This is a genomic window from Enterobacter cloacae complex sp. 418I7, from assembly GCF_050030705.1.
In the GTDB taxonomy this organism is placed as follows: domain Bacteria; phylum Pseudomonadota; class Gammaproteobacteria; order Enterobacterales; family Enterobacteriaceae; genus Enterobacter; species Enterobacter intestinihominis.
This window is the reverse complement of record NZ_JBLGUU010000001.1, coordinates 1,086,792-1,143,548: the sequence shown is the minus strand read 5'-3', so window position 1 is coordinate 1,143,548 and position 56,757 is coordinate 1,086,792. Positions and strand designations below refer to the sequence as shown.

The 56,757-nt window shown below is 56.4% G+C and carries 55 protein-coding genes, 1 tRNA gene and 1 other annotated feature (2 of these 57 running past the window's edge); of the genes, 27 read left to right on the top strand and 29 right to left on the bottom strand.

Annotation, left to right across the window (positions count from 1 at the left end; translation table 11 throughout):
• The 4 genes from ACQG0S_RS05440 to ACQG0S_RS05425 form a co-directional block, all read right to left on the bottom strand.
• Positions 1-1,658, bottom strand: the 5' portion of a protein-coding gene (locus ACQG0S_RS05440; RefSeq protein ID WP_048965833.1) for a TonB-dependent receptor. 526 nt of this gene lie to the left of the window's left edge; the window shows 1,658 of its 2,184 coding nt (coding positions 1-1,658); its start codon is at positions 1,656-1,658; its stop codon lies off the left edge, out of view.
• A gap of 199 nt (positions 1,659-1,857) precedes the next feature.
• Entirely contained in the window at positions 1,858-2,133 is a 276-nt protein-coding gene (gene yahO / locus ACQG0S_RS05435; RefSeq protein ID WP_022647318.1) for a DUF1471 family periplasmic protein YahO, read from the bottom strand.
• A gap of 149 nt (positions 2,134-2,282) precedes the next feature.
• Positions 2,283-3,002 carry a lipopolysaccharide core heptose(II) kinase RfaY gene (locus tag ACQG0S_RS05430; RefSeq protein WP_053087811.1) on the bottom strand — a complete coding sequence of 240 codons (720 nt, stop codon included), beginning with the start codon at positions 3,000-3,002 and terminating at the stop codon, positions 2,283-2,285.
• 10 nt (positions 3,003-3,012) lie between these two features.
• Positions 3,013-3,441, bottom strand: a complete 429-nt coding sequence (locus ACQG0S_RS05425; RefSeq protein WP_048965832.1) for a glycine zipper 2TM domain-containing protein — start codon at positions 3,439-3,441, stop codon at positions 3,013-3,015.
• A gap of 308 nt (positions 3,442-3,749) precedes the next feature.
• On the opposite strand from ACQG0S_RS05425, the gene ACQG0S_RS05420 reads away from it, so the two are divergent.
• On the top strand, positions 3,750-4,040 hold the full coding sequence (locus tag ACQG0S_RS05420) for a hypothetical protein (protein ID WP_022647314.1): 291 nt from the start codon (positions 3,750-3,752) through the stop codon (positions 4,038-4,040).
• Between the two features lie 129 nt (positions 4,041-4,169).
• Here ACQG0S_RS05420 and ACQG0S_RS05415 read toward each other — a convergent pair.
• Positions 4,170-4,246, bottom strand: a tRNA-Arg gene (locus tag ACQG0S_RS05415).
• A gap of 303 nt (positions 4,247-4,549) precedes the next feature.
• Here ACQG0S_RS05415 and ACQG0S_RS05410 point away from each other — a divergent pair.
• The 3 genes from ACQG0S_RS05410 (at position 4,550) to fimZ (ending at position 7,392) form a co-directional block, all read left to right on the top strand.
• Positions 4,550-5,212 carry an EAL domain-containing protein gene (locus ACQG0S_RS05410; RefSeq protein ID WP_032670951.1) on the top strand — a complete coding sequence of 221 codons (663 nt, stop codon included), beginning with the start codon at positions 4,550-4,552 and terminating at the stop codon, positions 5,210-5,212.
• 24 nt (positions 5,213-5,236) lie between these two features.
• Positions 5,237-5,953, top strand: a complete 717-nt coding sequence (locus ACQG0S_RS05405; protein ID WP_023299489.1) for a response regulator transcription factor — start codon at positions 5,237-5,239, stop codon at positions 5,951-5,953.
• Positions 5,954-6,759: 806 nt separating this feature from the next.
• Positions 6,760-7,392 carry a fimbria biosynthesis transcriptional regulator FimZ gene (gene fimZ, locus ACQG0S_RS05400; protein ID WP_022647311.1) on the top strand — a complete coding sequence of 211 codons (633 nt, stop codon included), beginning with the start codon at positions 6,760-6,762 and terminating at the stop codon, positions 7,390-7,392.
• Between the two features lie 50 nt (positions 7,393-7,442).
• Here the strand turns inward: fimZ and sfmF are convergent, their stop codons facing one another.
• From sfmF to fimA, 6 genes are all read right to left on the bottom strand, one after another.
• The gene (gene sfmF, locus ACQG0S_RS05395; protein WP_022647310.1) at positions 7,443-7,964 is read right to left on the bottom strand and encodes a fimbria assembly protein; all 522 of its coding nucleotides are present in this window, start codon (positions 7,962-7,964) and stop codon (positions 7,443-7,445) included.
• Between the two features lie 9 nt (positions 7,965-7,973).
• Positions 7,974-8,981 carry a type 1 fimbria D-mannose specific adhesin FimH gene (fimH, locus tag ACQG0S_RS05390; protein WP_022647309.1) on the bottom strand — a complete coding sequence of 336 codons (1,008 nt, stop codon included), beginning with the start codon at positions 8,979-8,981 and terminating at the stop codon, positions 7,974-7,976.
• The gene (locus ACQG0S_RS05385; RefSeq protein ID WP_048965831.1) at positions 8,974-11,532 is read right to left on the bottom strand and encodes a fimbrial biogenesis usher protein; all 2,559 of its coding nucleotides are present in this window, start codon (positions 11,530-11,532) and stop codon (positions 8,974-8,976) included. The genes fimH and ACQG0S_RS05385 overlap by 8 nt, the downstream gene beginning before the upstream one ends.
• Before the next feature lie 14 nt (positions 11,533-11,546).
• Positions 11,547-12,239, bottom strand: coding sequence for a type 1 fimbria chaperone FimC (gene fimC / locus ACQG0S_RS05380; RefSeq protein ID WP_022647307.1), 693 nt, complete (start codon positions 12,237-12,239; stop codon positions 11,547-11,549).
• A gap of 34 nt (positions 12,240-12,273) precedes the next feature.
• A complete protein-coding gene (gene fimI / locus ACQG0S_RS05375) occupies positions 12,274-12,816 on the bottom strand; it encodes a type 1 fimbrial protein subunit FimI (RefSeq protein ID WP_023305613.1) in 543 nt (180 codons plus the stop codon).
• 69 nt (positions 12,817-12,885) lie between these two features.
• Positions 12,886-13,449 carry a type 1 fimbrial major subunit FimA gene (gene fimA, locus ACQG0S_RS05370; RefSeq protein WP_022647305.1) on the bottom strand — a complete coding sequence of 188 codons (564 nt, stop codon included), beginning with the start codon at positions 13,447-13,449 and terminating at the stop codon, positions 12,886-12,888.
• 310 nt (positions 13,450-13,759) lie between these two features.
• Between fimA and folD the strand changes: the two genes are divergently transcribed.
• The 5 genes from folD (at position 13,760) to ACQG0S_RS05345 (ending at position 18,322) form a co-directional block, all read left to right on the top strand.
• On the top strand, positions 13,760-14,626 hold the full coding sequence (folD, locus tag ACQG0S_RS05365; protein WP_008499332.1) for a bifunctional methylenetetrahydrofolate dehydrogenase/methenyltetrahydrofolate cyclohydrolase FolD: 867 nt from the start codon (positions 13,760-13,762) through the stop codon (positions 14,624-14,626).
• 2 nt (positions 14,627-14,628) lie between these two features.
• A complete protein-coding gene (ybcJ, locus tag ACQG0S_RS05360; protein WP_017694378.1) occupies positions 14,629-14,841 on the top strand; it encodes a ribosome-associated protein YbcJ in 213 nt (70 codons plus the stop codon).
• Between the two features lie 283 nt (positions 14,842-15,124).
• Positions 15,125-16,624: a PTS transporter subunit EIIC gene (locus ACQG0S_RS05355; RefSeq protein WP_003858916.1), complete on the top strand. Its 1,500-nt coding sequence runs from the start codon at positions 15,125-15,127 to the stop codon at positions 16,622-16,624.
• An 83-nt stretch (positions 16,625-16,707) separates the two neighbouring features.
• Positions 16,708-17,724 carry a Mal regulon transcriptional regulator MalI gene (gene malI / locus ACQG0S_RS05350; protein ID WP_023299483.1) on the top strand — a complete coding sequence of 339 codons (1,017 nt, stop codon included), beginning with the start codon at positions 16,708-16,710 and terminating at the stop codon, positions 17,722-17,724.
• Positions 17,725-17,797: 73 nt separating this feature from the next.
• Positions 17,798-18,322, top strand: coding sequence for a metal-dependent hydrolase (locus ACQG0S_RS05345; protein ID WP_169440976.1), 525 nt, complete (start codon positions 17,798-17,800; stop codon positions 18,320-18,322).
• Between the two features lie 85 nt (positions 18,323-18,407).
• Here ACQG0S_RS05345 and cysS read toward each other — a convergent pair whose 3' ends face one another.
• Complete coding sequence (cysS, locus tag ACQG0S_RS05340) at positions 18,408-19,793, bottom strand: cysteine--tRNA ligase (protein WP_126503051.1); 1,386 nt, start codon at positions 19,791-19,793, stop codon at positions 18,408-18,410.
• A 175-nt stretch (positions 19,794-19,968) separates the two neighbouring features.
• On the opposite strand from cysS, the gene ppiB reads away from it, so the two are divergent.
• From ppiB to mnmH, 5 genes are all read left to right on the top strand, one after another.
• Positions 19,969-20,463, top strand: coding sequence for a peptidylprolyl isomerase B (gene ppiB / locus ACQG0S_RS05335; protein WP_000256009.1), 495 nt, complete (start codon positions 19,969-19,971; stop codon positions 20,461-20,463).
• A gap of 3 nt (positions 20,464-20,466) precedes the next feature.
• Entirely contained in the window at positions 20,467-21,189 is a 723-nt protein-coding gene (gene lpxH, locus ACQG0S_RS05330; protein ID WP_038415557.1) for a UDP-2,3-diacylglucosamine diphosphatase, read from the top strand.
• A gap of 118 nt (positions 21,190-21,307) precedes the next feature.
• Positions 21,308-21,817, top strand: a complete 510-nt coding sequence (purE, locus tag ACQG0S_RS05325; RefSeq protein WP_023299481.1) for a 5-(carboxyamino)imidazole ribonucleotide mutase — start codon at positions 21,308-21,310, stop codon at positions 21,815-21,817.
• Positions 21,814-22,881 (top strand): 5-(carboxyamino)imidazole ribonucleotide synthase, encoded by a 1,068-nt coding sequence (gene purK / locus ACQG0S_RS05320; protein ID WP_023299480.1) that lies wholly within the window; start codon positions 21,814-21,816, stop codon positions 22,879-22,881. Before purE ends, purK begins: the two co-directional genes overlap by 4 nt.
• Positions 22,882-22,965: 84 nt before the next feature.
• Positions 22,966-24,036, top strand: coding sequence for a tRNA 2-selenouridine(34) synthase MnmH (mnmH, locus tag ACQG0S_RS05315; protein ID WP_426750088.1), 1,071 nt, complete (start codon positions 22,966-22,968; stop codon positions 24,034-24,036).
• Positions 24,037-24,161: 125 nt separating this feature from the next.
• Here the strand turns inward: mnmH and ACQG0S_RS05310 are convergent, their stop codons facing one another.
• The 3 genes from ACQG0S_RS05310 to ybbA all read right to left on the bottom strand — a co-directional run bounded on the left by ACQG0S_RS05310 (position 24,162) and on the right by ybbA (position 28,587).
• Positions 24,162-25,307 (bottom strand): porin, encoded by a 1,146-nt coding sequence (locus tag ACQG0S_RS05310; RefSeq protein WP_105322513.1) that lies wholly within the window; start codon positions 25,305-25,307, stop codon positions 24,162-24,164.
• A 182-nt stretch (positions 25,308-25,489) separates the two neighbouring features.
• Positions 25,490-27,904 (bottom strand): putative ABC transporter permease subunit YbbP, encoded by a 2,415-nt coding sequence (gene ybbP, locus ACQG0S_RS05305; protein WP_048966106.1) that lies wholly within the window; start codon positions 27,902-27,904, stop codon positions 25,490-25,492.
• Positions 27,901-28,587 (bottom strand): putative ABC transporter ATP-binding protein YbbA, encoded by a 687-nt coding sequence (gene ybbA / locus ACQG0S_RS05300; RefSeq protein ID WP_023299477.1) that lies wholly within the window; start codon positions 28,585-28,587, stop codon positions 27,901-27,903. The genes ybbP and ybbA overlap by 4 nt, the downstream gene beginning before the upstream one ends.
• Between ybbA and tesA the strand changes: the two genes are divergently transcribed.
• From tesA to ACQG0S_RS05285, 3 genes are read left to right on the top strand one after another with little or no spacing between them, the layout of a single operon-like run.
• Positions 28,558-29,190 carry a multifunctional acyl-CoA thioesterase I/protease I/lysophospholipase L1 gene (tesA, locus tag ACQG0S_RS05295; protein WP_003858933.1) on the top strand — a complete coding sequence of 211 codons (633 nt, stop codon included), beginning with the start codon at positions 28,558-28,560 and terminating at the stop codon, positions 29,188-29,190. The genes ybbA and tesA overlap by 30 nt on opposite strands.
• Complete coding sequence (locus ACQG0S_RS05290) at positions 29,171-29,980, top strand: SDR family oxidoreductase (protein WP_115438023.1); 810 nt, start codon at positions 29,171-29,173, stop codon at positions 29,978-29,980. The genes tesA and ACQG0S_RS05290 overlap by 20 nt, the downstream gene beginning before the upstream one ends.
• 58 nt (positions 29,981-30,038) lie before the next feature.
• Positions 30,039-30,893 (top strand): co-chaperone YbbN, encoded by an 855-nt coding sequence (locus tag ACQG0S_RS05285; RefSeq protein WP_048966104.1) that lies wholly within the window; start codon positions 30,039-30,041, stop codon positions 30,891-30,893.
• A gap of 49 nt (positions 30,894-30,942) precedes the next feature.
• On the opposite strand, the gene fetB is transcribed toward ACQG0S_RS05285, so the two are convergent.
• Both fetB and fetA read right to left on the bottom strand, forming a co-directional pair.
• The gene (gene fetB / locus ACQG0S_RS05280) at positions 30,943-31,725 is read right to left on the bottom strand and encodes an iron efflux ABC transporter permease subunit FetB (RefSeq protein WP_048966103.1); all 783 of its coding nucleotides are present in this window, start codon (positions 31,723-31,725) and stop codon (positions 30,943-30,945) included.
• Positions 31,718-32,389: an iron efflux ABC transporter ATP-binding subunit FetA gene (gene fetA / locus ACQG0S_RS05275; protein WP_045621269.1), complete on the bottom strand. Its 672-nt coding sequence runs from the start codon at positions 32,387-32,389 to the stop codon at positions 31,718-31,720. The genes fetB and fetA overlap by 8 nt, the downstream gene beginning before the upstream one ends.
• A gap of 142 nt (positions 32,390-32,531) precedes the next feature.
• Between fetA and ACQG0S_RS05270 the strand changes: the two genes are divergently transcribed.
• From ACQG0S_RS05270 to ACQG0S_RS05260, 3 genes are all read left to right on the top strand, one after another.
• On the top strand, positions 32,532-33,386 hold the full coding sequence (locus tag ACQG0S_RS05270; protein WP_048966102.1) for a hypothetical protein: 855 nt from the start codon (positions 32,532-32,534) through the stop codon (positions 33,384-33,386).
• A gap of 154 nt (positions 33,387-33,540) precedes the next feature.
• A complete protein-coding gene (locus ACQG0S_RS05265; RefSeq protein ID WP_003858941.1) occupies positions 33,541-34,455 on the top strand; it encodes an SPFH domain-containing protein in 915 nt (304 codons plus the stop codon).
• Entirely contained in the window at positions 34,452-34,904 is a 453-nt protein-coding gene (locus ACQG0S_RS05260) for an NfeD family protein (protein WP_023299473.1), read from the top strand. Before ACQG0S_RS05265 ends, ACQG0S_RS05260 begins: the two co-directional genes overlap by 4 nt.
• Here ACQG0S_RS05260 and cueR read toward each other — a convergent pair.
• The gene (cueR, locus tag ACQG0S_RS05255; protein WP_048966101.1) at positions 34,901-35,311 is read right to left on the bottom strand and encodes a Cu(I)-responsive transcriptional regulator; all 411 of its coding nucleotides are present in this window, start codon (positions 35,309-35,311) and stop codon (positions 34,901-34,903) included. The two genes, ACQG0S_RS05260 and cueR, sit on opposite strands and share 4 nt — an antisense overlap.
• 108 nt (positions 35,312-35,419) lie before the next feature.
• On the opposite strand from cueR, the gene copA reads away from it, so the two are divergent.
• The 3 genes from copA (at position 35,420) to ybaK (ending at position 39,441) form a co-directional block, all read left to right on the top strand.
• Entirely contained in the window at positions 35,420-37,918 is a 2,499-nt protein-coding gene (gene copA / locus ACQG0S_RS05250; protein WP_048966100.1) for a copper-exporting P-type ATPase CopA, read from the top strand.
• A gap of 50 nt (positions 37,919-37,968) precedes the next feature.
• Entirely contained in the window at positions 37,969-38,763 is a 795-nt protein-coding gene (locus ACQG0S_RS05245; protein WP_023299471.1) for a TraB/GumN family protein, read from the top strand.
• Between the two features lie 198 nt (positions 38,764-38,961).
• Positions 38,962-39,441 carry a Cys-tRNA(Pro)/Cys-tRNA(Cys) deacylase YbaK gene (gene ybaK, locus ACQG0S_RS05240; protein ID WP_010428207.1) on the top strand — a complete coding sequence of 160 codons (480 nt, stop codon included), beginning with the start codon at positions 38,962-38,964 and terminating at the stop codon, positions 39,439-39,441.
• 92 nt (positions 39,442-39,533) lie between these two features.
• On the opposite strand, the gene ushA is transcribed toward ybaK, so the two are convergent.
• On the bottom strand, positions 39,534-41,186 hold the full coding sequence (ushA, locus tag ACQG0S_RS05235) for a bifunctional UDP-sugar hydrolase/5'-nucleotidase UshA (RefSeq protein WP_023305601.1): 1,653 nt from the start codon (positions 41,184-41,186) through the stop codon (positions 39,534-39,536).
• A 164-nt stretch (positions 41,187-41,350) separates the two neighbouring features.
• On the opposite strand from ushA, the gene ACQG0S_RS05230 reads away from it, so the two are divergent.
• Positions 41,351-42,571 (top strand): MFS transporter, encoded by a 1,221-nt coding sequence (locus ACQG0S_RS05230; RefSeq protein ID WP_022647282.1) that lies wholly within the window; start codon positions 41,351-41,353, stop codon positions 42,569-42,571.
• 232 nt (positions 42,572-42,803) lie between these two features.
• Positions 42,804-44,480 carry a YbaL family putative K(+) efflux transporter gene (ybaL, locus tag ACQG0S_RS05225; protein WP_022647281.1) on the top strand — a complete coding sequence of 559 codons (1,677 nt, stop codon included), beginning with the start codon at positions 42,804-42,806 and terminating at the stop codon, positions 44,478-44,480.
• 106 nt (positions 44,481-44,586) lie between these two features.
• On the opposite strand, the gene ACQG0S_RS05220 is transcribed toward ybaL, so the two are convergent.
• The 9 genes from ACQG0S_RS05220 to ACQG0S_RS05180 form a co-directional block, all read right to left on the bottom strand.
• Positions 44,587-45,891 (bottom strand): inosine/guanosine kinase, encoded by a 1,305-nt coding sequence (locus ACQG0S_RS05220; protein ID WP_022647280.1) that lies wholly within the window; start codon positions 45,889-45,891, stop codon positions 44,587-44,589.
• 62 nt (positions 45,892-45,953) lie between these two features.
• Positions 45,954-46,916 (bottom strand): ferrochelatase, encoded by a 963-nt coding sequence (hemH, locus tag ACQG0S_RS05215; RefSeq protein ID WP_017383216.1) that lies wholly within the window; start codon positions 46,914-46,916, stop codon positions 45,954-45,956.
• Positions 46,917-47,040: 124 nt separating this feature from the next.
• Positions 47,041-47,685 (bottom strand): adenylate kinase, encoded by a 645-nt coding sequence (gene adk / locus ACQG0S_RS05210; protein WP_022647279.1) that lies wholly within the window; start codon positions 47,683-47,685, stop codon positions 47,041-47,043.
• A 230-nt stretch (positions 47,686-47,915) separates the two neighbouring features.
• The gene (gene htpG, locus ACQG0S_RS05205; RefSeq protein ID WP_015571245.1) at positions 47,916-49,790 is read right to left on the bottom strand and encodes a molecular chaperone HtpG; all 1,875 of its coding nucleotides are present in this window, start codon (positions 49,788-49,790) and stop codon (positions 47,916-47,918) included.
• A gap of 110 nt (positions 49,791-49,900) precedes the next feature.
• Positions 49,901-50,506 carry a recombination mediator RecR gene (gene recR, locus ACQG0S_RS05200; RefSeq protein ID WP_006809843.1) on the bottom strand — a complete coding sequence of 202 codons (606 nt, stop codon included), beginning with the start codon at positions 50,504-50,506 and terminating at the stop codon, positions 49,901-49,903.
• Complete coding sequence (locus ACQG0S_RS05195; RefSeq protein WP_003858972.1) at positions 50,506-50,838, bottom strand: YbaB/EbfC family nucleoid-associated protein; 333 nt, start codon at positions 50,836-50,838, stop codon at positions 50,506-50,508. Before ACQG0S_RS05195 ends, recR begins: the two co-directional genes overlap by 1 nt.
• A gap of 53 nt (positions 50,839-50,891) precedes the next feature.
• Positions 50,892-52,820, bottom strand: coding sequence for a DNA polymerase III subunit gamma/tau (gene dnaX, locus ACQG0S_RS05190; RefSeq protein ID WP_023299467.1), 1,929 nt, complete (start codon positions 52,818-52,820; stop codon positions 50,892-50,894).
• Positions 51,498-51,562, bottom strand: a sequence feature (DnaX frameshifting element). (Overlaps the previous gene by 65 nt.)
• Before the next feature lie 88 nt (positions 52,821-52,908).
• Complete coding sequence (gene apt / locus ACQG0S_RS05185; protein WP_000127359.1) at positions 52,909-53,460, bottom strand: adenine phosphoribosyltransferase; 552 nt, start codon at positions 53,458-53,460, stop codon at positions 52,909-52,911.
• Between the two features lie 151 nt (positions 53,461-53,611).
• Positions 53,612-53,989, bottom strand: coding sequence for a DUF454 family protein (locus ACQG0S_RS05180; protein WP_001189855.1), 378 nt, complete (start codon positions 53,987-53,989; stop codon positions 53,612-53,614).
• Between the two features lie 50 nt (positions 53,990-54,039).
• Here ACQG0S_RS05180 and priC point away from each other — a divergent pair, with 50 nt between their 5' ends.
• Together priC and rsmS are read left to right on the top strand one after the other, a co-directional pair.
• Positions 54,040-54,567, top strand: a complete 528-nt coding sequence (gene priC, locus ACQG0S_RS05175; protein WP_022647276.1) for a primosomal replication protein N'' — start codon at positions 54,040-54,042, stop codon at positions 54,565-54,567.
• Positions 54,568-54,579: 12 nt separating this feature from the next.
• Complete coding sequence (gene rsmS / locus ACQG0S_RS05170; protein WP_038415536.1) at positions 54,580-54,768, top strand: pleiotropic regulatory protein RsmS; 189 nt, start codon at positions 54,580-54,582, stop codon at positions 54,766-54,768.
• 33 nt (positions 54,769-54,801) lie between these two features.
• Here rsmS and mscK read toward each other — a convergent pair whose 3' ends face one another.
• Positions 54,802-56,757, bottom strand: partial view of a mechanosensitive channel MscK gene (mscK, locus tag ACQG0S_RS05165; RefSeq protein ID WP_048966012.1) — the 3' portion only. It continues 1,422 nt past the right edge of the window; the window shows 1,956 of its 3,378 coding nt (coding positions 1,423-3,378); the start codon falls outside the window, past its right edge; its stop codon occupies positions 54,802-54,804.

The window sequence follows — 56,757 nt, the reverse complement described above, 5'->3', positions numbered from 1 at the left end:
GCCAGGGAGCCGCCCACGCGGCCAAAGTCCGCCTTTACACCCACTTCGTTCTGCTTAGAGTGCACGATACCGGTGCTCTGGCCGTAGTTCGTCGCAGTGTTCGGCGCAGTTTCACCGGGCTGTAACGCCTCGGTGTGGTTGGCGTAGAGGGAAATTTCCTCCCACGGCTTATAGACCACGCCGTAGGTTGGCATCCAGCGGCTACCGTCAAAACCGTCCGCGTCGTTTTCCGCACCGGTAATTTTGTTGTACCCGCGAATCACCACTTTCTGATGGCGTGCGCCTGCGGTAAACAGCAGTTTGTCGTCCAGCACGCCCAGGGTATCGCTCAACAGCCAGCCCTGCGTGCGGGTGCGCCCGCTGGTCAGCGGATCGCTGTATTTGCCGCCTGAGCCGCTGAAGTTGCTGCTGTCCGGCATAGCAACGCCAGTGTTGTGGTAGATGTTGGTGGTCGGGTTATCCGCCGCGGCAGACATTTTCCACGCGATTTTTTCGTTTTTGGTCATCGCCGAATACCCGACATTCACCTTGTGCGAGACGAAGCCGGTCATGAAGTTACCGCGAATGCCCGCCATGCCGCTGACGGAATCGCTGATGCGGTTGGTATCAAGGCGGCTGACCGTCGCATTACCGCTTTTATCCATCAGCTTCGGCGCGCTGTAGATCCCCTCTTCGTGCGCGTGCTGTGCGCCGAGGCCGGTATAGGCCGTCCAGCTATCGGTGATGTCGTACTCGCTGCGCCACATGCCGAATTCGTTTTCGATATCGCTGTAGGCCCACTTCTGCGAGAAGTTGCGATCGTTCTTCGGTGGTTCAGGCACGAAGTCCACCGCCGAGATGTTGACGCTGGTCGGGCTGCCGTGGAAGGTTTTTTTCTGATAGCCCAGGTCCAGCGAGGTGCGGAAACGGTCACCTTTGTAATCCAGACCGGTGGAGAGCAGCGTGGTGCGGCGGCGGTCGTTCGGCACGCCGGTTTCGCCTTCACGATGCACAAGGTTCACCCGCGCGCCGAACTGGTCGTTATCGCCAAAGCGACGCCCCGCATCCAGCGTGGTGCCAATCTGGGAATCCGAGGTGTAGTCGACGCCCACTTTCGCCTGCGGGATGTCGCCCGCGTGTTTTGGCTCAAGGTTGATCATCCCGCCCACGCCCGAGCTGGCCGCGCCGTTCATCAGGGAGTTGGCCCCTTTGAAGATCTCGATGCGGTCAACCATCTGGGCATCCACCACCTGACGCGGCAGTACGCCAGACAATCCGGCAAAGGTCATATCGTCGCCGTCAAACTTCAGGCCGCGGATACGGAAGGTTTCCGCGCTGTTGCCGTACCCCTGAACGAACTGCACGCCCGCGTCGTTAGCGACCACGTCAGCAATGGTTTTCGCCTGCTGATCTTCCACCAGCTTCGAGGTGTAGCTAATGATGTTGAACGGCACGTCCATGGCGTTCTGCTGCCCGAGCATCCCCATACGTCCGCCGTTAGCCACCTGGCCGTCGAGGAAGGCCGGAAGCAGCTGGTCACCGCCGGGTTTGAAATCACTCCCCGCCGTGGACTGGACCACGATGGTGTCCTCTTTTTTCTCTTCCGCCGCAAAGGCGGAGTGTGTAACCGCGCCGATGGCAATCGCCAGCAGCGTTTTGTGCATTGTGGTGTTGTTCATAATGAGCTCTTAACGTGCGCGCAAAAATGGCCCGTTGTCGGGCCTTAGTATTTATCAAATGAAATGCAAATGAGAACTATACGCATTATACATACGTAATCAAGCGTCAACGAGGAGCACTGCGCGAGAAGAGGTTAAAAACGATGTGGGGGAGAAGTACGGAGCACAACCACCCCAGACAGGGGTGGTTGCTAAAGCATTATTTTTTCTTGTAAATATCGGCGGTGCCGTGAATTTTGTTGTTTGTATTACCGGAAGTCAGCACCAGTACATCAGCACCTTCTTTATCAGCCTTTTCGACCAGCTCTTTTTTCGCATCGTCGACAGAGACTTCGTTAGCCGTGCTCACGGTACCGATTTTTTCGTACTGAGACTCAACTTTTTCGAATTCGTTTTTTGTCATCATTTCAGCCGCAAAGGCGTTGGTGGTAAACAGAAACGCGGTGCCCAACAAAATAGCAGTCGTTTTTTTCATAAACTTTTTCCTTAAGATTAATGAGCAACTACGAAAAGCCCCCACGCGAAACGGTGAGGTGTAATGAGCATGGTAGAGGATTGGCGAAAATGCCATATACCAGGGAAAATTCTTTTATAACAGGCTGTTGTCCTGCATGAATAAAGGGTTTAAGCGGTATTTGAACGCGCCAGATACTTCCTCTGGACGATTTTATGGTGTCGTCTGATTTTTTTTGCGATCAGGCGTTTTTCCCAACGCCGGTGGGATTCAATGGGAATACCAATGCGCAGGCTGGCCGTCACGTTGTCTTCAACAATCCTTTTCGCGTTACAACGCTTCCCGGACAGATCGATGATCCTTATTCCTTTTTCACTCAGGATGAAGTTCCCGCCGTGCGCATCGCCGGAAATGATTTTCAGATTGTGCATTTTCTGCATACTGTGTCGGATTTCACGCTTTATGTCCGGCGTGATCGCGGGAAGAACGCGTAACTCCGGACCGGGGACATACTCAAACAACATGAGCGAGATTTTTGCGAATCTGAAAATCCGGCGTTCAGCCAGGAGATAAAAATCATTCGGGAAGGTATGACCTTGCCTGCCAGCATAGTCGATCCGCTCAATCAAATTTTCGTTGGGGTTGGGCGTAAAAAACGATTTGAAAAATTTTTCTATCCTTTTTTTCCTGGGGGAGTAAATCTTTAATACAAACTGTCCGTAGGGGGTATTCAGTAAAGAGACGTGGGTATGCGGAAGGCTTTTAAATACCATCTGAACGCTGAGTCGTTTTACATTACAGGACAATATATCGTCCAGTATTTCCAGGTATCGTGTATCGTTATTTTTATAAAAGACGTGAAAACCACGGTATTTCATTTTTGTAATCATAATAATGTGCTTAGTATGATTTTTCCAGGGTGGTATTAGAACCCGTTGTGATGATACGAACTTTGTCGCCAGGGTTAAATGTCAAACCATTATTGTGCTGCACCACCTGAATAGTCTGCCCGGATTGAGTCTTGATAAGTAACTTCACTTCCTGTGCTGCCAATTCGTTAGACTGCCGGTTATGAGAAGCCGCAGCCCCGGCTGTTGCACCGGCTACCGTCATGGCGGTTTTCCCTTTGCCGTTACCGAACTGGTGACCCACTACGCCACCAATCGTGCCCGCGGTTAAGGTACGCAGCGGGTGATACCCTTCTCGGGTATGCGTAATAATTTGGCTCTGCAGAACCGTGCCATCCTCCACCAGCGATCGGATGCCAGCGTAACTCGCCGGACTGGTGATAGCCAGAAAGCTCAACGCGATGAGTAAATATTTTTTCATTTTAAGCCTTTCTTATACATTGAAGGTGACACTATTCTGCCCGGCGAAAAATCATCTCCTTTAGCTAAATATGCTTTATCAGGCAAATAATTTATTTTTACACAAAACGACCATAAATTTAAAAATAAACAATTTAAAACTGGAAAGGTATATTGACTTCAATTATCAATAACGTGTTTTCCAGATACATTGTCAGAGTATTTGATTCAGACGAAGCAATATCCATTGCACAATTCTCAATAAGTACCAATCATCGTTATTAAAATAATGGTCCCTGTCCATACAGGGAAAACATCAGGAGTTATATTATGAAAAAAGTCATTCTCGCTCTGGCTTTCACTGCGGCATCATTTTCTGCATTTGCAAATCATCCGGTAGCCCGTGCCACTGCCGTCGCCTCCGCCGATCATCCTGTTGCCGTTGCGGCGGCCACCGGTGAAGGTAACCATCCTGTCGCCCGCACCACGGCGGTGGTTTCTGCCGATCACCCTGTCGCCGTCGCAGCCGCAACAGACGGTAGTTATCATCCCGTCGCCCGTGCAACCGTGGTCGCTAACGCTGACCATCCGGTCGCCGCCGCGGCCGTTACAGGGCACTAATGGCGCTCTCCCCCGGCAAGGAAGCTGGGGGAAAAGTCAATGTGTCGTATGACCCTGGAAGGCCAGTTATTAAAGGTAATGAAAACACGATTCAGGCTGGTCAGGAACGGCTGAGTGCCGGAGGGTTAATGGCACGCCCTGTAGGATTCGAACCTACGACCTACGGCTTAGAAGGCCGTTGCTCTATCCAACTGAGCTAAGGGCGCACGGAGAAGAGTGTACTTCGCGGTGATGAAACGCCTGGAATTATACGGTCAATGCGTAGTGAGTCAATGCCTTTTCCACCTTCTCTGCCGTTAATGACTAGCTGATTGTAAATACGGCTGTTTTTTCAACATTTATCCCTCTTTTACGGGCTGCGAAAAGGCTTAGCCGCTTTTAAGTAACGCCTGCTGTTTTCCTGTTTACTTCCCCTTCACACTGTCCTGCGGTATCCCGGCCGCCTGGAGGCTGGAAATGAACAGGACGACGGAGTGACAGCGCCAGACCAGACAGGTTTCCCCTCGTGCGTGCAGCACATCTCACACGACATTACAGGCATCAAGCTTGAACCCATTGTCGCCCTCTCCTCTTCGCGCACGGTAGGGGCTGAAGTGCTCAGCGTGCTGTCACCGCATCAGCAAAGCGAAGGCTTTTTTCACGACTGGTCCGCTGCTCGGGCGCTTATGCTGCTGGAAGCTCAGATCGCTGCGTTAAAAAAACCCTTTCCCTGCGACAACCTTTTCATAAATTTGCCGATAACCGTTCTGACCATACCGGAAATGTTCCAGCGTTTACTGCAACTTAACAGCCCACCGCTGAACATTGAACTCGTGGAACCTGCTTCCTTCTTTTCTCTCTCAGACCCGGCACGTCTGAGGGTGAGTTGTGCGCTTCAGCAGTTGACGGCGCAAGGACATCGGATCTGGTTGGATGACATTGATGAAGCGTCAGGGCGCGCGTTTTTATCCTGCCGCATGCCGTTAAGCGGAATAAAAATCGATAAGATCGCTTTCTGGCGTTTACGTGCAACGCCAGCGCTGGCAAACCTGGTCACGCTTTGTTCAAAAATTGCTGAAAATGTACTCATAGAAGGCATTGAAACAGAAACGGACCGTAAGTTTGCGCTTCAGGCTGGCGCGCGCTTCGGTCAGGGATATTATTGGCCATCCTGGAGATGGCAGGAGGACTGAACGGTCATCGCCAAGAGGGAAGCTATGCGAATGACAGTACGCCGTTACCGGCGTCGTCGGACAGGAAGTGATTCACCGGGTTCAACGCACTCGCCTTTTGCTCTCCCATTTTTTGATCGTCTCGAATATTTGAGCCAGTCAATCAACCAGACCCGCAAAACCGATGCTCCCTTTATCGTCCTGGTCACACAGGATAACTTTTTCCGTTCCGGTTTTCTGAGCGGGCACTCTCCCCTGAGCAATTGCTGTGACTATTCCACCCTGGAAGCCGCCCTCAGCGATCTGAATCAGTGGCCTTCATCACGTCTGGTGGTAGATGTAGAAAGCCGCGCCTCGCCGCTTATTGACCTGCTGGACCGATTACGACGCCACAGCCTGTTCGCCCCCTACCTGACACCCTACCTGCTCATCCGCGCCGATGATTACGATACACGCCTGTTTTGCAAAGCGGCTGGCCCTTTTCATGTGATTGAACGGCAACTTACGCCGCGGGCTTTGCAACAAACCTTGCTGGAAGCGCCGTCACCCGCCGGCCACCGGAAAGAGTGGTTTTCACGTGATGAATGGCCGATCCTGCAGGCGCTGTCGCAGGGTAGCACCCTGCGACAGATTGCTCAGTTACAGAACCGCCCCTATAGCCGCATTATTTACCGTCTCAGCTGCATCCTGGCGAAACTTGGGCTGAATCATCGTCATGAGTTGCTACATCTTCTCAACAACCTTTCAGATTTCACGTATTAACGTATTCAGTAACCCCTTAATTCCTAAAGACCTTTAAGAAAATACTTAGGACATATGTTAATTTTTTGTGTTTTTTAACAAAACTTTCGATTTTATAACTATTCCTAATTCTTCAACTTAAACCATGCGAAATGCTGCCTGTACGCTAAACGAGAGTCATTTTATCCATGCGTTAAGTTTCTGACGTTTCCGTTAACAGGATGATAATGGTGTAAAAACAAGCGATTTATCTGTAAATAAAAGCGATGAGAGGTGAAGAAAACAGCAGATAGTGCTGTTTTGACGAAGGGATCATCCTCCTGGCCTGAGGTGTTAGAAATGAGGCAATGACGCGCTAAAGAGCGGACATCAGAGGTAGCGGACAGGCGAAAAGCACTTTGTCACGACCTGCGTATTGTTAACATTTGATCAACATACAGTAAGATCGTTTATTTTTTGTTATTACATAAAGATGAAACTGTGTGGTAAATGCAATATCAGGACATTTTTGCTAATTTTAAAAAGTTAGCGATTCAGATACAGAAGATAATAATCATCAATATATGGACATTAATTTACAGGCTTTTCGGACAATACTTAAACGGTATAATAAGACGTGTTTGACACGCGAATAAGAAAAATCATTTTGCCATAACAGCCTTATGAGATAACTGCGCTCAGGCATTGATATCACCACTACGTAAACAAGGATGCTTTCGCTCTTCCCAGGGATCTACCGTACAAGGATCTGCGTAATTATCCTTCCGGCTTTTCGAGAGTTTTAACAAAACTCAGCATAACGCTTTTAACAATCTGAGGCATAAAAAATGAAACCGGCATCCGTTATCATTATGGACGAACACCCTATCGTCAGAATGTCGATAGAAGTCCTGCTACAGAAAAATAAAAACATCCAGGTCAAACTGAAGTCAGGCGACAGCCACGAAGTGCTTGACTGTATACGCAACCACCCCATCGACCTGGTCATTCTCGATATCGAAATGACAGGCACGGACGGCTTCGTATTATTGAAAAGAATCAGAAACTTAAATAAAGATATTAAGATTCTCTTCCTCTCTTCGAAATCTGAAGCCTTCTACGCAGGGCGCGCCATCCGCGCCGGGGCAAATGGTTTTGTCAGTAAGCGGAAAGATCTGGGGGAAATTTATAACGCGGTGGAAATGATACTGACGGGCTATTCTTTTTTCCCGTCAGAAACATTGAGTTTTATAAACCATATAGGCTCCCGGACAGGCGCCGCTGTGGATATGCCATTATCGAATCGTGAAGTGACGGTTCTGCGATATCTGGCGAACGGATTATCTAATAAGGAGATTGCGGATCAATTATTACTTAGCAACAAAACAATTAGCGCCCATAAGTCTAATATTTTTTCCAAGCTGGGCGTACAAAGTATCGTTGAATTAATTGATTACGCGAAAGCGCACGAATTACTGTAATCCTTCCCTCTCCCTGCAACATATAACCGTTACAGGGAGAGGGGATACGATTAATTATAATTAATCATGAAAGTTGCATCGGCATCAGCCCGGCCCGGCTGCGGGTTATCCGCCGTGGCGATATAATTGGCATAAAACGACAGTTCGGCATTTCCCTGCGCATCCACCGACACCGTCTGGCTGGCCTGCTGCAACGCGAGGCGCGTTTTATCCCGGTCGAGGATCTCCACGGCCACGTTACTGGCCGCGCTGGCATCATTCAGCGCCAGCAGGCTGTTATCATGCCCGTCCATCTTCCCCGTAAATGTGATCGAAGCCGCCCCCGGCGGGCATCCGGTCAGCTTCAGGGTGAACGGTACAGGCTGCGTCCGGCTTCCCGTTGTGCGGAGCTGTTTCGTGGGCCAGGTGCCGAGCGTGACGGTTTTATTGCTGTCGTCCCCCTCCGCCACGCAGGTAAAATCCACGATATTGCCATAGAGCTGAATGTTAATTTCCCCAAGCGCTGTCTCTGCGTGCGCAGGGGAGCAAAGCGCAAAGAGCGCGACGGCTATATACCGCATTCCGTTTCGCATACCTGCTCCTTAGTCATAGTCGACGCGTAAATAGCCGCGAGAGGTAAAACGCCCCTCGGCAGGTTTTTTACCGGTCACGCTGACGGGCCACGCGCGGATCCCCACCTGTGCCTGTGCGCTATCGTCCAGACGGAACGGGATTTTGCTGGTCAGGTTGTTCGGCGTCAGCGGCACGCCATTACTGTTGGCAATCACAAAACCCACATCCGCGTTATCAGAGACCAGCGTACTGCCTGAAACCTTCTCCGCTTCAACACGCATTGTGAGCATGGCGTTCGCCTCGACGTTGGTGCATTTTATGCCGATGGTTTTGCTTTGCGCTGAGATCCCCTCCGGCTTATTTCCGATGCCCGCTTTACTGAACAGAGAGGCGCCGATGTCTCCGAAATCGAACTCCACCACATTTCCGGCATTAATCTCACAGCTCTGAGGCACCTGAATGGTCCCGCTGTAGCTGATGGTATAAACCGGCGTGGTGAGCGGATCCGTGGAGGTCGTGGTGACGTAAACCCGGAACATGATTGCCCGGGGGATCACCACCATATTGATAAAGCGTCGGGTCACCTTAAGCCGAAAGACGAGGCTGGAATCCTGTACACCAAACGGTTTGTTTTTAGACACGTTCGGATGGCTCCCCATCTGAATGTACTTTCTGGGTGGATAGAACGTGCCAGCGTAGCTGTCGGTGATTTTCATCGCCCCGTCCAGATAGTCGTTTAGCTTCAGATACTGGTAGCCATCGCTGGTGCCTGTGACCGGGAATTCGGTCACATAGCTACGCTTGGTGGTGTTCCCGGACGTTCCCTTAGGGCAGACGGCGTTGACGCCCACCCACTGGGACTTCTCGCTGAGTGTAACAATCTGCCCCACCTGGTTATTGGAGCTGTTGAATTTATCCGTCAGGTCGTAATACACCTCCGTCGGCACGCCATTTTCATTGACGCAGACGGTGGCGAACGCCTCAGATAGCGGCAAAAATGCCAGAAGGGATAGCCCCAGATAATGGATTTTATTCACAGCGGATCCCCTTAAGTGTGATCGCCTGTTGCAGGCTCTGTTCTGGCAGGCTGTAGGGCGCACGACACTGGGACTGCTTCCCGTCTCCCCACTGAATCAGCAGTTCCCCGCTCAGCGGCAGCCCGCTCAGGTAAATCTGACCGTCATCTCCCACCATGCTGGTTACGCCGCTCTGCGTCTCACGCACCACCGCCCCAAACGGCACAGGCTGGTTATCACGCTTCACGGTGAGCAACGCACGCACGCCGATGCGGGTGTCAAAACTGGCGCGCACCAGCGCACCGTTCGTCGGCACGACGCTGGAAACGTTATTTTCAATGTCGGTGTTGTTGCTCATGGTGTTAGTGTCGAGCGCCACGCGGTTGTAACGGTACACCGTGGCGTACGGCATCACCGCATAGCCACGCCAGTCTGTTTTGACGCCGGTCTGGTTTTCGACGCTCACGCCTGACGCGCCCGGCGCTTTGATCAAGACGTTGGTATCGCCCAGCGGCTGACTGAATGTGATGCCGTCTGAATGCCCTACCACGCCGCCGGAGAGCTGCCAGTTGAGGTCGTGCTGATCCCGCGTGTAGTTGTAGCCCACGCCCAGCGTACCGTACGTTGCCTGCCAGTTAGCGCTGGCGCTGCCGCTGGCACCGTTATTGCTGGTGTGACCCTGCGTGACGCTGTAGTTCAGGTTACGATCCTGGAGCAGCGTTCCGCTGATCCCGGTCTGCCAGCTGGTATCACCGTCGCTGTTGCGGCTGGCTGAGGCCGTGGCATAGGCCCGGTCGATCGCGTTATCGCGACGGTAGCCGTGACGGGTGAACAGGCTGAACGGGACGGAGACGTTAAACGAGGCGATCCGGTCAGTTCCTTCAATGCCGACGGCCTTGTTCCATGACCAGGATAAGGCGTAGCTGATCCCGTTCACCCCGCCGGCGTAGCCGAGCTGATACCAGACGTTGGACTCGCTGGTGCCCCAGTAACTTTGCTGGCTGCCCGACACGTACACCGAGCCGTAATCGCCAAGAGACTGGGAGATATTGAGCTGGAAACGTCCTTTTTTATTCAGCGTCAGGTTGTGATAGCTCTGCACGTCCGGCACGCCGTCATCGTCCTGATCGTCGCCATACTGGTAGCCTTCCATTGTGCGCCAGGCCACATCGTCGAGGGTGTAGAAGCCTTTGGTCGAGTAGCGATAGCCCAGCAGCTGGAAGTTGGTGCCGAATCCGTTAAGGGATTTTGCGTACAGGAACCGCAGAGACTGCCCTTCATGGCGGCTGTCATCGGCAAGCTGGCTGCGGGCATGGGTGAGGTCAAGTGACACCGCCCCCCAGTCTCCGAGGTTTTTTCCCGCGCCAATGGCGATGGCGGTATAGCGCGAGGCCAGCTGCGTTCCGCCGTACAGCGTGTAGCCGTCGGCAAGACCCGCAATCATCGTACCCTGAGTAAAGAACGGCGTGTCCTGCTCGCTGTTGCCGCTGCGATAGTCCCCTGCCACCAGATCGTATTTCCAGCGTCCTTCACGCTGAAGCAACGGAACGGTGGAATACGGGACGGTGTAGCGCTGCTGGCTGCCGTCCTTCTCTTCCACCGTCACCTCCAGGTCACCGCTTGAGGAGGTCGGGTTAAGGTCAGTTATCGCAAAAGCCCCCGGCTGCACATAGCTTTGGTAAATCACGTATCCGTTCTGGCGGATCACCACTTTGGCAGGGGTGCGGGCGATTCCGCGTACGGTAGGCGCGTAGCCTTGCAGGCTGTCCGGATACATGCTGTCGGACGAATAGAGCCGACCACCGCGAAAACCGACGCTGTCGAAGACATCGTTACCGGTGTTGCTGTCGCCGAGCACCAGCTCGCTTTTTAGCGGAATGACCGTACGCTGCGCCCAGGTGCCAATATTTTGCCAGCTGCTGTGCCGCTGGCCGTTGCTTTCGGTATAACGCCACGCGCCGTTATTGCGTAATCGCCAGGCGCCATAGTTCAACCCGCTTTGCAGGTTCAGATAGTAGCTGTCGTCGTCGCTGCCCCGGTTGCCGGTGAAGCTGTAGTTCAGCAGCGCGGCGGGGATGCCTTCATCCCACTGTTCAGGCGGAATATACCCGCGGGCGCTGTTTTGCATCGCCACCTGAGGCAGACTGACGTTAAGGCGCAACGAGGCGAAGTTGAACGCCGTTTCGCTGCCCGGAATAGCCGTGGTGAGCGGAACGCAGGTCTCGCCCTGCACGTTGCTCAGTTCCGGGAAGGCGGCGATATTGACGCCAAAGCGATCGAGCATCGCGCGCGTAATGCACGGCGACAAACCGCCCGCGACCGGCGGCGTGTTGTCGGCTTGCTCAAACCGCACGTCCTGGGTGCCGATAAACTCATCGTTACGCCAGATATCGACGCGATAGACGCCCGGTGCCTGCTGGTGGCCTTTCTCAAAACGCGACAAATCCGCCACGTTCGCCGCGTCATCGGAGAGAAACGCCGGGTTAAAGTAGCTTTCGCCCCAGCCAGCGTGTGGCCAGAGCGTTGCCATCAGTGCCAGCGCAACCGGGCAGTAACGCCATTGAGTGTTCATCGCCCTGTCTCTGCTCACAGGCTGACGCTACGCGCCGGCGTAATGGCACCGTAGTCATTCACACTCTGCCAGGAGAGCGTGCCGCTCGCTGCGGCAGGCAGCACCTGCTGCGCCGAGCTTTTCGGAGCAACCATCAGGTTCTCCAGCGTCTGACCGCCGAGCTTCAGATTGACCAGCGTGACGTAATACGGTGAGGCATTGCTCACCTTAAGATGGTTGCCGACGCGCTCAAAGCGCAGCTGTGAGAGCGCCTCTTCCGGCGGCATCGCCAGGTTAGCCGGGCGAACAAACAGCTTAATACGTGACAGAATAGCCAGTTGCAGGACGTTGTTGCCGTCCTGATGTTTTTTGCTGACGGAGGGAATCGCTTTGACGTTCATGTAAAAGAGCGATTCGCGATCGGCAGGCAGCGCCGGGCCTGCGTAGATAATGCGCAGGGTGTTTTCGCTGGCCGGCTCGCTGACAAACAGCGGCGGCGTGACGGCAAAGGTTTTTTCCTTTTGCCCGTTGGCATTTTCTATCCACGCGTTAATTAAATAGCGCTCTTGTTTATTGCTGTTGGTGATCGCCAGCGACGTTTGTTTTGCATCGGCCGGATAAATAACGCGCGTCGCGCCCAGCGCAATTCCGCCGGATGCATTCGCGCTGGCAGAAACCATCATCAAAATAAAAGTTAAAAACAGTCCAGGTTTAATCAGGGTGTTCATCACAACCGTACCTTTAATAATTAGTTCGCAGGCGTCAGGGATAAATCAACGTAAACCAGACATTCGACTGAATAGTGCCTGGTACAAGGTGTTCGGAAATAGCGCGGTAGCGGGCGCTGAAATGAAATACCAGCTCGCGGGTGTTAATGGGTAACCAGCTCACTGCCGTCGCGTTCGGGATGATCTGACGTTGCTGTTCGTCAAAAAGCGCCAGTCCGACACCACTGCTGACCGCATTTTCCCCCGGCCGCGATGTCGCCAGGAAAACCTGCGGGTCTTCTGCCGGTGTCACTCCCTGGAACTGGATCCCCACGGTGCGGGAGACGTCCACGCTGCAATCCAGCAGACGTACGGTGAAAGGCACATTAACCGTGGAAAAGCTGCCGACGCCGGAAAAGGCGTTTGTGCGGTATTGCCCCATATCCACGCGCATATTCTGGCTGTCCGGGGCCACGGCGCAGCCGCCGTTAACCAGCTCTCCCCTGAGGTGTACTTTGCCGCCGTCTATGACAACGGTATGTGCGTTTACCGCTGAGGCAATCGCAAGGGCACACAGCAGTATCCCAGTCCTTGTCATCCTTCGCTCCCGGTATAGGCGATCAAAAGACCTCTTCCCTGAGGCCAGCCACATCCCTGTACTCAGGCATTACTCGTATTTCATTACGAATGTTGCGTCCGCGTTTGCCTGGCCTGGCGCGGTGGTCGCCGCCGTGGCTTTATAGCGCGCGGTGAAGTTCAGGGTGTTAGTCCCTTCAATCAGGTTCTGGGCCGCAGAGAAGGTTGCACCGTCCGGGGTCAGCGTGGAGGATTTGCTGTCGAGGATCTCAATGCCTACGCCCTTCGCGGAGTTGTCGTTGTTACCGGAGCTTACCGCCAGCAGCGTTTTGTCGGTGGCGTCGATTTGGCCGGTAAACGCGACAGCAGCGGTTTTCGCTACCGCAGGATCGCAGTCGTTCAGTTCGATGGTGAAGGGAATATTGGAGGTGGTGTCACCCACTTTAGTGAATTTCGCGGTACGGTACTGGCCGAGATTAACCGTCTGCTCTGAAGAGTCAGTATTCACTGAACACGCGGCATTCACTAATTCACCTTTAAAATGCACCGTACCACCGTTTACAGATACAGGTGCTACCGGATCTTCTGCGTGAGCGGCACCCGCGACCAGGGCCAGAGTTGCAATAACAGTAGAAGCAATGTTGCTGAGTTTCATGTCTATTCCTTTAAAATGTAAATAACCCTTCCCGCGCATATTCGGGAATAAGAAATACGTTCAATTAAAAAATTGAAGGCTTATTTCGGAGAGGACAAAGTAGCTCAGGAATCTATTTTGTAATATGTCAAAACGCTGCCATTTTGCCAGGTCACATCCTAATCGCCCCTAAGAAATTGACCACGCACTGAGAAGGGATTTTGCGGGCCATCGATGAAATCTCGTAAAGGGTGACTGACAGCGGCGCTCGCTTCTGACAAAATACAGGTAATCCCCCCTTTCTAACGTTACAGACGGAATCTTCTCTCTGATGGCAGCAAAGATTATTGACGGTAAAACGATTGCGCAGCAGGTGCGCTCTGAGGTTGCGGAAAAAGTGAAGGCGCGTAAAGCTGCCGGAAAACGCGCCCCAGGGCTGGCCGTTGTGCTGGTTGGCAGCAACCCGGCTTCGCAAATTTATGTCGGCAGCAAACGCAAAGCGTGTGAAGAGGTGGGGTTCGTCTCCCGCTCTTACGATCTGCCGGAAACCACCAGCGAAGCAGAACTGCTGGAACTGATTGACACCCTGAATGCCGATAAAGAGATCGATGGCATCCTGGTTCAGCTGCCGCTGCCTGCGGGCATCGACAACGTGAAGGTGCTGGAGCGTATCGCGCCGGACAAAGACGTTGACGGTTTCCATCCGTATAACGTGGGCCGCCTGTGCCAGCGCGCGCCGCGCCTGCGTCCGTGCACCCCGCGCGGCATCGTGACGCTGCTGGAGCGTTATAACATCGACACCTATGGCCTGAACGCCGTGGTGATTGGCGCCTCCAACATCGTGGGCCGCCCGATGAGCATGGAGCTGCTGCTGGCGGGCTGCACCACCACCGTCACCCACCGCTTCACCAAAAACCTGCGTCATCACGTCGAAAACGCCGATCTGCTGATCGTTGCGGTCGGCAAGCCGGGCTTTATTCCGGGCGAGTGGATCAAAGAGGGCGCAATCGTCGTGGACGTGGGTATTAACCGTCTGGAAAACGGCAAAGTGGTTGGCGACGTGGTGTATGAAGATGCCGCAGCCCGAGCCTCCTATATTACTCCGGTCCCGGGCGGCGTAGGCCCGATGACGGTAGCAACACTGATTCAGAATACCTTGCAGGCGTGCGAGGAGTATCACGACGTAGAGGACGCGTAATCATGGCAACTTTTTCTTTAGGTAAACATCCGCACGTTGAGCTGTGCGATCTGCTGAAGCTGGAAGGCTGGAGCGAAAGCGGTGCGCAGGCGAAAATCGTCATCGCCGACGGGCAGGTAAAAGTAGACGGCGCGGTGGAAACCCGCAAGCGCTGCAAAATTGTCGCGGGCCAGACCGTGAGCTTTGCAGGTCAGAGCGTGACCGTGACGGCCTGAGCTGTCTGATGCCCGGTGGCGCTGCGCTTACCGGGCCTACGTACTGTCTCCGTTTGTAGGCCGGGTAAGGCGAAGCCGCCACCCGGCAATTTCTCTCACAATCCCCTCACACCCATCACGGTTAATTATCGATCAACTTCAAATAATCACTATTCCCTCTGGCGAAACGTGAAAATTATGTTGCGCGATTTTCAGACTTTCCCCACGATAAGTAGAACGTTCTACTAAAACGTTCTACTTACAATAACAGCGCGAAAAAAGCGCTACTCGGGGGGAAATCAGCATGAGTCTGATATCAGGGTTTGTTAAATCGCTGTCTAAGTTATCGATGATTGGTCGCGCCTTAATGCTGCCAATTTCACTGCTTCCCGCTGCGGGCCTGCTGCTGGCCTTCGGCGATAAGTTCCACCTGCCGCTGATGATGAACGCCGGCGGGGTTATCTTTGATAACCTGCCGATGCTGTTCGCCATCGGCTCTGCCGTCGGTCTGGCTTCGGAATCCGGCATTGCGGCACTCTCTGCGGCGGTCTCGGTGTTTGTCACCAACATAACCATCAGCACCGTGCTGAGCATTACGCCGGAAATGGCCTCCCAGGGCGGGAAATACGCCATGGTCGTCGGCATTCCGACGTTGCAGATGGGCGTCTTTGGCGGCCTGATCTGCGGTATTCTCGCGGCCTGGTGCTACAACCGCTTCCACACCATGCAGCTGCCGGAATTCCTCGGCTTCTTCTCCGGGAAGCGTTTTGTGGCGATTGCGACGGCATTTCTGTCGTTCCTGCTCGGCCTGCTGCTGCCGTACGTGTGGCAGCATATTCAGTCCGGGATCGACGCCCTGTCCGTGGTGGTGAACGGCGATAACCAGGCGGCCTCGACCTTTATCTTCGGGCTGGTGGAGCGCGCGTTGATCCCGCTCGGCCTGCACCACATCTGGTATCCCTCCTTCTGGTATTCGTTCGGGGATTACACTACCCAGGCGGGTCAGGTGATCCACGGCGACCAGACCATCTGGTTCAAGATGCTCGAAGAGGGGGTGAAATCCTTCAGCAGCGATACCTACCAGAACGCCGGGAAATTCATGCAGGGCGAGTTCCCGCTGATGCTGTTCGCGCTGCCTGCGGCGTGCCTTGCGATGTACCATGAAGCGCATACGAAGAATAAGAAAATCGCGGCCGGTATTCTCTTCTCCGCCGCCCTCACCTGCTTCCTGACGGGCATCACCGAGCCGGTAGAGTTCACCTTTATCTTCGTGGCGCCAATCCTTTACGTCTTCAACGCCATCATGGCGGGCCTGGCGTACATGACCATGTACCTGCTGCATGCGCACATCGCTAAGTCGTTCTCGGCGGGCTTTATCGACTACCTGTCGTTCGGGATCCTGCCGTCGTTTAACGGCTATCAGACCAACTTCCTGAGCGCCATTATCATCGGTATCCCAATGGCCCTGATTTACTATTTCACCTTCCGCTTCGTGATCCGCCGTTTCGACGTGAAAACGCCGGGCCGCACCGAAGTGACCGCCAGCGCAAATGACAAGTCCGATTCCGAACTTGCCACCGAAATCATCGGCCTGCTGGGCGGTGCGCAGAACATTGATTCTGTCGGCTCCTGCATCACGCGTCTGCGTCTGGAAGTGGCGAAGAGCGAAGCGGTGGACCGGGACGGGCTGAACGGGCTGGGCGCGCGCGGCGTGGTGTTTGTTGGCGACAACGGGATACAGGTGATTTTCGGGGCCAGAGCACAGTTTATCGCCCAGACCATGTCCACGATGATTGGCAAATAATAAGATGCCTGAAGGAGGCGTCTCCTGTACGCTGGGGTACGCCTCTTATCTGGCTGATAATCGGTAAATTTCAGGGAGCGGTTTTGAAGAAAGTCAGCATTATTGATGTTGCAAAGCATGCGGGCGTGTCGGTTTCTACCGTGTCGCTGGTGCTGCGCCAGAAAGGGAAAATCTCAGAGGCGACGATCGGGAAGGTCAATGCCGCCATCACAACGCTGGGCTATGTTCATAACGTCGCCGCTGCCAACCTTCGCGCCAACACCTCCAATTTAATCGGCCTGATCCTGCGGGACTTCAGCGACAGCTTTTCCATCAAAGTGATGGCGAGCATCGTTCAGGAGCTGGAGAAACAGGGTTATATGGTTTTTCTCGGTCAGCCGCTGAACGACGACGAACATCTTGAGCGTACCCTGCTCTCATTTAAGCAGCAGGGCGTGGCGGGCGTCATCTATCTGGCGTCGGACACCCGCGCCGCCTCTCTCCCGGAACACATTCGCCAATGCCCGCTGCCGCTTGTGGCGGTTTCGCAGTCGTTGCTGGAAGAGAAATGCAATCTGGTGATGCGCGATAACCGCCAGGCGGCGAACCTGGCCGCGCGTTATCTTATCGAGCGCGGGCACCGCACCATCGCCTACATTGGCGGGCGCGACGGGTGCCGTATTCGCGAGCAGCGCCTGCTCGGTTTTCGCAGCGCGATGACGCAGAACGGCCTGGTCTGGCGTGAGGAATATTCTCCCGCCTGCACCGATGATACGCAGGCGGCGGCCATGGCGACTCGCCAGCTGCTGGAGAAGAACAACACGATTACCGCCCTGCTCTGCCATTCGCCGGACGCGATGATCGGTTCGATCTCCGGCATTCACCAGGTGGGGCGCACGGTGGGCAAAGACGTGTTTTTAACCCAGCAGGTGGCGCTGATTGGTTTTGAAGATATGCTCCACGTTAATCTCACGTCGCCGTCACTGACTTACGTTTCGTCTGCCAGTGAAGAGACCGGCCGCCAGGCGGCAGGGCTGATGATCCGCAGGCTGAAGGAGCCGGATCTGCAAACGCAGCGTATTACCCTCTCCGGCCAGCTTATCGCGCGGGAATCGGCGTAAATTCAGAATTTAGCATGGGTCTTATAGCGCGAGATGACTGCTATATTTCCATGATTTGCCATGGATAAATGTAATGCCTACCGTTATCACCCACGCTGCCGTACCTCTGTGTCTGGGCTTAGGGCTCGGAACCAAAGTCATCCCACCCCGCCTGCTGTTTGCCGGGATCATCCTCGCCATGCTGCCTGACGCTGACGTACTGGCGTTTAAATTCGGTGTCGCCTACGGGAATATTTTCGGCCACCGCGGTTTCACTCATTCGCTGCTGTTTGCCTTTGTAGTGCCCATACTTTGCGTGCTGGCTGGGCGTCGATGGTTCCGGGCCAGCCTGTCACGCTGCTGGCTGTTTTTAACCGTGTCGCTGCTGTCGCACAGCCTGCTGGATTCGAGTACCACCGGCGGGAAAGGCGTCGGCTGGCTGTGGCCCTGGTCAGATGAGCGCTTCTTTGCACCGTGGCAGGTGATTAAGGTCGCGCCGTTTGCACTGTCGCGCTATACCACGCCGTACGGGCATCAGGTGATTATCTCGGAACTGCTGTGGGTGTGGCTGCCGGGAATCGTGCTGATGGGAGTATTATGGCGGAAGAAGAGAAGGTAAAAAAAGCCGGGTGGCGGCTACGCCTTACCCGGCCTACTTTCACCTGTAGGCCCGGTAAGCGTAAGCGCCACCGGGCATTACGGACTTACTTACGACGCCAGGTGGTGCCCTGCGGGCCGTCTTCCAGAATAATACCCATCTCGGTCAGACGGTTACGCGCCGCATCCGCCGCCGCCCAGTCTTTCGCCTGACGCGCTTCCAGACGCGCTTTAATCAGTGCTTCAATTTCCGCTACTTCACCGTCGTCCGCCTGCGCGCCGCTTTGCAGGAACACGTCCGGCTCCTGCTCCAGCAGGCCGAGCACGGAAGAGAGCTTACGCAGATGCGACGCCAGCGCATTCGCCGCCGCCATATCTTCTGACTTCAGGCGATTCACCTCACGCGCCATGTCGAACAGCACGGAGTAGGCTTCCGGCGTGTTGAAGTCGTCGTTCATGACCTCAACGAAGCGGGCTTCGAACGCCTCGCCGCCAGCGGCCAGAACAGACCTGTCGGTGCCGCGCAGTGCGGTATACAGACGCTCCAGCGCAGCGCGCGCCTGCTTCAGGTTCTCTTCGCTGTAGTTCAGCTGGCTGCGATAGTGGCCGGACATCAGGAAGTAGCGCACGGTTTCCGCGTCGTAATACTTCAGCACGTCGCGCACGGTGAAAAAGTTACCCAGCGATTTCGACATCTTCTCGCGGTCAACCATCACCATCCCGGAGTGCATCCAGTAGTTCACGTACTCGCCGCCGTGAGCACAGGTGGACTGCGCGATTTCGTTTTCGTGGTGCGGGAACATCAGATCCGAACCGCCGCCGTGGATGTCGAAATGGTTGCCCAGCTGTTTGCAGTTCATCGCGGAACATTCAATGTGCCAGCCCGGACGCCCTTCGCCCCACGGGGATGGCCAGCTCGGTTCGCCCGCTTTGGACATCTTCCACAGCACGAAGTCCATCGGATTACGCTTCACGTCAACCACGTCCACGCGTGCACCGGCCTGGAGCTGGTCCAGATCCTGGCGGGAAAGCGCACCGTAGGTTGGGTCCGTCGGCACCGAGAACATCACGTCGCCGTTGTCCGCCACATAGGCGTGACCGCGCTCGATCAGCTTTTGGGTGATCTCAATGATTTCATGAATATGGTGGGTCGCACGCGGCTCGCTATCCGGGCGCAGAATATTCAAGGCATCAAAATCCTTGTGCATTTCGGCGATCATGCGATCCACCAGCGCGACAAAGCTTTCGCCATTTTCATTAGCACGTTTAATGATTTTGTCGTCGATGTCGGTGATGTTGCGCACATACTTCAGGTTATAGCCCAGGAAGCGCAGGTAGCGGGACACCACGTCGAACGCGACAAAGGTACGGCCATGGCCGATATGACAGAGATCGTAAACCGTAATACCACACACGTACATGCCGACTTCCCCGGCATGGATAGGTTTAAATTCCTCTTTTTGGCGCGTCATTGTATTAAAGATTTTTAACATCGAAGATTCCATGTAAACACGTGTGTGGATTGTTTGTTCCTTATAATACCCATAATTCGGAGCACGGTCAGCACACAATGCAAGGTGATCGTGTCCTGTGGTTATGCTATAACAAGCCCCTATATGTGACCCGAGCACGGGTCGACGCACCACAATAACGGAACAGGATGCAAAAATGGTTACTTTCCACACTAATCATGGCGATATCGTAATCAAAACCTTTGATGACAAAGCGCCTGAAACAGTTAAAAACTTCCTGGACTACTGCCGCGAAGGTTTCTACAACAACACTATTTTCCACCGTGTGATCAACGGCTTTATGATCCAGGGCGGCGGTTTCGAGCCTGGCATGCGCCAGAAAGAGACGAAAGAAGCGATCAAAAACGAAGCGAACAACGGCCTGAAAAACACCCGCGGTACGCTGGCAATGGCCCGTACTCAGGCCCCGCACTCTGCTACCGCACAGTTCTTCATTAACGTGGCGGACAACGACTTCCTGAACTTCTCTGGCGAAAGCCTGCAAGGCTGGGGCTACTGCGTATTCGCAGAAGTGGTTGAAGGCATGGACGTGGTCGACAAGATCAAAGCCGTTTCTACTGGCCGCAGCGGTATGCACCAGGACGTTCCTAAAGAAGACGTTGTGATCACAAGCGTGACCGTCAGCGAGTAATTCGTGGCGACACTCTTTATTGCGGACCTGCATCTGCAAACAGAAGAACCGGCGATAACCGCCGGTTTTCTGCGTTTTTTACGCGGTGAAGCGAAAAGCGCCGATGCGCTGTACATTCTGGGTGACCTGTTTGAGGCCTGGATAGGCGACGACGATCCGAACCCGCTGCACCGTGAGATGGCAGCGGCCATTAAAGCGCTGGTGGATTCCGGCGTCCCCTGCTATTTCATTCACGGCAACCGTGATTTCCTGATCGGCCAGCGTTACGCCCGCGAGAGCGGCATGACGCTGCTCCCGGAAGAGCAGGTGCTTGACCTCTATGGCCGCAATATTCTGATCATGCACGGCGACACGCTCTGCACTGACGATACCGGCTACCTGGCGTTTCGCGCCAAAGTTCACACCCCGTGGATCCAGAAAGTGTTCCTCGCCCTGCCGCTGTTTATTCGCAACCGCATCGCCGCCAGAATGCGCGCGGGCAGCAAGGCCGCCAATAGCAGCAAATCGATGACCATCATGGACGTCAACCCGCAGGCGGTAGTGAAGGTGATGGAGAAGCATCGCGTTCAGTGGCTGATCCACGGCCATACCCATCGTCCCGATGTGCATTCCCTTATCGCCAACGGCGAGCCCGCCCATCGCGTGGTTTTAGGCGCCTGGCACAGCGAAGGATCGATGGTCAAAGTCACGCCGGAAGGTGTGGAACTGATCGCCTTCCCGTTCTAACCCTCCTCGTTTTTTCGCCCATTTCACGACCACGCAACCGTTTTCCTTGCCGGTATTACATGCTATTCTCTGTGCCCTCGAAAGCAGTGTGTTCCGCACCACAGGAGTTTTAAGACGCATGTCTTCCCGCAATAATCCGGCGCGTGTCGCCATCGTGATGGGGTCCAAAAGCGACTGGGCTACCATGCAATTCGCCGCCGAAATCTTTGAAATCCTGAATGTTCCGCACCACGTCGAAGTGGTTTCCGCGCACCGTACGCCGGATAAACTGTTCAGCTTCGCCGAAAGCGCCGAAGAGAACGGTTACGAGGTGATCATTGCCGGTGCGGGCGGCGCAGCACATCTGCCGGGCATGATTGCCGCCAAAACCCTGGTGCCGGTACTGGGCGTGCCGGTACAGAGCGCCGCGTTAAGCGGGGTTGATAGCCTGTACTCTATCGTCCAGATGCCGCGCGGTATCCCTGTCGGTACGCTGGCGATTGGTAAGGCGGGTGCCGCAAATGCCGCCCTGCTGGCCGCGCAGATCCTCGCGACGCATGATAATGACTTACATCAACGCCTGGCGGAGTGGCGTAAAGCCCAGACCGACGAGGTGCTGGATAACCCGGATCCGCGGGGTGCAGCATGAAGCAGGTTTGCGTTCTTGGTAATGGTCAGCTTGGCCGGATGCTGCGTCAGGCCGGTGAGCCGCTGGGTATTGCCGTCTGGCCCGTCGGGCTGGACGCCGAGCCGGAAGCCGTGCCGTTCCATCAGAGCGTGATCACCGCCGAAATTGAACGCTGGCCGGAAACCGCCCTGACCCGCGAGCTGGCGCGCCATAACGCCTTTGTGAACCGCGACGTCTTCCCGATCATCGCCGACCGTCTGACGCAAAAGCAGCTGTTCGACAAGCTCGGCCTTGCGACCGCGCCGTGGCAGCTGTTGTCCGACAAAAGCGAGTGGAATGACGTCTTCGCCATGCTGGGCGATCTGGCGATCGTGAAGCGTCGTGTCGGCGGCTACGACGGTCGCGGGCAGTGGCGCCTGCGCGCGAACGACACCGCCGAGCTGCCGGACGACTGCTACGGCGAGTGCATCGTTGAGCAGGGCATAAACTTCAGCGGTGAAGTGTCGCTGGTGGGCGCGCGCGGGCATGACGGGCACACCGTTTTTTACCCGCTAACGCATAACCTGCATCAGGACGGGATTCTGCGCACCAGCGTCGCCTTCCCGCAGGCCAATGCTGACCAGCAGGCGCAGGCGGAAGAGATGCTCTCTGCCATCATGCATGAGCTGGGCTATGTGGGCGTAATGGCGATGGAGTGTTTCGTCACGCCATCGGGTCTGCTGATCAACGAACTTGCGCCGCGCGTGCACAACAGCGGCCACTGGACGCAAAACGGTGCCTCCATCAGCCAGTTCGAGCTGCACCTGCGCGCCATCACTGACCTGCCGCTGCCGCAGCCGGTGGTGACCAGCCCGTCGGTGATGATCAACCTGATCGGCACCGATCTGAACTACGACTGGCTGAAGCTGCCGCTGGTGCACCTGCACTGGTACGACAAAGCGGTGCGCCCGGGTCGTAAGGTCGGCCACCTGAACCTGAACGATACCGACACGGATCGCCTGAGCGCCACGCTGGAAGCGATTGTTCCCCTGCTGCCGCCAGAATACGCGAGCGGGATTGTCTGGGCGCAGTCAAAACTGAAGTAAGTAACCCCCGCCGGGGAGTTGACCTTCCCCTTCCCCGGCGTACAATTCCCGCCCATTGCTGCTTAGCTTTCTTCTGGAACCACCATGAACGATGGAACGGACTATCGCGCGATCCTCGCGTCCGATACCCCTTTAATCGACGTTCACGCGCCGATCGAATTTGTCCAGGGTGCGATGCCCGCCGCACTCAACCTGCCCTTAATGAACGACGACGAGCGTGCCGCCGTCGGCACCTGCTATAAACGCCAGGGTCCGGACGCCGCACTGACGCTCGGCCATAGCCTGGTCAACGGCGAGACGCGAGAGGCGCGCATCAACGCCTGGCGCGAAGCCAGCCTGGCCCATCCTGAGGGCTACCTTTGCTGCGCGCGCGGTGGCCAGCGCTCACATATCTCCCAGGCCTGGCTTAAAGAGGCGGGAATCGATTATCCGCTGATCCGCGGCGGCTATAAGGCCCTGCGCCAGACGGCAATTCAGGTGACGATTGAGCAGTCACAAAAACCGATGGTGCTTATCGGTGGCTGTACCGGAAACGGCAAAACGCTGCTGGTGAAGCAGCATGCGCAGGGCATCGATCTGGAAGGGCTGGCGCACCATCGCGGCTCGTCATTTGGCCGCACGCTCACCCCGCAACTTTCTCAGGCGAGCTTCGAGAATCACCTTGCCGTCGAGCTGCTAAAAAAAGATGCCGCGCGCTGGGTGCTGGAGGATGAGGGCCGGATGATTGGCTCTAACCACCTGCCGGAGTGCCTGCGCGACCGCATGGCGGAAGCGCCTGTCGTTGTGGTCGAAGATCCGTTTGAGATCCGTCTTGAGCGCCTGCGCGAAGAGTATTTCGACCACATGTGGGCCGATTTTTTTGCCGCCTACGGTGAAGAAGCGGGCTGGAAAGCCTACAGCGAATACCTGCATCACGGCCTGTTCGCCATCCGCCGTCGTCTGGGGCTGCAACGATTCGCGGAATTTACCGCGCTATTAGATTCCGCGCTGCTGGAACAACAGCGCTCTGGAAGCACTGACGCGCACTTCAGCTGGCTTGTGCCACTGCTGAAGGACTATTACGACCCGATGTACGGCTATCAGCTGGAGAAGAAAGCGGAGAAGATTGTTTTTCGCGGGACGTACGAAGAAATTGCCGAGTGGCTTGATCGCTGAAAAATAAAGCCGGGTGGCGAGGTAAAAGCAAAACGGCAACCTGGGTTGCCGTTTTTAATGTTTTTTCCCTCTCCCCGTGGGAGAGGGTCAGGGTGAGGGCATCAGGCCGCACCCTACATGACAACTCAGAAGTCGTAACGCAGACGCACCAGGTTCATGTCGCCCAGGTTGTCGGTGCTGGAGGTGAACACGTGTTCGTAATCCACGCGGAAACCGTAGTCCAGCTGGAAGCTGATACCCACGCCGTTGTCGATGCGCTGGTAGTTACGGCCGTTCACGTACTCAATGCGGTCGCCCATGAAGTACGGCTGAATGGATTTCACCGCATACTGACCGACCGGGAATTTGTATCCTGCGAAGTATTCAATACCCCATGCATCACCGGCGAAGTAGTCGTTAACGGACACTTTTTTGGTGGTCATGAAGTTCTGATACCAGCCGCCGCCTGCGGAGAAGGTCCAGTTATCCGGCGTCCAGCTCAGTGCGGTGCCGAGAATGTTCTGGTCGTAGGATTTGCTGTCGCCGTTGTCCGGATTACGCATGTCCGCGCGGGTGTAGTTCCACGCTGCGCCCCAGGTCAGATCGGTGGTCAGGTGGTAATCGATACCCAGTGAACCGCCGCCTTTGCGCTTGTAGCGCAGGCCGTTGCCCGGCAGGTATTCGCTGTCTTCAAACAGGTAAGAGGCGTAGATGTCAGCATCGCCCACGGTTTTCTTGTACTTCAGCATCTGGCGTGAACGGTAAGAGCCGTCGTAGTCGCCGTTGATCCCGTTACCCGACGCCTGACCAATCATGTCGTAGTCCCAGATATCGGTTTTCGCGCCCACCACGTCATAGTACACGCTGTTCTGCTGGCCGAAGGTCAGCGTACCCCAGGTGTCGCTCTTCAGACCGGTGTAGAGCATACGGCGTGAAGTATCGTGCGCGCCGTCGGCGTAGTGGTTATCCCAGTTAAACTGCGCCGGAATGTTCACACCCAGCTCGTAGTAGGTGATCCAGCTGATGTCATCGAACAGGTAGTAGTCTGCCGCGAAACGGAAACGGGTACCGCCGTCAAAACCGTTACGCTTGTAGCCGTTTTTGCCGTCGTCACCGGTCATGTTCTGGAACTGAGGACGGATGCTGCCGCCAACGGTGAAGTTCAGACGGCTCAGCGGGTTACCCGCCTGCGGATCCTGTTTCAGAAGGGTGATTTCCGCCTGAGATGCGAAAGAAGCCAATGCCACTGCTGCGCCGATCGTTGTCGCCAGCGCTGTTTTTCTTATAGTCATTCTTTTTCCTTGATAGACACGCTGCTAAATATTTAGCTGGTGAATATTAACTGGAAAAATTCGGGCTGTGTGGGCGGGTTTTTAATGTTTTGTGCTACTAAATGCATGGGTATTAACGATTTGTGCTATTAAGCGATGACACACCAGCAGAAATGCCGGTGCGTCATCATCACGCAAGTAAACTAACTGACAAACTGGCGGAACAGCGCTTTACCTTTCAACAGCCGCGTCCCGAGCCAGCCACCGCACAGGGACAGCAGCACCGCGCCGCAGACGGGCAGCGTGAGCCACAGCCGCCAGTCAGGCTCCCATGGAAAATCAAAGACTTTCGTCTGAAGCACCGCCAGTGCGGTTTCCGCCCCGATGGCCGCCACCAGGCCCGCCACCAGCCCGAGCAGGGCAAATTCGCTCCACAGCGTGGCGCGCAGCAGCCGTTTACTGGCCCCCAGCGTGCGGTAGACCACCAGCTCCTGATGACGCTGACGCATGCCGACCTGCACCTGCGCCAGCAGCAGCAATAGGCCGCAGACGGTCACCAGCACCACCATCACCTCCAGGGCGCGGCTCACCTGTTCCAGCACCTGCCCGACCTGTTTGAGGATCGCGCCGATATCCAGCAGGCTCACCGTCGGAAATTCCCGGTTCAGTTGCGTCAGCATGCCGTTGCCGTTTTCCCAGCGGAAGCTGGTCAGCCAGCTCTGGGGCTGTCCGTCCAGCGCGCCCGGCGGGAAGATGAAGAAGAAATTTGGCCGCAGGCTTTCCCAGTCCACTTTGCGCAGGCTGGTGACTTTGGCGGTGAAATCCTGGGTATCACCGGTAAAGGTCACGCTATCGCCGAGCTTCACGTTCAGGCGTGTCGCCAGCCCCTCCTCCATCGACACTTCCCCCGCTTTCGGCGGCCAGGTGCCGGCAACGATCGGGTTATGGTCCGGACGTTTCGCCTGCCAGGTCAGGTTGAGCTCGCGGTTGAGCGATTCATCCTTATTTCCCTCCGTGGACTGGCCGTTGATCTGCGTCAGGCGGGCGCGCACGATCGGATAGAACGATTCCGGAATAATGTGATGCTCAGACAGAAACCCCTTCAGCGGCGTCACCTGTTCGGGAGCAATGTTGATCAGGAAATAGTTCGGGCTTTCCGGCGGAAGCTGCTGCTGCCAGCGATCCAGCAGATCCCCGCGCAGCACCAGCAGAAGCGCCAGCAGCATAAACGACAGCGAAAATGCCGAGAGCTGGCTGAGGGTAGACCACGGCTGGTGCAGCAGTCGGTTAACCGCCAGCCGCACCGGCAGCGATCTCACCGTCAGCTTTTTGAGAAGATTGAGCAATAGCCAGCCCACCACGCCGCACAGCAGCGCCAGCACCACCGCGCCCGCCAGCACCGCCCACAGCAGCGTACTGCCGCCCATCAGCCAGGCCAACAGCCCGACTGCCACCGCAATAATCACCGGCAGATAGAACTTCAGCGGCCAGACGCTGGCCACCACATCCCGGCGCAGCACGCGCAGCGGCTGGGTGGCGAGCAGCAGCCGGTAGGGGCGTAACCCCACCAGCAGGGAGATCGTCGTCATCGCGCCGATGGCCCACAGCCACGGCCAGAGGCTGGCAGGCGGCAGCGCAGCGGGCAGGACCGGTTTGAGCAGCACCATCAGCAGCTTTTCAAACAGCAGCCCTATCGCCCCGCCGGTCAGAGCCGACAGCGCCAGCACCATCAGCCACTGGCCGACAATCAGCTTGCGCAGCTGTGCCCGGCCCGCGCCGAGAGTTTTGAGGATCGCCACCAGATCGTAACGGCTGCGGCAGTAGTGCCCCATTGCCACGGCAACGGCCGCAATGGCCAGCAGCAGGGTTAACAGCGCCGACAGCAACAGAAACTGCTGAGAACGCTCGAGGGATTTGCCGAGCGCCCCGTCATCCTGCTCCAGCCCGTACCAGCGATGTTCCGGCTTGAGCTGAGGCAGGAGCCATTTTTCATACGCCTCCAGTTGAGCAGGCGTCCCGCCAAACTTATAGCGCCATATGACGCGGCTACCCGGCTGGACGGCGTTGGTTTTCGCCACATCAGCGGTGTTCATCAGCAGGCGCGGCGCGAGCTGGAACGGATTAAATCCGGAGTCGGGCTCCTGCACCACTTCCCCGGCAATTTTGAGGGTCGCGTCGCCGACGTCGATACTGTCGCCGGGTTTCAGGTTCAGCAGCGCCATCAGACGCGATGCCAGCAGTACCGTACCGGCCGTCGGTTTTAGCCCCGGCGGACTGGTTTGTAAGTCACCATACATCGGGTAGATGTCATCCACGGCTTTTACGCTGGCAAGCTGTGGCGTGTCGCCCGCAAAGGTCATGGTCTGGAAGGTGATTTGCTCTCCCACCTTCAGCCCCTCTTTGCGCGCTTCCTCAATCCAGCCCGGCGGCACGGGGCGAGAACTTTGCAGAGCCCGGTCCCCCGCCATAAATTCCCGACTCTGCTGGCTAAGCCCTTTCTCCATACGATCGCTGACGCTGCCGAGCGCCAGCACGCAGGCCACCGCCAGGCTCAACGCCAGCCAGACAATCAGCAGAGAGGGCGAGCGCCATTCGCGCCAGAACCAGCGGGCAATCATGCTTCCTCCTGAAGAACACCGTTCACCAGCCGCAGGCGGCGGTCGCAGCGGGCGGCCAACTGCGGGTCGTGGGTAACCAGAATCAGCGTGGTGCCATGCTCGCGGTTGAGGGAAAACAGCAGATCGGCAATTTTGTCCCCGGTTTTACGGTCGAGATTGCCCGTGGGCTCATCGGCAAACAGCACTTCCGGGCGCCCGTTAAACGCCCTGGCCAGCGCCACGCGCTGCTGCTCACCGCCGGAAAGCTGCGCCGGAAGGTGGTCGAGACGTTTTCCCAGCCCCAACTGTTCCAGCAACGCTTTGGCGTGATCGCGGCTTTCGCGGGTATTTTCACCGCGCAGCAGGCCGGGCAGCTCAACGTTTTCCAGCGCGTTGAGGGTTGGGATCAGCATGAATGACTGAAAGACAAACCCGATATGCCGGGCACGCAGCGCGGCGCGCGCCTCTTCATCAAGCGCGTGGAGGGGCTGGCCGACCAGGTTCACTTCCCCGCTGCTGCCATCGTCCAGCCCGGCGAGAATGGCCAGCAGCGTGGACTTACCGGAACCGGATTCGCCAATCAGGGCGATGGTTTCGGCACGTTTGACAACGAGTTCAACTCCGGTGAGGATGGAAAGCTCGTGTTCTCCCTGACCGACGGACTTCTTAAGACAATGAACTTCAACAATGTTTTCCGCTGGCATTTGCCCTTCCTGTTTTTGATGCTGATGACCTTCCGCGCGGCGGCTGCGGACACGTTATTGATTCTGGGCGACAGCCTGAGCGCGGGCTATCGTATGGCCGCCAGTGCGGCCTGGCCCGCCCTGCTCAATGATAAATGGCAGTCCCGGGCGTCTGTCGTTAACGGCAGCATCAGCGGCGATACGTCGCAGCAAGGCTTATCGCGCCTGCCTGCCCTGCTTAAGCAGCATCAACCGCGTTGGGTGCTGGTCGAACTGGGCGGTAATGATGGTTTGCGCGGCTTCCAGCCACAGCAAACGGAGCAAACGCTGCGGACTATTTTGCAGACCATTAAGGCCGCTAACGCCCAGCCGCTGCTGATGCAAATTCGCCTGCCCGCTAACTACGGCCGTCGGTATAATGAGGCGTTTAGCGCGATCTATCCTAAGCTTGCCAAAGAGTTTGATATTCCGCTGCTGCCATTTTTCATGGAAGAGGTCTATCTGAAACCCCAGTGGATGCAGGATGATGGCATTCACCCCAATCGCGATGCCCAGCCGTTCATTGCCGACTGGATGGCAACCCGGCTGGCTCCTTTAGTAAAACATGACTCGTCAAACAGCTGAGAACCTGACAGGTAAAGTTATGCAAAAATCGGTCTTAATAACAGGATGTTCCAGCGGAATTGGCCTTGAGAGCGCCCTTGAACTGAAACGTCAGGGGTTTTGGGTGCTGGCGGCCTGCCGCAAACCCGAAGATGTCGAACGCATGCGAGGGCTGGGATTTACCGGCATTCTGCTGGATCTCGATTCGCCAGAGAGCGTGGAGCAGGCCGCCGATGAGGTTATCGCCCTGACCAACAACCGGCTTTACGGCCTGTTCAACAATGCGGGCTATGGCGTATACGGCCCGCTACAGACCCTCTCACGGGAACAGCTGGAGCAGCAGTTATCCGCAAACTTTTTTGGGGCGCATCAGCTCACCATGCGCCTTCTCCCCGCCATGCTGCCGCACGGCGAAGGGCGGATTGTCATGACCTCCTCGGTGATGGGCCTGATCTCCACGCCGGGACGCGGGGCTTACGCTGCCAGTAAATATGCGCTTGAAGCCTGGTCCGATGCGTTGCGCATGGAGCTGCGCCACAGCGGCATTAAGGTCAGCCTGATTGAACCGGGCCCCATCCGCACCCGCTTTACGGAAAACGTTAACCAGACGCAGGCGGACCAACCGGTCGAAAATCCCGGTATCGCGGCGCGTTTTACGCTTGGGCCAGAAGCCGTGGTTGCCAAAGTGCGCCACGCATTTGAGAGCGATACCCCTAAAATGCGCTATCCGGTGACGCTGGTGACCCATGCCGTCGGCTGGTTGAAACGCCTGCTGCCGGGGCGGATGATGGACAAAATTTTGCAGGGTTGAGTTGAAGCGACGACGCTTACCCCCATGTAAAGAGTAAACCGATAAAAGAGAATGCCGCATGTCCGTACAGAATATCGTCAACATAACTGAAGCTAACCTGCAACATACACTCGAACAGTCAATGACTACACCGGTGCTGTTCTACTTCTGGTCTGAACGCAGCCAACACTGCCTGCAGCTGACGCCGGTCCTGGAAAGCCTTGCCGCGCAGTACAACGGTCAATTCATTCTGGCGAAGCTGGATTGTGACGCCGAACCGATGGTGGCTTCCCAGTTTGGCCTGCGTGCGATCCCAACCGTCTACCTGTTCCAGAACGGTCAGCCGGTGGATGGCTTCCAGGGGCCGCAGCCGGAAGAGGCGATCCGCGCCCTGCTGGATAAAGTCCTGCCGCGCGAAGAAGAGCTGAAAGCGCAGGAAGCCATGGCGCTGATGCAGGAAGGCAAGTACGACGAGGCGCTGCCGCTGTTAAAAGACGCGTGGCAGCTGTCGAACCAGAACAGCCAGATTGGTCTGCTGCTGGCAGAGACCCAGATTGCGCTGCACCGCCCCGAAGACGCGGAAGCCGTGCTGAAAACGGTGCCGATGCAGGATCAGGACACCCGCTATCAGGGCCTGGTGGCGCAGATTGACCTGCTGAAACAGGCGGCGGATACCCCTGAAATTCAGCAACTTCAGCAGCAGGTGGCGGACAACCCGGCGGATGCCGCGCTGGCAAGCCAGCTGGCGCTTCAGCTTCACCAGGTGGGGCGTAATGAAGAGGCGCTGGAGCTGCTGTTTAGCCACCTTCAGAAGGACCTGGGCGCCGCAGACGGTCAGGCGCGAAAGATGTTCCAGGAGATCCTGGCCGCGCTCGGCACCGGTGACGCGCTGGCGTCTAAGTATCGTCGTCAGCTGTACGCATTGCTATACTAACAAAAATGCCCGGTGGCGCTAACGCTTGCCGGGCCTACAAAAGCCGATATTACCCCGTCTTTTTCAACTGCGTCACCACCAGCTGGTGGCGCGCGTTGTAAAACTTCCGATAGGTCAGATAGCAGGCAATAATCGTCGACAGGCTCGCCGTAGAGAGCAGCATAAACGTCACCATAATCTGGTATTTAATCGCTTTTACCGGATCGATACCGGCAAAAATCAGCCCCGACATCATGCCCGGCAGGCTCACCAGACCCACGGTTTTGGCGGAATCCACCGTTGGGATCAGCGATGAACGAATGCTGTCGCGGATCAACCGCGCCGAGGCCACCTTCGGCGTCGCGCCCAGGCTTAGCTTCTCCTGAAGCTGTTGCTGTTCACTGCTGAAGCGTTGCCCCAGATTGTTGTAGCATAACCCGACCGCCACCATCGCATTGCCCGCAATCATCCCGGAAATGGGAATCACCTGCATCGGCGTAAATTCTATCGAGCCGGAGAGCACCAGTACCGCCAGCGTTAACGCGGTCCCGGTGGTGATGGCAATAAACGACGAGAGGAACGCTTTATCGATGTATTTACTGCGTTTCTGCGCGTTCCATGCCGCGTTAAAGCAGATAAACAGCACCATCATCAGGGTCAGCACGGCATGATTGACGTTGAAGATGTATTTCAGCACATAGCCGACGATGATGAGCTGAATGACCGCGCGAACGATACTCCACAGAATATCTTTTTCCAGCGCCAGCTTCTCCCGGTAGCTGACCACAATCGCCACCAGCACCAGGACCATCGACAGCGCCAGCGATTCGTTGGTTATGTTATGTTCACCCACGGTGAGCCTCCTCCATTTTCCCGCCCTGCGGCCTGAGCGTGATGACATCATCCGCATGGCTAATTTCATTTGAATCGTGCGTCACCCACAGCACGGCAATATCCTGTTCACGGACGTAGCGATGAATAATCTCATTGACGTTGCGCGTGTTAGCGTCATCCAGCGCGCTGGTGATTTCATCCAGCAAAAGCACCTTCGGCAGGAATTGCAGGTTACGGATCAGCGAGACGCGCTGCTTTTCCCCGCCTGACAGTTCGGCAGTCGATTTGGTCAGCGTCTCCGGCGGAAGCCCAAAACGGGTCAGATCGTCCGCAAACTTTTTCGGATCGGGCGTTTGGTTGCGGATGTGCCAGGGGAAAACCAGATTGTCGTACACCGTGTCGCCAAACAGGGACGGCGTTTGCACGCAGTATGACACCTGCTGGCGATAGCTTTCCGGTGTAAGCGTGGCGATATCTTTCCCTTCAAACAGGATGGTTCCCTCCGTTGGGCTCAGTAGCGAAGCCACGATTTTCAGGAGGGTGCTTTTGCCGCAGCCGGAGGGGCCGGTTATGAGTTTAAATTCGCCCGGAGAGAGACAAAAATCGACGTGCTGAAGGATGGTGTTATCACCCACACGAAAGCCAACATCCCTGATATCCAGAAGATTTTTTTTATTATTCATTCCGATTCCGTTAACCGCTGTGATAAGAACAGCCTTTAGCATAATCCTTTCCGCTACGCTGCGCGAATAGCCTTAACCTATCGCAAGTGTTAAACTTTTTGTTCGGTAATTGTCACCTCTATAACTACAGGAAGTCAGCAACATGACACATATCTTTTATGAGTTCTCTTCCCTGAAGCCTGGTGTTCCAGATGTGGAAACATTAATGGAAGTCATCAATTCTTCTGAACTCACGCGTTTTGTCATGGGTGCAGAGGTGGTCGATTTTGTTAAGAAGGCGCTCATCGTTAACACCACGATCGGAAGCTTTAAAAACTGCTATTTTGCTTTCGATGATGGGGCTTACTTTCTCGAGTTTGACGGCAAGGGTAAATCCAGACGCTTTACTGAGGTGCCGGACTGGTTCGTTTCCCCCGCGGAATTTGCCCGCTCGCAATGGCTGATTAACCATGACCTGGCCGATGTGAAGGCGACAGCGTTTATTGACGTGCTAATGTCCTACCCGCTTAAAGAGCGCCGGGCGCACTGCAATCTGCTGTTTGGTCTGGATCTGCATAAGGTCAATGTGGTTCCGGCGCCTACAGCCCCTGCCGGAAAAATGGGCAATAAAAACGGAAAAACCACCAAGCCTCGCGTCACGGATCTCGGCTCTTTTGAGCTTTTTACCGCGTTCTTTGCACGCATGAAAACCGCCGTCAATGCAAATGAGTTCCCCACCTTACAGGTGCTGACAGGCCAGAAGGATCTTGCAAAAGCGCCGCACAGCTTAAAGCAAGGGATCAGAACCTGGTTTAAGGGGATTACCGGCGATCTGCCGCCGAACAACAAACGTGTCGGAGCGGGCAATGCAGTACTGTTCTGCGCTCCCGTGCGCGAGCAGATCCAGCAGATAGAGGCCATCGGCCTGGAAAAATACTATCAGGGCTTATCGAAAGCCATCGCTGACGCCGGGGATGGGTTTATCACTGACTTCAGCTATACCTGGTCTGAAAAGTAACGCTTTGCGCCCCGCTCTCCTGGCGGGGCGTTTTAATTTTACCAGTCCGGTTCCCACCTCTTTACAGGGGCGAAATCCCGCCCGTTAACCGATATACTTACGTTCAACAAATACGCAACTTTTCTCGTTACGGCATGCAAAACAGGAGGTTTTTATGCTCATCGTTGTTCCTGTCCTTATTTTCGTTGCGCTGGTTATCGTGGGCGCAGGCGTCAAAATTGTCCCGCAGGGTTACCAGTGGACCGTCGAACGTTTCGGTCGCTACACCAATACCCTTCAGCCGGGTTTAAGCCTGATCGTCCCCTTCATGGACAGAATTGGGCGTAAAATCAACATGATGGAGCAGGTGCTGGATATTCCTTCCCAGGAAGTCATCTCTAAGGATAACGCCAACGTCACCATCGATGCGGTGTGCTTTATTCAGGTGATTGATGCGCCGAAAGCGGCCTATGAGGTGAGCAACCTGGAGCTGGCGATCGTCAACCTGACGATGACCAACATCCGTACCGTGCTTGGCTCGATGGAGCTGGACGAAATGCTCTCCCAGCGCGACAGCATTAATACCCGCCTGCTGCACATTGTTGATGAAGCCACCAATCCGTGGGGGATCAAAGTGACCCGCATTGAGATCCGCGACGTGCGCCCACCGGCAGAGCTGATTGCTTCCATGAATGCGCAGATGAAGGCCGAGCGTACCAAACGCGCCTATATTCTTGAAGCCGAAGGGGTGCGTCAGGCCGAGATCCTGAAAGCGGAAGGGGAAAAACAGTCGCAGATCCTGAAAGCCGAGGGCGACCGTCAGTCTGCCTTCCTCCAGGCAGAAGCGCGTGAACGTTCGGCAGAAGCGGAAGCCCGCGCGACGCAAATGGTTTCCGAGGCGATTGCCGCCGGGGATATCCAGGCTGTGAACTACTTCGTCGCGCAAAAATATACCGATGCGCTGAAGGAGATCGGCTCTGCGAACAACAGCAAAGTGGTGATGATGCCGCTGGATGCCAGCAGTCTGATGGGATCTATCGCCGGAATTGCCGAGTTGATCAAAGACGGCGGAAACGAGCGTAAAAAATGATTGAGCTCATCGTTGCACATCCTCATGCGTTCTGGCTAAGCCTTGGCGGCTTGCTGCTGGCCGCCGAGATGCTTGGCGGCAACGGTTATCTGCTGTGGAGCGGTGTTGCCGCTGTGATTACCGGGCTGGTCGTCTGGCTGCTGCCTGTCGGCTGGGAGTGGCAGGGCGCGCTGTTTGCCGTGCTGACGCTGCTGGCCGCCTGGCTGTGGTGGCGCTGGCTGAACAAACGGGTGAAGGCGCAGAAGCCGGTCGACGCGCATCTCAATCAGCGTGGGCAGCAGATCGTGGGTAAACGTTTTACGCTTGATAACGCGCTGATCAACGGACGCGGTCATATGCGCGTGGGGGACAGTTCATGGCCGGTGGTGGCCGATGATGACCTCAGCGCCGGCACGCGGGTTGAGGTCATTGCGGTGGAAGGCATTACCCTGCGGATTAAAGCCTGTTAGGCGTGGGTTTTACGGTGGCAGCAGCCGGAAAGATTGTCGATAATCGGGCACTCGGCGCTGTCATCTCCCGGGCAGGATTCTGCCAGCTGTAGCAGTTGCTCACGCATCGCCTGTAATTCGATGATATGGCGTTCGATCTCCGCCACTTTTTCCAGCGTACGTTTTTTCACGTTGGCACTGTGGCGTTTCGGATCGTTAAACAGGTTAACCAGCTCGCCGCACTCTTCAAGGTTAAATCCTACCTGTCTTGCCTGGCGCAGTAACGTCAGTTCATCAAGATGCAGCTGCGTATAGCTGCGGTAGCCGTTCTCACTGCGCAACGGTGGCGTCACCAGCCCTTTTTCCTCATAAAAGCGAATCGCTTTGCTGGTTAAGCCGGTTTTTTTCGCAACATCGCTGATATTCACATTTCCCCCTTGACCTTCCCCTTGATGGAAGGTTTAACCTTCATAACAGTTAGCGAAAAGCAGAGTGAAGGTCAACAATTGACCAGAACATTATACGGGAGTTTTGTTATGTCTCACACTATTGACCTGACACTGGACGGCCTCTCCTGCGGCCACTGTGTCAAACGTGTTAAAGAAAGCCTGGAGCAGCGTCCTGACGTGGAAAGCGCTGAGGTGACTATCGATCATGCCGCCGTGACCGGCAGCGCCAGCGCCGACGCGCTGATTGATACCATTAAACAGGCCGGTTACGGGGCGGAGTTAAGCCACCCAAAGGCTAAACCGCTGGCAGAGTCATCATCCCCGTCGGAAGCACTGACAGCGGCCACCCCTGAGCTTCCGGTAGCTGATGATATTGATGACAGCCAACAGCTGCTGATCAACGGCATGAGCTGCGCCAGCTGTGTCTCACGGGTACAAAACGCCTTACAGGCGGTACCGGGCGTCGCACAGGCACGGGTAAACCTGGCGGAGCGTACTGCGCTGGTGATGGGCAGTGCCTCCGCCGCAGATTTAGTGCAGGCCGTGGAGAAAGCGGGCTACGGGGCGGAGGCCATCGAAGATGATGCCGAGCGCCGCGAGCGCCAGCAGGAAACGGCTGTCGCCACCATGAAGCGCTTCCGCTGGCAGGCGATCGTCGCCCTGCTGGTCGGTATTCCGGTGATGGTGTGGGGCATGATGGGTGACAACATGATGGTCACCGCAGACAACCGCACCCTGTGGCTGGTGATTGGTCTGATTACCCTTGCGGTGATGGTGTTTGCAGGCGGACATTTCTATACCAGCGCCTGGAAGAGCCTGAAAAACCGCACCGCGACGATGGACACGCTGGTCGCGCTCGGGACGGGCGCGGCGTGGCTGTATTCGATGAGCGTTAACGTCTGGCCGCAGTGGTTCCCGATGGAGGCGCGCCATCTCTATTATGAAGCGAGCGCGATGATTATTGGTCTGATTAACTTAGGCCATATGCTCGAAGCCCGCGCGCGTCAGCGTTCGTCGAAAGCGCTGGAAAGATTACTCGATTTAACCCCGCCGACGGCCCGCGTGGTCACCGACGATGGGGAAAAAAACGTTCCTCTCTCAGAGGTGCAACCCGGTATGACGCTGCGTCTCACCACCGGTGACCGCGTACCCGTCGACGGTGAAATCACCCAGGGCGATGCCTGGCTGGATGAAGCGATGCTGACCGGCGAGCCGATCCCTCAGCAGAAATCTCAGGGCGATGCGGTGCATGCGGGTACGGTGGTACAGGACGGCAGCGTGCTGTTCCGCGCCAGCGCGGTCGGGAGCCATACCACGCTGTCACGCATCATTCGCATGGTCCGCCAGGCGCAGAGCAGTAAGCCGGAGATTGGTCAGCTTGCCGATAAAATCTCCGCCATTTTTGTGCCGGTGGTCGTCGTTATTGCCCTGCTGAGCGCGGCGATCTGGTATTTCTTCGGCCCGGCGCCGCAGATTGTCTACACCCTGGTGATCGCCACCACGGTGCTGATCATCGCCTGCCCTTGTGCCCTTGGCCTGGCCACGCCGATGTCGATTATCTCTGGCGTCGGACGCGCCGCCGAATTTGGCGTACTGGTCCGTGATGCTGACGCCCTGCAACGGGCAAGCACGCTGGACACCCTCGTCTTTGACAAAACCGGCACGCTCACCGAGGGCAAACCGCAGGTAGTGGCCGTTAATACCATTGGCTGTACGGAGACGGATGCCCTGCGCCTGGCCGCCGCGCTGGAACAAGGCTCCAGTCACCCGCTGGCGCGCGCCATCCTTGAGAAAGCCGGTGATGCCCGCCTGCCGCAGGTAAGCAACTTCCGCACTCTGCGCGGTTTAGGGGTCAGCGGTGAAGCAGAAGGCCATACGCTGCTGCTGGGTAACCAGGCACTGCTAACTGAACACGGTGTTGATACGTCCGTGCTGGACGCTGAGCTGAACGCGCAGGCCTCTCAGGGCGCGACGCCGGTTCTGCTGGCGAGGGATGGTCAGGTGGCGGCGCTGCTGGCCGTACGCGATCCGTTACGCCAGGACAGCGTGGATGCCTTGCAACGCCTGCACCATGCGGGCTATCGCCTGGTGATGTTAACCGGTGATAACCCGACTACCGCTAACGCCATCGCCAGAGAAGCCGGGATTGATGAGGTGATAGCCGGCGTGCTGCCGGATGGCAAAGCGGACGCCATCAGGAAATTGCAACGTGATGGTCGTCAGGTGGCGATGGTCGGCGACGGCATCAACGACGCCCCGGCGCTGGCGCAGGCTGACGTAGGTATTGCGATGGGCGGCGGGAGCGATGTCGCCATTGAAACCGCGGCGATCACCCTGATGCGCCACAGCCTGATGGGGGTGGCGGATGCGCTGGCGATTTCGAAAGCCACGTTGCGCAACATGAAGCAGAACCTGCTGGGGGCGTTCGTCTATAACTCGCTCGGCATTCCGATTGCCGCCGGGATTTTGTGGCCGCTGACCGGCACCCTGCTGAACCCGGTTGTTGCGGGTGCGGCGATGGCGCTCTCGTCAATTACCGTGGTGAGCAACGCTAACCGTCTGCTGCGGTTTAAACCGAAGGATTGAACCTTGTACCCGTACGCGCTAGCATGAACCTTTCCGGTCATGGAGCGCGTATGGGTCTGTTTAATCGTATAAAAACATCGTTTCGCGCCCTTTTTCCCCGCCGTTATGCCTGGCCCGGTATGGATATTTCGCTTCCGGGTGGGCAGCAACTGCACCTGGTGGGAAGCATTCATATGGGCACGCAGGATATGTCCCCCCTGCCCTCCGGCCTGATTAAACTACTGAAGCGCGCCGACGCGCTGATCGTCGAAGCCGACATCTCCGGCCATGAATCGCCGTTTGCCGGGCTGGAAAGCGACCGCCCCCTGGCTGAACGTCTTAACGAGACGCAGCTGGCTGAGCTTACCCGTCTTGCGGATGAGTCCGGCGTCTCGCTCTCAATGCTCGACACCCTGCCCCTGTGGCAAATTGCCATGGTGCTACAGGCAACCCAGGCGCAGCGCCTGGGGCTGCGCGGCGATTACGGTATCGATTATCAACTGCTGAATGCGGCAAGGGCGTGCAACCTGTCCGTCATTGAACTGGAAGGCACGGACAGCCAGATTGCGCTTCTTCGCCAGCTTCCTGATGACGGTAAGATGCTACTGGATGATACCCTGACCCACTGGCACACCAACGCGCGTCTGCTGCAAACGATGATTGGCTGGTGGCTGGATGCGCCGCCCGCAGACGGTAAGCTGGCGTTACCGTCGACGTTCAGTGAATCGTTGTATGATGTGCTGATGAACGCGCGCAACCAGGCGTGGCGGGAGACGCTGTATGCCCTGCCTGCCGGTCGTTATGTTGTCGCGGTTGGCGCGTTGCATTTGTACGGAGAAGGGAATTTGCCGTCGCTGCTGAAATAAAAAAATGGCCAATATTTCTATTGGCCCGTCAAAGAGGAATTTCATCGTTTTTATTATACCGAAGTGACCTTCGGCTACGCCGATTGTCGCTCAAAGTAACCATCACTGCCAATACTATTGCGCAAGATGGTGCTATTTTTTAGACAAACGTCAGGCGTATGCTGCTGGCATGAACCGTCTGTCGTAAGAAGGATAGCCATGACTCCCGCCGTTAAATTACTCGAAAAAAACAAAATTTCTTTCCGGATCCACACCTACGATCACGATCCGAACGAAACCAACTTTGGTGATGAAGTGGTGCGCAAGCTGGGGCTGAACGCGGACCAGGTATACAAAACGCTGCTGGTCGCGGTGAATGGCGATATGAAGCACCTCGCCGTGGCAGTGACGCCCGTCGCCGGACAGCTTGATCTGAAGAAAGTGGCCAAAGCGCTGGGAGCGAAAAAGGTCGATATGGCAGACCCGATGGTTGCGCAACGCACTACGGGTTATCTGGTCGGCGGGATCAGCCCGCTCGGCCAGAAAAAGCGTCTGCCGACCCTGATCGATGCGCCTTCGCAGGAATTTGAGACGATCTATATTTCTGGCGGCAAACGCGGGCTGGATATCGAACTGGCCGCAGGCGATCTGGCGAAAATGCTGGACGCGAAATTTGCGGATATTGCGCGCAGGGATTGAGAAAATTGCCCGGTGGCGCTGCGCATACCGGGCCTACGATTCGAATGTAGGCCGGGTAAGGCGTAGCCGCCACCCGGCACAACACACCCGCTCTACTGCCAGCTCACCTCGCCCTTCGGCTCATACGCGTTCACGTCAATCGGTGAATTTTGCTGGATAAACTGCTTTAACACTTCCGCATCAATAAACCCGGTATTTACATAGCCCGGTTTGTTATCGATATGCGGATAGCCGTCGCCGCCGGTGGCGTTAAAGCTTAACGTTGCCAGGCGGTAGGTTTTCGCCGGATCAACAGGTTCGCCTTTGATTTTGAGATCGTTGAGCTTACCGTCCTTCGCGACGAAGCTGACGTTAGCAAACTGCGGATACGCTCCGGAGTCCGGCTTCATCTGCGCCACGGCGGTCAGGTAGTCAATTACCTCTTTCCCGCTCATGTCCGCATACACCACCACGTTGCCAAACGGCTGCACTTTGAGCACGTCTTTATAGGTGATGTTTCCGCCTTCGATGGAATCACGAATACCGCCGCCGCTCATCACGCCGAAATCCGCATTCGTGCGCGCCATCTGCGCGGCCAGCACCAGACGCCCCATGTTGGTTTGTACGAAGCGGACTTTGCTGCGGTCCCCTTCCAGTCGTCCGTTAAGCGTGCCAATCTTCACGTCCAGCTGCGCTTTCCCTTTGCTCTGGAACGGCGTCAGCAGGGAGAGCATCTGCTGGTTTTCAGCGATCTCTGGCGTGTAGAGTACCCGCTCGCTTTTGCCGTCCGGGTAGGTCACTTTCTTCTTCAGGTTGACCGGGATGAGCTGATAGTGCACCAGCTTCATCTCGCCGTTACGGAATTCGAAATCCGCACGGCCAACGTATTTACCCCACTCGTGGGCCTGTACAATCCAGATCCCGTTCTGACGATCCGGCGCGCACGGCGTGCCGGGCACATAATCTACCTGCTTTTTATTCTCAGAAGCCATGCAGACCGGATCCTGCGAATGACCGCCCACAATCATCGCCAGCGAGCCCGCAGGAAGGCTGCGCGCCATCTCCACGTCGCCCGGCGCGTTAGAGCCGTGCTGACCGTTGTCGTAATGCCCCATGTGGGTGGTAGCGATAATCACATCCGGTTTTTCATTCTGCTGCAACTCCTGGATCACCAGCTTCGCTTCGTCCGCCGGTTTACGGAATTCGATGTCGGTGAAAAATTCAGGGTTGCCAATTTTGGCCGTATCGTCGGTGGTTAAGCCGATGACCGCGATCTTCAGATCCTGACGCTTAAACAGCGCCCACGGTTTAAACAGGCGCTCGCCGGTGCTTTTCTGATAAATATTGGCGGAAAGGAACGGAAATTTGGACCACTTTTCCTGCTGGCGCAATACGCTCAGCGGGTTATCAAACTCGTGGTTTCCGACCGCCATCGCGTCGTAACCAATTAAATTCATGCCGCGGAAATCAGGCTCGGCATCCTGCAAATCAGATTCCGGTACGCCGGTATTAATATCCCCGCCCGACAGCAACAGCACGCTGCCGCCCTGAGCCGAGACCTCTTTACGAATGCCGTCCACCAGCGTTTTTTGCGCCGCCAGGCCATATTCACCGTATTCGCTGCGCCAGAAATGGCCGTGATGATCGTTAGTATGCAGAATGGTAATTTTATAGGTTTTATCTTTTTCATACGCCTGCGCGGGCAGGCTTGTCAGCCCCCATGCGGCGATGAGCGCCAGCGCGACGCCACGCTTTATTAACTTCATCTTCTCTCTCCCTGACCCATAGACAAACGCAAAAATTACAGTGACTCACAAGAATAGACAAATAAGTTTTCAGAATTGCGACTTTCTTCAAATGTCACGGACGAGTATGTTAGTCGGATAATAATTACTCCCTGCATCTCTAATTACAAATTGACGTGGTATTTATGGCAATCAGTGAATCAACCCAGCCTGTTCAGGGCGTTCCGGCGTCGCCGCCGAAATCGCGCACTTCCTTCAAAGTATTAGGCGCAATCAGTCTCTCTCATCTGCTCAACGACATGATCCAGTCGCTGATTCTGGCGATCTACCCGCTGTTGCAGTCTGAGTTCTCATTAACCTTCGTGCAGATCGGGATGATCACCCTGACTTTCCAGCTGGCCTCTTCGCTGCTACAGCCGGTGGTGGGCTACTGGACGGACAAATACCCGATGCCATGGTCGCTGCCCATTGGGATGTGCTTCACCCTGAGCGGGCTGGTGCTGCTGGCCATGGCGGGCAGCTTTGAGGCGGTACTGGTTGCCGCGGCGCTGGTAGGAACCGGTTCATCGGTGTTCCATCCGGAATCGTCCCGCGTGGCGCGTATGGCCTCCGGCGGACGCCACGGGCTGGCGCAGTCTCTGTTCCAGGTGGGGGGGAACTTTGGTAGCTCCCTCGGTCCTCTGCTGGCGGCGGTAATTATCGCGCCTTACGGCAAAGGCAACGTGGCGTGGTTTGTGCTGGCCGCGCTGCTGGCGATTGTCGTCCTGGCGCAAATCAGCCGCTGGTATGCCGCGCAGCATCGCGTAAATAAGGGAAAACCTGTCGCGAAGATAACCAATCCCCTTCCGCGCAATAAGGTGATCCTTGCCGTCAGCGTGCTGCTGGTGCTGATTTTCTCGAAATATTTCTATATGGCGAGCATTAGCAGCTATTACACCTTCTATCTGATGCAAAAATTCGGATTATCGGTACAAAACGCCCAGTTCCATCTCTTTGCCTTCCTGTTTGCGGTGGCGGCAGGCACGGTGATTGGCGGCCCTGTGGGAGATAAAATCGGACGTAAATATGTGATTTGGGGCTCTATCCTCGGCGTTGCGCCGTTTACGCTTGTTTTACCGTACGCAACGCTGGAATGGACCGGAATATTGACAGTGATAATTGGTTTTATTCTCGCGTCGGCGTTTTCAGCCATTCTGGTCTATGCGCAAGAGCTGCTGCCGGGACGTATCGGTATGGTTTCCGGTCTCTTTTTCGGTTTTGCCTTTGGCATGGGCGGCCTTGGCGCCGCCGTGTTAGGGATGGTTGCAGACCACACCAGCATCTTCCTGGTCTATAAAATCTGCGCTTTCCTGCCACTTCTGGGGATGTTGACCATATTCCTGCCTGACAACCGTCATAAAGCGTAACTACACGGCTGCCAAAGTTAAACTTTGGCAGCCGGATAACCTGATGCCATAAGGCTTTCCTCTCCCTCCCCTCAGCAAATTTATCAAAATCTGCCTTTTTTCGTGCTTATTGCCTTTTTATTGTGATTTCAACAATTATTCATAAACATAAGCGTAAAAATTGTCATAAACTATTAATCGGCTTTTTGGTATTTGCACCAAAAATGGATCACCCATCGCGAAAGGAGACGGAATGCACCACGCCACACCGCTTATCACCACCATTGTTGGTGGACTTGTGCTCGCTTTTATCCTCGGCATGATTGCCAACAAACTGCGTATTTCGCCCCTGGTAGGCTATTTGTTAGCGGGCGTGCTGGCAGGACCCTTTACGCCGGGTTTTGTCGCAGATACCAAACTTGCACCGGAGCTGGCGGAACTGGGCGTTATCCTGCTGATGTTTGGCGTCGGACTGCATTTTTCCCTGAAGGATCTGATGGCGGTAAAGTCGATCGCCATACCGGGAGCGATCGCCCAGATAGGGGTGGCGACGCTGCTGGGCATGGCGCTTTCGGCGGTGCTGGGCTGGTCAATCATGACCGGTATCGTATTTGGGCTGTGTCTTTCAACCGCCAGTACCGTGGTGCTGCTGCGCGCGCTTGAAGAGAGGCAGCTGATAGACAGCCAGCGCGGGCAAATCGCGATTGGCTGGCTGATAGTTGAAGATCTGGTGATGGTGTTGACGCTGGTACTGCTGCCCGCCGTCGCCGGGATGATGGAGAAAGAGAATATCGGCTTCGCTTCGCTGGCGCTGGATATGAGCATTACCATCGGTAAGGTTGTGGCGTTTATTGCCATCATGATGCTGGTGGGCCGCCGTCTGGTGCCGTGGATCATGTCCCGCAGCGCCGCCACCGGCTCGCGTGAACTGTTCACGCTTTCGGTCCTTGCCCTGGCGCTGGGCATTGCCTTTGGCGCTGTCGAGCTGTTTGACGTCTCCTTTGCGCTGGGCGCGTTCTTCGCCGGGATGGTGCTGAACGAGTCCGAGCTGAGCCACCGTGCCGCGCACGATACTCTGCCACTACGTGATGCGTTCGCGGTGCTGTTCTTTGTCTCCGTCGGGATGCTGTTCGACCCGATGATCCTCATCCAGCAGCCGCTGGCCGTGCTGGGTACGCTGGCAATCATCATCTTTGGTAAGTCCGTTGCCGCCTTCTTCCTGGTGCGGATGTTCGGTCACTCGCCGCGCACGGCGCTGACCATCGCCGCCAGCCTGGCGCAGATTGGCGAGTTCGCCTTTATTCTGGCTGGTCTGGGAATGGCCCTGAATCTGCTGCCACAGGCTGGGCAAAATCTGGTGCTGGCGGGGGCGATCCTCTCCATCATGTTGAACCCGGTATTGTTTGCCCTGCTGGAGAAATATCTCGAGAAGACCGAAACCCTCGAAGAGCTGACGCTGGAAGAGGCGACAGAAGAAGAGAAACAGATCCCGGTGGATATCTGCAACCACGCGCTGCTGGTCGGTTTTGGCCGCGTCGGCAGCCTGCTGGGTGAAAAACTGATGGCTCAGGGCATTCCACTTGTAGTGATTGAAACGTCACGCACCCGCGTCGACGAACTTCGCGAACGCGGCATCCGCGCGGTGCTGGGCAACGCGGCTAACGAAGAAATTATGAATCTGGCGCATCTGGACTGCGCTCGCTGGCTGCTGCTCACTATCCCGAACGGTTACGAGGCTGGCGAGATTGTCGCCACAGCCCGTGAAAAATGCCCGCATATCGAAATCATAGCCCGCGCCCATTATGATGACGAAGTGGAGTACATTACCGAGCGCGGCGCGAATCAGGTGGTGATGGGTGAGCGTGAGATTGCGAATACGATGCTGACAATGCTGACGAAGCCGCCGGTTGAAGAGGCGGTGACGGGGTAAATTTTGTGCGGCCTGGTCCCCTCACCCTGACCCTCTCCCCAAAGGGGAGAGGGTGTTCAAGTTCCCTCTCCCCTTTGGGGAGAGGGCCAGGGTGAGGGGTCTTCTTTTACCTGTCCCAATACGCCTCTTCGAGGCTGTCTTCCCGTTCCGGCAGCCCACGCGTTAAGCGCGGTGAATGCTGGTTCAGCACCTGATAACTCACGCGGTTCGCGTACTTGCACACCTGCGCCAGCGAGGAATAGGTCAGCCAGTTGAAGGTGTGTTTGCTGGAATTCGGCACATTGGTTTTGTGGTAGGCGTTAGCGGTGATGTCGTGCAGCAGCGCGGCCAGCGCGCCGTCGCCCGCGCCGTTGGTGTTCATGATCTTCTCGGGGCCACCCATATACGGTGCAATGTGGGAGAAGATACGCAGCGGGTTGATGCAGTCTTTATGACGCATGGCGCGGCTGAACTCGTACTGGTTAAATTCGGCGATAGCGCCCGGCAGCAGCGGGTGCTGGGTTTTCCGCTTGCTCTCTTCTTCCGTGAAGCCCGCCATGTACAGCCCGACCGGCCCGGCGGTGCAGAGCACCAGATCCACCCAGTCCAGCGCCTTATCAGACGCCAGCAGCGGATCGCTTTCGCCGGTCAGCGCTTCGGCTTCTTCTTCATTCATCGCCAGAATCGAGACGTGTTCTTTCAGGAAGGCCTGCCACCACTCCGGGTTGTCGGCAATCACGAATTTGGTGCCCAGCGTCAGAACCACAGGCACGTTGTATTTCTTCGCATACTCAATTGCCTTCATGGTTGCGTCCGGCATTGGTTCGCCCGGCTTGCAGCGCACCAGATAAGACGTCAACACCAGCGCAGACGCGCCCGCGATCACCTCTTCCGGAATACTTTCAGCGCGTAGCTTGTTCATATGGCCGGGGCTGATGGCAAAGGTACGCTCGCCGGAATCGCTTATCAGCGTAAAGCAACGACCAATTGGCCCGTCAACGCCCTGCAAATAGTTCAGATCGGTGCGGCTGGAGGTATTGCACAGGTAGCGGTAGGCGTAGCCACCGATTTCGATATTGCTGCACATCACGCCAAGCAGCACCGAGCGGTCGTCTGCCAGAACGGAGTAGTTGTGCATGGTGTTACCGATGGTGCCGCCAGCAAACTGGTGGGTGATAAGATTTTCGCGCATCAGTTCCTGATACAGCGCTTCGGCAACGTCATCCTCAATCACCAGCGAGTGCCCGGCGCTCAGACCGTAACGTGCGACAAACGCATCATCCACTTTGGCTTCAATGTCCACCAGCGTCTGATCGATACCGACCACCCAGGCAGCGCTGGTTTCGCTTTCCTGCTGAATTTGCTGTAACAGCGGATCGCGGGCATCGACGGGGAAATAGTGTTTGGACTTACGTTTACCGGGAAATTTCATGGTCTGAACTGTGCAAAGAATACGGGCCGGGAATGGTAGCACAAACCCGGCCCGTAACGCGATCAGCGGCGGGTGGTGACCAGTGACACCATCATATCGATGTGTTCAGGGGAGTCGTTAAGCGCAGGAATGTATTCGTATTTCGTTCCGCCGGCCTCCATGAAGAACTCTTTGTTCTGGACGGCAATCTCTTCCAGCGTTTCCAGACAATCCGCCGAGAAGCCCGGCGACATAACCTGAATGTGCTTCACGCCCTTCTCGCCCAGCATTTTTAGCGTTTCATCAGTATACGGGGTCAACCACGGTTCACGACCGAAGCGCGACTGGAAGGTCATCATCACCTTCTCAGGCGGCAGGCCGAGGGCGGAGACCAGCTCGCGGGTGGTATCGCGGCAACGCTGGGGGTAATCGTCCCCTTCGTTCGCGAAACGCTGCGGAATACCGTGATAGGAGAGCAGCAGCAGATCCGGCTCGCCATGTTTTTCAAACGACGCGCGCGCGCTGCTGGCAAGCGCCTGAATGTACAGCTCGTTATCGGCGTAGTCGCGGATAAAGGTGATGCCCGGTATACGGCGGCGGGTCGCCAGAATGCGTGCCAGTTCGTCCCAGACGGCAGCCACCGTGGAGCACGAATACTGCGGATAAAGGGCCAGCACCACAATGTGTTCAACGCCCTGCGCCAGCAGAGAGTCGACGGCGCTTTCCAGGGATGGCTTACCGTAGCTCATACCGAGCGCAACGGGCATGTCCGGCAGACGGGCGGCCAGCGCCTTCTCCTGACGACGGCTGTAGACCATCAGCGGCGAGCCTTCTTCCATCCACACGGACTGATAGAGCTTTGCTACACGCGGAGAACGAATCGGCAGAATGACACCACGCAGCAGTGGCCACCACAGCAGTCTTGGGGTATCCACGACGCGCGTGTCGCTTAAAAATTGTCGCAGGTAGCGTTTTACCGCCGCTGGAGTAGGTGCTTCTGGGGTGCCCAGATTGGCAAGCAGGATGCCGGTTTTCGCCTGACTCATTCACGCCTCTTAACCATTTGATAGGCTGTCAATTGTAGCGGAAATGCGTTTAAACGAAACCCATTGCTGTAATAGGTAAGATGAGAATTTTTCTCACCCGGGGCTCCGGGTGAGAGAGGTGCGCTTAGCCGAGGATTTTTTCCAGCTCTGCACGTACGTCAGCCACGGCTTTGGTGCCGTCAACTTTCGCGTATTTGGTGTTACCCGCCTGCGCTTCTTTGGAGTAGTAGCCGATCAGCGGTGCGGTCATCTGATGGTATTCCACCAGGCGTTTACGCACGGTTTCTTCCTGGTCGTCTTTACGGGTGGTCAGCTCTTCGCCGGTCACGTCGTCTTTGCCTTCAACCTTAGGTGGGTTGAATTTGATGTGGTAAACGCGGCCAGAGGCAGCGTGCACGCGACGGCCAACGATACGGTCAACGATCAGTTCGTCCGGTACATCGAACTCCAGCACGTAATCCACGTTGATGCCCGCTTCTTTCATGGCGTCAGCCTGAGGAATGGTGCGCGGGAAGCCGTCCAGCAGGAAACCATTGCGGCAGTCTTCCTGAGCAATGCGCTCTTTTACCAGCGCGATAACCAGTTCGTCGGTCACCAGCTTGCCTGCGTCCATGATGTCTTTAGCTTGTTTGCCCAGCTCGGAGCCAGATTTAACAGCGGCACGCAGCATGTCACCAGTAGAGATTTGCGGAATACCGTATTTCTCCATGATGAACTGAGCCTGAGTTCCCTTACCCGCGCCCGGAGCGCCAAGCAGAATAATACGCATTGCGAAAATCCCCTCAAATGTCGATTCAATTTTTCAAAAGCGCTAAACAATACCACCAGAACGGGTATCGCTCAAGGAAGGCGGGGAGGCTGAAACGGTTAACGGGGGGAGATTATTTGGGTTAGTGCGGTTGATTCCCCCTCACCCTACCCCTCTCCCCAAAGGGGAGAGGGAACTTGAACACCCTCTCCCCTTTGGGGAGAGGGCCAGGGTGAGGGGTAGGTTTTGTATTACGCCAGCAGCAGCGCATTCACACGTTTAATGAACAGGTTAGGATCTTCCAGGGTGCCGCGCTCGGCCAGCAGGGACTGATCCAGCAGCAGTTCAACCCACTCCGCAAAGCGGGCGTCGTCCTGGGTATCCGCCGCGCGTTTCACCAGCGGATGATCCGGATTAAGCTCAAAGATATATTTCACTTCCGGCACGGCCTGGCCCGCCGCAGCGAACAGTTTCGCCATCTGGGTGCTCATTTCGTCCGCATCGGTGGTGACAATGGCTGGCGTATCGGTCAGACGGTGCGTGAAGCGCACCTCTTTCACGCGGTCGCCCAGCAGGGTTTTCACGCGCTCAACGAACGGCTCCAGCGCCTTCTCGGCTTCCTTCGCGCTGTCGTCCACTTCATCCGCCAGCTTATCGATAGACTCGTCGGCTTTAGCAACGGACTGGAAGGATTTACCGTCGAACTCGGTCAGGTAGTTCATCATCCACTCGTCGATGCGGTCAGACAGCAGCAGCACTTCGATGCCTTTCTTACGCAGCAGCTCCAGATGCGGGCTGCTCTTCGCTGCCGCATAGCTGTCGGCGGTGATGTAGTAGATCTTCTCCTGCCCTTCTTTCATTCGGGAGACGTACTCTTCCAGCGATACGGTCTGGGCGGAGGAGTCGTTGTGCGTAGAGGCGAAGCGCAGCAGTTTAGCGATAGCTTCCACGTTCGCGGTGTCTTCCGCCGGGCCTTCTTTCAGCACCAGGCCGAACTGTTTCCAGAAGGTCTGGTATTTTTCCGCATCGTCTTTCGCCAGTTTTTCCAGCATCTGCAACGCTCGCTTGGTCAGGGCGTTACGCAGGTTACGGGTGACGGTGCTGTCCTGGAGAATTTCACGGGAGACGTTCAGCGGCAGATCGTTGGAATCTATCAGGCCACGCACAAAGCGCAGGTAGTTCGGCATGAACTGCTCGGCGTCGTCCATGATGAAGACGCGCTGCACGTACAGCTTCAGGCCGTGCTTGTGATCGCGGTTCCACATGTCCCACGGCGCCTGCGCCGGAATGTACAGCAGGCTGGTGTACTCCTGCTTCCCTTCCACACGGTTGTGGCTCCAGGTCAGCGGGTCGGTAAAGTCGTGGGCGATGTGCTTGTAAAACTCGTTGTACTCGTCGTCTTTAATTTCAGCTTTGTTGCGCGTCCACAGCGCCTGCGCCTTGTTGATTTTCTCCCAGGAAACCACGGTTTCGCCGTCTTTCTCTTCCTGTTTTTCAATCTCAACCGGCAGCGCGATGTGGTCAGAATATTTGCTGATGATGGAGCGTACGCGCCAGTCGTTCAGGAAATCGTCTTCGCCTTCGCGCAGGTGCAGAGTGATTTCGGTGCCGCGATCCGCTTTGGTGATATCATCAACGGTGTATTCGCCTTCCCCTTTGGATTCCCACAGCACGCCGTTTTCGGCGCTGTCGCCCGCGGCGCGGGTGCGCACGGTGACTTTATCCGCCACGATGAATGCCGAGTAGAAGCCTACGCCGAACTGACCGATCAGCTGGCTGTCTTTCGCCTGGTCAGAGCCCATGGACTCGAGGAACGCTTTGGTGCCGGATTTAGCGATGGTGCCGAGATGGTCGATCACCTCGTCGCGGTTCATCCCGATGCCATTATCGGCAATCGTCAGGGTGCGGTTCTCTTTATTAAAAGAGACGCGCACGCGCAGTTCGCCGTCGCCTTCGTACAGATCCGGGTTGGACAGCGCGCGGAAGCGCAGCTTGTCCGCCGCATCGGAGGCGTTGGAAATCAGCTCACGCAGGAAGATTTCTTTGTTGGAATACAGGGAATGGATCATCAGGTGCAGAAGCTGTTTTACTTCTGACTGGAAACCACGGGTTTCTTGTCCTTTCATCTAAGTCGACCTCAACAATGCCATTTAATGGGGTTGTAAAACGTTGAGTGAGAGATGGGGATAAGGGGGGGGATTTTCAAGCGGAGGCCGCGCACGCAGCCTCCGTTTGGTCAGAAAATAATCTTGTGTCGTCCGGCCAGCGAGTGCGACAGCGTGGTGCCGTCGACCATCTCCAGCTCACCGCCGACCGGCACGCCGTGGGCGATGCGGCTGGCGTCAACGCCGTACTGCGCGCACAGCTCGGCGATGTAGTTGGCGGTTGCCTCCCCTTCCACCGTCGGGTTGGTGGCGAGGATCACCTCTTTGATCGTCTCGGACTCAAGACGCTGTTCAAGACGATCGAGACCGATATCATCCGGGCCGATGCCGTCCAGCGGGGAGAGATGCCCCATCAGCACGAAATAGCGGCCGGAAAACTGCCCGGTTTGTTCGATGGCGTAGATGTCCGCCGGACTCTCCACCACGCAAATCTGACCGTTTTCCTGACGACGCGGGTTCGTGCAGATGTTACAGACGTCCTGCTCGGTAAAGGTCCGGCAATCCGCACAGTGACCAATTTCTGACATGGCGCGGGTCAGAGCCTGCGCCAGGCGCATCCCGCCGCTGCGGTCGCGCTGCAATAGCGTAAACGCCATACGCTGCGCCGACTTCGGGCCAACGCCCGGCAGGCAGCGCAGTGCTTCCATTAACTGCGTGAGCAGCGGACTGGTTTGCATCAGAATGGCATCTTAAAGCCCGGCGGCAGTTGCATACCGCTGGAAACAGAGGCCATTTTCTCTTTCTGGGTTTCGTCGATACGGCGAGCGGCATCGTTAAACGCGGCTGCAACCAGATCTTCCAGCATCTCTTTGTCGTCTTCGAGCAGGCTCGGGTCGATTTCAACGCGACGGCAGTTGTGCGCACCGTTGATGGTCACCTTGACCAGACCGGCACCCGATTCACCCGTGACTTCCAGCTGAGCGATCTCTTCCTGCATCTTCTGCATTTTTTCCTGCATCTGCTGAGCCTGCTTCATCAGGCCACCCAGACCGCCTTTTCCACCAAACATAGGCTTCTCTCTTCTTTCACGTTAAGGATTACAACCGTAAGTCAGACTCACGATCAAAGGGGGCGAATACTCTCTTCATCCAGATCGGCGTCGAAGAACCGGCGCAGGGTCTGGATGTTGTTATCCGCGATAATCGACTCGCGCGCCTGCGCGAGCTTCTCTTCATAAATCGCCTGTCGCCACTCGAGCGGCGTTTTCACCGCCGGATTATCATCTTCAATGATAGTCAATTCAACCGGCACACCCTGTAATGCGGTAAGCGCCTCGGCCAGCGCCTTTTGCGCGCCTGGGGAGTTGAGGTGCCGCTGGCCAGGGCGCAGGTGCAGACGCACCTGATTGCCTTCCTGCTCTTTCCAGGCATTCAGCGCGACCTGCTCCACCAGCTTCGGCAGTTGAAGTTTGCTGACCTCAGCGGCCCAGGCGTCGCGCTCGATGGACTCTTCCGCGAGCTTCGCGGACAGCTCCGGCGTTTTTTCATGCTCAAGCGCCTTTTTCAGCGCTTTTGGCGTGGCGACCACTTCCTTGACCGTTTCAACAACGGTAGTCGCCTTCCAGCGGTATGCCTCTTCTTTCGCCGGGGCTTTTTGCTCGAGCGCGGACGGTGCCGGACGCGACTGCACGCGCTCCGTTACCGAGGCCAGTCGTTCAAGCGCGGCGTTGTTCACCGGCCGCGCTCTTGCAGGCGCTGCCGGTTCACTCTTTTTTGGTTTGGTTGCTCCCTGCGCACGTTGCAACTGGCTTCGTGCGGCAAGCACCGAACTGGTGGCATCCGACAGCGGCACGTTCTGCGGCGGCGGCGATGCCGGTTGCGGTGGCACCTGCTGCGGTGACATTACCGCGGTCGGCGCAACCGGCGCAAAGGACTGCCGGGGCGTTTCCGGCTCCGGCAATGGCTTGCGCGGATGGAAGGCCAGCGCGCGCAGCAGCGTCATTTCAACGCCCATCCGGCGATCCGGTGCAAACGGCAGCTCTTTGCGGCCAATCAGCAGGGTTTGATAATAAAGCTGCACGTCAGCCGGCGGCACGGTGCGCGCAAGTTCACGCATCCGCTGTTCAATGGTCGCCATGTCCGCGCCAATGGCCGACGGAGACAATTGCAGCATCGCCACGCGATGCAGCAGGCTGAGCATCTCGACCAGCAGCGCTTCCCATTCAATGCCACGGGCGGCGGCATCGTTGACGAGGGTCATTACCCGCTCACCGTTGGCGGCGATCATCGCTTCGATAAGCGACAGCGCCTGATCGTCATCCAGCGTGCCGAGCATGGTGCTAACCGCGTCAGTGGAAAGCTTACCGTCACCGCTGGCAATTGCCTGGTCAGTCAGGCTCAGCGCATCACGCAGGCTGCCGTCCGCCGCGCGGGCCAGCAGCTGCAGGGCGCGCGGCTCGTGAACGATCTTCTCTTCATCAAGAATGTGTTCAAGCTGAGCGCGGATCTGCTCAACGTCCAGCGCCTTCAGATGGAATTGCAGGCAGCGCGACAGGATCGTGACCGGCAGCTTTTGCGGATCGGTGGTCGCCAGCAGGAATTTGACATGCGCAGGCGGCTCTTCCAGCGTTTTCAGCAGGGCGTTGAAGCTGTGGCGCGACAGCATGTGTACTTCATCGATCAGATAGACCTTGAAGCGGCCGCGCGCCGGGGCGTACTGCACGTTGTCGAGCAGATCGCGGGTGTCTTCCACCTTGGTGCGCGAGGCGGCGTCGATCTCGATCAGATCGACAAAACGCCCCTGCTCGATCTCGCGGCAGTTGTCACATACGCCGCACGGGGTGGCGGTGATCCCGGTTTCGCAGTTCAGACCTTTTGCCAGCAGGCGGGCAATAGAGGTTTTACCGACGCCGCGGGTGCCGGAGAAAAGATAGGCGTGATGGATGCGACCTAGCGACAAGCCGTTCGCCAGGGCCGTCAGCACATGTTCCTGACCGACAACGTCAGCAAAGGTTTGTGGTCGCCATTTACGGGCTAACACCTGATAACTCATGGGCAGGCTCTGCAACGCTGGAAGGTGAATTAATGGAGGGGAATGCTATCACAACCTCACCCATTGAGCGAGGTTGTGAGATACGGGATTAATGTCCCGGGAAAGGCACCAGGCTGTAGCTGGTAATACCCTGTTTTTCCAGGCGCTGCTCGCCGCCGAGATCGAACAGGTTGATGATGAATGCCGCGTCGGTCACTTCCCCGCCCAGACGACGGATCAGCTTCACGGTCGCTTCGATGGTGCCGCCGGTTGCCAGCAGATCGTCCACCACCAGCACTTTGTCGCCTGGCTTGATGGCATCAACGTGAATTTCCAGCTGATCGGTGCCGTATTCCAGCTCATAGCTCTCAGCAATGGTTTCACGCGGCAGTTTGCGCGGCTTACGCACCGGCACAAAACCCACGCCCATCGCCAGCGCAACCGGTGCGCCGAACAGGAAGCCACGGGCTTCGGTACCTACTACTTTGGTGATCCCGGCGTTTTTATAACGCTCAACCAGCAGTTCAATGCTGAGGGCGTACGCTTTCGGGTCTTCCAGCAAGCTGGTGACATCACGGAAAAGAATGCCAGGCTTTGGATAATCCTGGATACTTTTGATGCTATTTTTCAGATATTCAAGCTGCTGTGCAGTTGCGGTCATCGGTTTGTGCCTAAATGAAACAGTGTTACTCACGGCGCGCGACGAGTCGGTCAAAGTAACAGTTGTTTAACCTTTGACCAGGCGCACCTGTGCTCGAAAACGGTCGAATTTACTGGCTGTGCGCCATAATTGCAACCGCCATGATGAGGCTTCAGTGCTTTTGTTGCTTTTCATCAACCACGGGGATCCGCCACATGAAGATCAGCAGGCAGGCCAGGATTGCCAGCAGCAGAATGCGCACCCACATCATTTTCACCAGCCATAACGAGACGGCGAAGGTGATCAGGATGAAGGCAATGGCGCGCGGCTTGGCCCCGGGCGGCATGGCCCGGTGTTTTTGCCAGTGCCGCAGGTAGCCGCCAAACCACGAACGGTACAGGAGCCAGTGGTGAAAACGCGGCGACGAGCGGGCGAAGCACCAGGCGGCCAACAGGATGAACGGGGTGGTCGGCAGCAAGGGCAATACGATGCCCAGCGTACCCAGCACTACCGCGAGCCAGCCAATGATGATTAAAATAGTACGCTGCATAATGCGAATCGTTATCAAACTGAACGGCTACTTTACCACTGGAGAGCGCATTGAAAACAGCACTGCTTCTTGAGAGGCTGCAAAATCAGCTGATCGCGCTGCGGGCGCAGGCCACACCGCTGATGGGACATGCTACGCTGAAACCGCGCTTTGACCGGCAGCTCTTCCGCACCCGCAGTACCGTCATTCAGGATTACCTTGCTGAAATGCAGACCAACCTCGACGAGCTTCGCCACGCGGTTGAGAGTGAACAGCAGGAACAGGTGGTGTGGCTTGCGGAGCATCTTACCGAGCAGATCACCGCCCTGCACCGCGAAATCGCCGCCTGGCCGCTACGGGCGTGGGACAGCGCCTCGCCAGGGCTCGGAAAATGGCAGCGCAAGCGGCTGGAGAACCAGGAGTTTGAGCGGCGTCTGTTTGAGATGAAGTGTGAGCGCGAAGCCCGCCTGACCACCAGCGAAACGCTGCAAGAGCAGCAGTTATTAATGCGTGAAATCAGCGCGCTGGAAGGCCGCATCGTCCGCTGCCGTCAGGCGCTGGATGAGATTGAACGCGTCATTGAACGCCTGACCCGTTAACAGGAGCCACTAATGTCACTGGAAAATGCCCCCGACGAGGTCAAGCTGGCCGTCGATTTAATTATGCTGCTGGAGAATCACGAGATCCCGGCGGAGACGGTGCTGAAAGCGCTGGAGATTGTGCGGCGGGATTTTGAGGGAAAGGTGAAGGCCGGTTGCCCTCACCCTAGCCCTCTCCCTGGAGGGAGAGGGGACCGTTAGGTGCGGTTTGAAAGATCTGCCCTGATTCGCTTTTTACCCTCTCCCCTCTGGGGAGAGGGCAGGGTGAGGGGCGGAGTTTTCGTCACCCTTAATCTCGCGCTTCACTTCCGTATGTTCGTCACCTTTCTCATTGCGCAGGTGAACCTCAAGCTGATTGAAGGCGATATTAATGTTGTTTTCACGGCACAGACGGTCAATGGTGCGGTTCAGCTCATCGACGGTGTAGCTGCGATCGCGTAGTTCTCGTACGTACAGGCGCAGCTCATGATCCAGCGTGCTTGGCCCGAAGGTGGTGAAGAACACGTCAGGCGCAGGATCGTGCATCACTTTAGGATGTGATTTCGCGGCTTCCAGCAGGACCTCTTTCACTTTATCCAGATCTGAACCATAGGCCACCCCGAGTCGGACCACCACGCGCGTCGTAGTATCCGAAAGCGACCAGTTGATCAGTCGCTCGGTCACGAAGGCTTTGTTCGGGATAATCACCTCTTTACGATCGAAGTCAGTGATGGTGGTCGCACGAATACGGATCTTGCTGACGGTCCCGGAGAAGGTGCCGATGGTGACGGTATCGCCGATACGCACCGGACGTTCGAACAGGATTATCAGGCCAGAAACAAAGTTACCGAAGATCTCCTGCAAGCCGAAGCCCAGACCTACCGACAGCGCCGCCGCCAGCCACTGGAGTTTATCCCACGAGACGCCCAGCGAGCCGAATACCGTCATCGCCCCGACAATAATAATGACGTAGTTCAGGATGGTGGTAATGGCATACGACGCCCCCTGACGCAGGTTCAGCCTTGAGAGCACCAGCACTTCCAGCAGACCAGGCAGGTTGCGGATCAACGCCCAGGCCACCACCGACGACACCAGCGCAAAGAGCAGGCTGCCCATGGTGACGCTTTTCATTACCGCAGCGCCCGCTTCGGTACCGTTGTATTGCCAGAGGGTGATACTGTCGAGGTAGGCGAAGACGGTAATTAAATCAGACCAGATGGCCCAGAACATCACCGCAAACAGCGCAATCATCACCAGCATGGTAATACGCATCGTTTGCTGGTTTACCTGCTCCAGGGCAATGGTCGGCTCTTCCTGCGGCTCAGCCCCTTCAGCCCCCTCTTTAACCTGATGCTGTCGACGGGCAACAGCACGACGATACGCAATGCGGCGCGCCGCCACGCTCAAACCGCGCAGCACGGTCTGGAACAGCAGGTTCCACAGGATCACCAGATACACGGTTTCAATCCAGCGGCCTGACAGACGAAGCGTGGTATAGAAGTAACCCGTTGCCGTCAGCACCATCAGCGCCAGCGGAATGATCGCCAGCACCGTTACGGTAACCAGACGAAGATTGTGGGACTCTTTATCACGCCAGCTGTCGCGGCACATCGGCCACATCAGGACGGCTATCAGCAGCAGGTTCAGCATAATTACCAGCTGTCCCAGCACGTCATCCATCAGATGCAGCGGCGAAAGCTCGGCCACAACGGACCAGAAGTGCAGCGGCAACAGCGCGAGGCTGATACGTACAATCTGGCGACGCCAGTGGCTGGTGAGTTTCTCCGGCATGTTGAAGTGTCGGACCGCGACGCCGTCTTTTTCCAGCACTTTCCAGCACAGACCAAACACCAGCCAGAACAGCGCCAGCTTTTTGCTGAACGCCCACAGCAGGTCGCTGATATTGAGCTGCATGGTCAACAGGATCAGGCCGACGGCGAGGATCAGCAGGCAGACCGGCAGAGCACGGATCAGATCGATCAGGATCGCTTTCGGGGTGTGCAGCTGGCTGTCGTTACGCAGTTGCCCCACTTCCGAGGCCAGCTTCGCCTGGTACTGCTTCAGCCATTTCAAACGCCAGCGTATTACTCCGGCGATGAGCAGCAAAGGCAGACCCGCAAGGAAGGCAATCATTACCGCAGGCCAGGCTTTCTCCCAGTTCACGGTAATTTTCATGCTTTTGATCTGGGATTTCAGCGTTTCAGGGAAAGA

Coding starts and splice junctions, on each gene's coding strand:
- yahO (WP_022647318.1), bottom strand. CDS start 2,133: ATGAAAAAAACGACTGCTATTTTGTTGGGCACCGCGTTTCTGTTTACC.
- ACQG0S_RS05430 (WP_053087811.1), bottom strand. CDS start 3,002: ATGATTACAAAAATGAAATACCGTGGTTTTCACGTCTTTTATAAAAAT.
- ACQG0S_RS05425 (WP_048965832.1), bottom strand. CDS start 3,441: ATGAAAAAATATTTACTCATCGCGTTGAGCTTTCTGGCTATCACCAGT.
- ACQG0S_RS05420 (WP_022647314.1), top strand. CDS start 3,750: ATGAAAAAAGTCATTCTCGCTCTGGCTTTCACTGCGGCATCATTTTCT.
- ACQG0S_RS05405 (WP_023299489.1), top strand. CDS start 5,237: ATGCGAATGACAGTACGCCGTTACCGGCGTCGTCGGACAGGAAGTGAT.
- fimZ (WP_022647311.1), top strand. CDS start 6,760: ATGAAACCGGCATCCGTTATCATTATGGACGAACACCCTATCGTCAGA.
- sfmF (WP_022647310.1), bottom strand. CDS start 7,964: ATGCGAAACGGAATGCGGTATATAGCCGTCGCGCTCTTTGCGCTTTGC.
- ACQG0S_RS05385 (WP_048965831.1), bottom strand. CDS start 11,532: ATGAACACTCAATGGCGTTACTGCCCGGTTGCGCTGGCACTGATGGCA.
- fimC (WP_022647307.1), bottom strand. CDS start 12,239: ATGAACACCCTGATTAAACCTGGACTGTTTTTAACTTTTATTTTGATG.
- fimI (WP_023305613.1), bottom strand. CDS start 12,816: ATGACAAGGACTGGGATACTGCTGTGTGCCCTTGCGATTGCCTCAGCG.
- fimA (WP_022647305.1), bottom strand. CDS start 13,449: ATGAAACTCAGCAACATTGCTTCTACTGTTATTGCAACTCTGGCCCTG.
- folD (WP_008499332.1), top strand. CDS start 13,760: ATGGCAGCAAAGATTATTGACGGTAAAACGATTGCGCAGCAGGTGCGC.
- ybcJ (WP_017694378.1), top strand. CDS start 14,629: ATGGCAACTTTTTCTTTAGGTAAACATCCGCACGTTGAGCTGTGCGAT.
- ACQG0S_RS05355 (WP_003858916.1), top strand. CDS start 15,125: ATGAGTCTGATATCAGGGTTTGTTAAATCGCTGTCTAAGTTATCGATG.
- ACQG0S_RS05345 (WP_169440976.1), top strand. CDS start 17,798: ATGCCTACCGTTATCACCCACGCTGCCGTACCTCTGTGTCTGGGCTTA.
- cysS (WP_126503051.1), bottom strand. CDS start 19,793: ATGTTAAAAATCTTTAATACAATGACGCGCCAAAAAGAGGAATTTAAA.
- ppiB (WP_000256009.1), top strand. CDS start 19,969: ATGGTTACTTTCCACACTAATCATGGCGATATCGTAATCAAAACCTTT.
- purE (WP_023299481.1), top strand. CDS start 21,308: ATGTCTTCCCGCAATAATCCGGCGCGTGTCGCCATCGTGATGGGGTCC.
- purK (WP_023299480.1), top strand. CDS start 21,814: ATGAAGCAGGTTTGCGTTCTTGGTAATGGTCAGCTTGGCCGGATGCTG.
- mnmH (WP_426750088.1), top strand. CDS start 22,966: ATGAACGATGGAACGGACTATCGCGCGATCCTCGCGTCCGATACCCCT.
- ACQG0S_RS05310 (WP_105322513.1), bottom strand. CDS start 25,307: ATGACTATAAGAAAAACAGCGCTGGCGACAACGATCGGCGCAGCAGTG.
- ybbP (WP_048966106.1), bottom strand. CDS start 27,904: ATGATTGCCCGCTGGTTCTGGCGCGAATGGCGCTCGCCCTCTCTGCTG.
- tesA (WP_003858933.1), top strand. CDS start 28,558: ATGAACTTCAACAATGTTTTCCGCTGGCATTTGCCCTTCCTGTTTTTG.
- ybbA (WP_023299477.1), bottom strand. CDS start 28,587: ATGCCAGCGGAAAACATTGTTGAAGTTCATTGTCTTAAGAAGTCCGTC.
- ACQG0S_RS05290 (WP_115438023.1), top strand. CDS start 29,171: ATGACTCGTCAAACAGCTGAGAACCTGACAGGTAAAGTTATGCAAAAA.
- ACQG0S_RS05285 (WP_048966104.1), top strand. CDS start 30,039: ATGTCCGTACAGAATATCGTCAACATAACTGAAGCTAACCTGCAACAT.
- fetA (WP_045621269.1), bottom strand. CDS start 32,389: ATGAATAATAAAAAAAATCTTCTGGATATCAGGGATGTTGGCTTTCGT.
- ACQG0S_RS05270 (WP_048966102.1), top strand. CDS start 32,532: ATGACACATATCTTTTATGAGTTCTCTTCCCTGAAGCCTGGTGTTCCA.
- ACQG0S_RS05265 (WP_003858941.1), top strand. CDS start 33,541: ATGCTCATCGTTGTTCCTGTCCTTATTTTCGTTGCGCTGGTTATCGTG.
- ACQG0S_RS05260 (WP_023299473.1), top strand. CDS start 34,452: ATGATTGAGCTCATCGTTGCACATCCTCATGCGTTCTGGCTAAGCCTT.
- copA (WP_048966100.1), top strand. CDS start 35,420: ATGTCTCACACTATTGACCTGACACTGGACGGCCTCTCCTGCGGCCAC.
- ACQG0S_RS05245 (WP_023299471.1), top strand. CDS start 37,969: ATGGGTCTGTTTAATCGTATAAAAACATCGTTTCGCGCCCTTTTTCCC.
- ybaK (WP_010428207.1), top strand. CDS start 38,962: ATGACTCCCGCCGTTAAATTACTCGAAAAAAACAAAATTTCTTTCCGG.
- ushA (WP_023305601.1), bottom strand. CDS start 41,186: ATGAAGTTAATAAAGCGTGGCGTCGCGCTGGCGCTCATCGCCGCATGG.
- ACQG0S_RS05230 (WP_022647282.1), top strand. CDS start 41,351: ATGGCAATCAGTGAATCAACCCAGCCTGTTCAGGGCGTTCCGGCGTCG.
- ybaL (WP_022647281.1), top strand. CDS start 42,804: ATGCACCACGCCACACCGCTTATCACCACCATTGTTGGTGGACTTGTG.
- ACQG0S_RS05220 (WP_022647280.1), bottom strand. CDS start 45,891: ATGAAATTTCCCGGTAAACGTAAGTCCAAACACTATTTCCCCGTCGAT.
- hemH (WP_017383216.1), bottom strand. CDS start 46,916: ATGAGTCAGGCGAAAACCGGCATCCTGCTTGCCAATCTGGGCACCCCA.
- adk (WP_022647279.1), bottom strand. CDS start 47,685: ATGCGTATTATTCTGCTTGGCGCTCCGGGCGCGGGTAAGGGAACTCAG.
- htpG (WP_015571245.1), bottom strand. CDS start 49,790: ATGAAAGGACAAGAAACCCGTGGTTTCCAGTCAGAAGTAAAACAGCTT.
- recR (WP_006809843.1), bottom strand. CDS start 50,506: ATGCAAACCAGTCCGCTGCTCACGCAGTTAATGGAAGCACTGCGCTGC.
- ACQG0S_RS05195 (WP_003858972.1), bottom strand. CDS start 50,838: ATGTTTGGTGGAAAAGGCGGTCTGGGTGGCCTGATGAAGCAGGCTCAG.
- dnaX (WP_023299467.1), bottom strand. CDS start 52,820: ATGAGTTATCAGGTGTTAGCCCGTAAATGGCGACCACAAACCTTTGCT.
- apt (WP_000127359.1), bottom strand. CDS start 53,460: ATGACCGCAACTGCACAGCAGCTTGAATATCTGAAAAATAGCATCAAA.
- ACQG0S_RS05180 (WP_001189855.1), bottom strand. CDS start 53,989: ATGCAGCGTACTATTTTAATCATCATTGGCTGGCTCGCGGTAGTGCTG.
- rsmS (WP_038415536.1), top strand. CDS start 54,580: ATGTCACTGGAAAATGCCCCCGACGAGGTCAAGCTGGCCGTCGATTTA.